Genomic DNA, 54,600 nt, shown 5'->3' with positions numbered 1-54,600 from the left:
AGCGCAGGTGCGCTGCGCCTGGCCCTTGCCGTAGTCCAGCGTCATGCCGCCGAACGGCCGCTGATAGATCTTGCCGTCATCGGTGCGCGAAAACGGCACACCCCAGTGTTCGAGTTCGTAGACCGCCTCGGGCGCGTTGCGCACCATGTATTCGATGGCGTCCTGGTCGCCCAGCCAGTCCGACCCCTTGACGGTGTCGTACATATGCCAGCGCCAGTTGTCCTCGTGCATGTTGCCGAGCGCCGCCGAAATGCCGCCCTGGGCGGCAACGGTATGCGAGCGGGTCGGAAACACCTTGGTGATGCAGGCGGTGCGCAGCCCCGCCTCGCTGCAGCCGACCACGGCGCGCAGGCCGGCGCCGCCGGCGCCAACCACCACGACGTCATAGGTGTGATCTTCAATGGGATAGGCGCGGCCGTTGGCGCCAAATGTTCCAGCGCCGTTGGCGCCGCCATTTCCGCTGCCGGCCATGGGCTAGACTCCAGATGACATTTTGAGGATCGCGTAGATCGAGGCAAGCGCCACCGCGGTACAGAAGAAATTATTGGCCATCACGCTGGCGAGCTTGATCTTTTCATTGTGCACGTAGTCTTCGATCACGACCTGCATGCCGATCTTCATGTGCCAGGCACTGGCGACAATGAACAGCAGCATGATGATCGCGATGGGCAGCGAGCTGAAGATCTGCTTGGCGCCCGCCTGGTTGCTGCCGATCAGCATCAGGACCACCACGATGACAGGCACGATCAGCAGGGTCATCGCGACAGCGGTGACGCGCTGGCGCCAGAAATCGGAGGTGCCGGAATGCGAGGCGCCGAGGCTGCGGACGCGGGCCAGCGGCGTGCGCATGGTTTTCGACGAATTCGGCGCGGTCATCGGCCGCCTCCGATCGCATAGGCGGCGATCCACACCAGCACGGTCAGCGAAACGCCGCCGATCAGCGCGCCCCAGGTCAGCGCTTCTCGCTCGCTGGCCTTGAAGCCGTAGCCGAGGTCCCAGACCAGATGCCGGAGGCCGGAGAGCAGATGATGCATCAGCGCCCAAGTGTAGCCGAACACGATCAGCTTGCCGATGATGCTGCCGGTAAAGGCCTGCACATTGGCATAGGCGCCGGGGCCGGAGGCCGCCGCGATCAGCCACCACGCCAGCAGCAGGGTGCCGAAATACAGCGCGACGCCGGTGGCGCGATGGACGATGGACAGCGCCATCGTCAGGGTCCAGCGGTAGGTCTGCAAATGCGGCGAAAGCGGTCGTTCGATCCTGGCGGTCATCGGCGGCTTTGACGGGTTGGCGGGCGGCAAGGCCCTTCGTGGATCGCAGTAGACAAATTCTATTTACGAACTCGAAACAGTGAGCGCAACGACGAAAATCGCCAATTGCGAACCGTGGTTCACATCTATGGATGTGCCCTGCAATTGTAGGCGTTGACAAGGTCGGCCGCCGCTGATGGCTGGTATACCTGAAGCACGATTCATGAACGCGCGCCGGCTGGCCGCGAGACTGGGGAACCGGAGATGGCAATCGGCGGGCTTGATGTCGCGGAGTTGGCCCAGCTGGCGCTTTTGCTGGTGGCGGTAGGGGCGCTGTCGGGCTTTCTCGCCGGCCTGTTCGGAATCGGCGGCGGCGCCATCCTGGTGCCGGTGTTTTACGAGTGCTTCCGGCTCGCCGGCGTCCCGCTCGAGGTGCGGATGCCGCTGTGCATCGGGACATCGCTCGCGATCATCATTCCGACCTCGATCAGCTCCTTTCGCGCCCATTACCTCAGGGGCGCGGTGGATATGAAGATCCTCCGGCAGTGGTGGCTGCCGATCGTGATCGGCGTGATCGCCGGCGGCATCACCGCCCGCTACGCGCCGGAGCGCCTGTTCAAGATCGTGTTCGTGATGGTGGCCTGGTCGGCCGCGACCCGGCTGCTGCTGGCGCGCGAGAGCTGGAAGTTCGGCGAAGACTTTCCAAGGGGACCGTTGATGAAGCTCTATGGCTTCGTCGTCGGGCTTCTGTCCACCTTGATGGGCGTCGGCGGCGGACTTTTCCTGAACCTGCTGATGACCTTCTACGGCCGGCCGATCCATCAGGCGGTCGCGACCTCCTCGGCGCTGGCGGTGCTGATCTCGATTCCCGGCGCCATCGGCTACGTCTACGCCGGCTGGCCGGCCGCCATGCGCTATCCCGAAATCGTCGCATTGCAACTGCCGTTCGCAGTCGGCTACGTCTCGCTGATCGGCGCCGTGCTGGTGATCCCGACCGGCCTGCTGACCGCGCCGCTCGGGGTCCGGGCCGCGCATGCGATGTCGAAACGCACGCTGGAAGTTGCATTCGGCTGCTATCTCTTCATCGTCGGCGGAAGGTTTTTGATCAGTTTGCTGTAAGGCAAGTCAAGGCGGGGACGACGCCAGGCAGACGCCAACTTCCTCAACCCGTCGTTCCTGCGAACGCAGGAACCCATACCGCGTGATTCATCGTTCGAGAATGCTGTTGGACGACCTCTCGGCACCACGGATGACCGGGATTATGGGCCCCTGCGTTCGCAGGGGCGACAACAACTACTTCACATAAATCTTCGCATAGGTGTCGCGCAGAATATTCTTCTGCACCTTGCCCATGGCATTGCGCGGCAATTCATCGACCACGATCACCCGCTTCGGCATCTTGAACTTCGCCAGCCGGCCGTCGAGCGCCTTCAGCACCGAGGCTTCGTCGACCGCCGCGCCCTTGTCGCAGACCAGTACCGCGGTGACGCCCTCGCCGAAATCGGCGTGCGGCACGCCGATCACGGCGGATTCGATCACGCCCGGCATGGCGTCGATCTCGCTCTCGATTTCCTTCGGGTAGACGTTGAAGCCGCCCGATATCACCAGGTCCTTGCCGCGGCCGAGAATGTGGACGTAGCCCCTGCCGTCGATCTTGCCGAGATCGCCGGTAATGAAGAAACCGTCGTCGCGAAACTCCGCCTTGGTCTTCTCGGGCATGCGCCAGTAGCCCTTGAACACGTTGGGGCCCTTGACTTCGATCATGCCGATATTGTCCGGCCCGAGCGTCTTGCCGGTTTCGGGATCGGTGACACGCACCGACACGCCGGGCAGCGCAAAGCCGACCGCGCCGGGCACCCGATCGCCGTCATAGGGATTCGAGGTGTTCATGTTGGTTTCGGTCATGCCGTAGCGCTCCAGCACGGCGTGGCCGGTGCGCGCAAACCATTCGCGGTGGGTGTCGGCAAGCAGCGGCGCCGAGCCCGAAACGAACAGCCGCATATGCCTGGTCGACTCTTTGGTCAGCGCGGGACTTTGCAAGAGCCGCGTATAGAAGGTCGGCACGCCCATCATCACGGTGGCGCGCGCCATCAGTCTGATGATGAGATCCGGATCGAGTTTCGGCAGGAAGATCATCGCGGCGCGCGCGAACAGCGTGACGTTGCTGGCCACGAACAGGCCGTGGGTGTGATAGATCGGCAGCGCGTGGATCAGCACGTCCTTGTCGGTGAAGCGCCAGTAATCGACCAGCGAGAGCGAGTTCGACGCCAGATTGTCGTGCGTCAGCATCGCGCCCTTGGAACGCCCGGTGGTGCCGGAGGTGTAGAGGATGGCGGCAAGATCGTCGTTGGCGCGGTCGACGGTCTCGAATTCCGCCGTCACGGAGGCTGCGGCTTGCGTCAGGGATCCCTGGCCGTCGGCCCCCAGCGTCTCGACTTTGGCGCCGACCTTCGCGGCGATCGGACCGATGCCTTCGGCCTTCGAGGGGTCGCACACCACAAGCGACGGCTCGGCGTCGCCGATGAAGTATTCCAGTTCGTTCAGCGTATAGGCGGTGTTGAGCGGCAAATAGACCGCGCCGGCGCGAACCGACGCGAGATAGAGCACCAGAGCCGCCACCGACTTCTCGGTTTGCGCTGCAACGCGGTCGCCGGGCTTGACGCCTCGGGACACCAGCACATTGGCCATCTGTCCGGCGCGGGCCATCAGATCGCCATAGCTGATGTGTTGCCCGTCGGCGGTCTCGATCGCGAGACGCGAGGGATCGTCGAGGCCGTCGAACAGGCGGGAAAACAGGTTGGCGTTCATGATGGTTTTCTGCGCGGCGTTGATGCAACATTGCGGGAGGGGCGGACGCGGCCCAGATGGCCGCGGCAATCCAGCAATTCAATAGCAAAAGCGCCCTTCACAAAGCAACGGAGACAGTTTGCATGTCAAATAACGGGAAACGCGTAGCCTGGGTGACCGGCGGCGGCAGCGGTATCGGCGAGTCCGGAGCGGAGTTTCTGGCGGCGGATGGCTGGATCGTGGTGGTTTCCGGCCGCCGAACGCAAGAGCTCGACCGCGTGGTGGCGAACATCACCAAGAAGGGCGGCAAGGCCGAAGCCATCGCGCTCGACGTCAGCAACAAGGACAACGTCACCAAGGCCGCGGACCAGATCCTCGCCAGACACGGCCGCATCGACCTCCTGGTCAACAGCGCCGGCATCAACGTGCCGAAGCGCTCCTGGGCCGACATGGAGCTGGAAGACTGGGACAAATTGGTCGAGATCAATCTCAACGGCGTGTTGTATTGCATGCGCGCGGTATTGCCGGCGATGCGCAAGCAAAAGGACGGCTGCATCATCAATGTGGCGTCCTGGGCCGGACGTCACGTCTCGAAAATGCCGGGGCCGGCCTACACCACCACGAAACATGCGGTGCTGGCGCTGACCCATTCGTTCAACATGGATGAATGCGTCAACGGCCTGCGGGCCTGCTGCCTGTCGCCCGGCGAGGTCGCGACCCCGATCCTGAAACTTCGTCCGGTGGTGCCGAGCGAAGCCGAACAGGCCAAGATGCTGCAGCCGGAAGATTGCGGCCGCACCATCGCCTTCGTCGCCTCCATGCCGCCGCGGGTCTGCATCAACGAAATCCTGATCAGCCCGACGCATAATCGCGGGTTTATTCAGACCCCGAGCAACCGGGATTAGTTTTCGCTCGTCCTTGCGGAGCTTTCTTACCTCTCCCGCGCTTGCGGGGGAGGTCGACGCGCGTGAAACGCGCGGCGGGTGGGGGAAATCTCTCAACTGGCACCTGTGCCAGCGGAAGCAGCCCCCACCCCAACCCTCCCCCGCAAGCGCGGGAGAGGGAGCGCAGCGGCGCAACGGTGCAAATTAGCCCCCCCCACGATCACCGCCGAAAATAGTTTCACTCATCACGTTAAATTATTCGTCGAAACCCGCCCCGGACCCTCCCGTAACTCTGACCAACGGCGACGCAGTCTGACCAACCGGACAAGCGTCGTTGTTGCCCCTTCAGCGCTGGCGAACCGCCGGCCACCACAATCATCGGGAGATGTTCCATGTCCAAGCGTATTGCACTTTTCTCCGCCGCCTTCGGCGCACTGGCCCTGACCGCCGCCGTCGTTGCGCCCGTCAGCGCGCAAGACAAGATGATGAAGAGCGAAATGTCCGGCGAGAAGACCGTGATGGTCGGCGGCGCCGCGATGTTCCCCTCGAAGAACATCATCGAGAACGCCGTCAACTCCAAGGACCACACCACGCTGGTCGCCGCGGTGAAGGCCGCCGGTCTGGTTGACACCCTTTCGGGCAAGGGCCCGTTCACGGTGTTCGCGCCGACCAACGCCGCGTTCGGCAAGCTGCCGGCCGGCACCGTCGAGACCCTGGTGAAGCCCGAGAGCAAGGCGACCCTGACCAAGATCCTGACCTACCACGTGGTCGCCGGGAAGATGGAAGCCGCCAGCCTGACCGACGGCAAGAAGCTCAAGACCGTCGAAGGCGACGATCTGACCGTGAAGCTCAAGGACGGCAAGGTCTGGATCGTCGACGCCAAGGGCGGCACCTCGATGGTGACGATCGCCAACGTCAACCAGTCCAACGGCGTGATCCACGTGGTCGACACCGTCCTGATGCCGAAGTCGTAACGGAATAGTCCCGCGCCTGCCCTGCCCCGGGCGGGATGTGTGACGGAAGAGCGAGCCGGGGCAACCCGGCTCGCTTTTTTGTGACCGCCATAGGCGACAGGCATCAACCTGATAGCGCCTTGGCAGTAACGAACCGCCGGGTTCCGTCGTATAAGCCTGTATCGGCACCCCCTTAGCGTGGAACAGCCAGGGAACTATCATGTCCAGCCTCGCCGTCAACGACCAGCCCGCCGCGACCGCCACTTCGACAAAGGTCATCCAGCCGGCCTGGGTTCGCATCCTGCACTGGACCAACGCGGTGGCGATGGTGCTGATGATCATGTCGGGATGGCAGATCTACAATGCCTCGCCGCTGTTCGGCTTCACGTTCTCCAAGTCGATTACGCTGGGCGGCTGGCTCGGCGGCGCGCTGCTCTGGCACTTCGCCGCGATGTGGCTGTTGATGGTCAACGGGACAGTCTATCTCATCCTGGGCCTCGCCACCGGCCGTTTCCGCAAGAAGCTGCTGCCGATCACGCCGGAGGGTGTGATTGCCGACACCAGGGCAGCACTTACCGGCAAGCTCTCGCATGCGGACCTGACGAAATACAATTATGTCCAGAAGCTGCTCTATGCCGGGATCATCGTGGTCGGCATCCTCATCGTGCTTTCCGGCCTGGCGATCTGGAAGCCGGTGCAGCTGCAATATCTGACGGCGCTGTTCGGCGGCTATGAGGCCGCGCGCTACGTCCATTTCTTCTGCATGGCGGCGATCGTCGCATTCATGGTCGTGCATGTCGCGCTGGCGCTGCTGGTGCCGAAGAGCCTGCGCGCCATGATCATCGGCCGCTGAACAAGTTTTTGAGGAGGATAGGTCATGGGCCGACTTCGCTCTCTTCTGATCCCCGGCGTCGACAAGCAGTTGCTGGTCAGGGACGCCACCAGGGTGATGCCCGATCTGGCGCGGCGGCGTTTCATCGCCGGCGGCGCCAGCCTCGGCGCGCTGACGCTTCTGACCGGCTGCGACGTGTCGGACAGTTTTTCGGCGGAGTCGATGCTGACGCGAATCTCGAAATTCAATGACGCCGTGCAGGCCGCGATGTTCAATCCCAACACGCTGGCGCCGACCTTCCCGGAAAGCGCCATTACGAAGCCGTTCCCGTTCAACGCCTATTACGCGCTCGACGACGCGCCCACCATCGACGGCAAGGAATGGAAGCTGGAGGTGCGCGGCCTCGTCGACAACAAGAAATCATGGACGCTGGAAGAGCTCTACCAGCTGCCGCAGGTCAAGCAGGTGACGCGCCATATCTGCGTCGAGGGCTGGAGCGCGATCGGTAGCTGGACCGGCACGCCGCTGCGCGATTTCCTTAAGATAATCGGCGCCGACACCCGCGCCAAATATTGCTGGTTCCAGTGCGCCGACGTCGATGGCTACAACTCGCCGCTCGACATGGCCTCCGCGCTGCACCCGCAGACCCAGATGACCTTCAAGTTCGGCGACGAAATCCTGCCCCGGGCCTATGGCTTCCCGATGAAGATCCGGGTGCCGACCAAGCTCGGCTTCAAGAATCCGAAATACGTGGTCTCGATGGAAGTCACCAACGACTACAAGGGCGGCTTCTGGGAAGACCAGGGCTATAATTCGTTCAGCGGGAGCTGAGGGCTCATCTTTCTTCTCCCCTCCCCACCACGCGCAAGGGCGCGCGGGAGGAGGGGAGAAGAGCCGCTTACCGGCTATGCAGCGGGCTATCTTTTTGCCATCACGCCGTCGAACGCTATTCCCAGCTCGGCGATGTCAGGCGCGTGTCCCGTGAACAGTTCGAACGCGTCGGCAGCCTGATAGATCGCGAGATCGCGGCCGGTCATCACCCGGGCGCCCTTGGCTTTGGCGGCGGTCAACAGCGGCGTCCAGAGCGGTGAATACACCGCGTCGGCGACCCATAGCCCGGCATGCAGCAGCGGTTCGGGAACCGGCGTACCGACGCTTGGCAGCATCCCGACCGGGGATGCATTGACCACGCCCGCCACGCCGCGCAGCGCATCCTCGACGCTATCGGCAACGCTTGCGCTGGTCTGGCCATCGAGCCGGGCGGCCAGTGCTACGGCCCTGGCGCGGTCGCTGTCGAAAATGCGCAATTCGCGCACGCCGAGCCCGGCCAGCGCAAAGGCAATCGCCTTGCCGACGCCGCCGGCGCCGATCACGGCGATGGCGTCATGCGAGGAGGTGGTGACGAGTTCGGCGACGGCGCGCGCGAAACCGGTCGCATCGGTGTTGTGGCCGATCAACCTGCCGTCGCGAACAATGACGGTATTGACCGCACCGATCAGGGCGGCGCGCGGCGACAATTCGTCGAGCAGATCGAGCACGGCCTCCTTGTAGGGGAAGGTGACGTTGATGCCGGCGAAACCCAGCCGCCTGACGCCGTCGAGCAATACCTTGAGCTCTTCGCGCCCGGCATCGGCGACCTCGATCAGCTGATAATGACAATGCAGGCCAAGCGCTGCGGCAGCGCGTTCATGCATGGCAGGCGAAGCCGAATGCGCGATCGGCGCGCCGAGCAGGCCGGTGAGGAAGCGGTCGTTTGTGGCGTCAGGGCTGGGCGCAGCAAATTTCATTGTCATGATCGACGCGCCAGCCTGGGCTGAAACGCCGTCGCCACCGCGCCGACCGCCAGCATCGCCGCCGAGACGTTGAGCGCATAAGAGAGGCTGCCAAATGCATCGGTGATGGCGCCGACCGCGATCGGTCCGAGCGTCTGGCCGATGCCGAAGGCGATGGTCATCGCCGCGATCGCGGTCGGCCACGCCGCCGGCGGATAGTTGAGGCGGACGAAGGCGGTGGTCGATCCCACCACGGCAAAGAACGCGACGCCGAATACCAGCGCCGATATCCCCAGCAGCAGCGGCGAATGTCCGAAGATCGGCAACGCCGCGCCGATCGCGTTGACGCCGAGAATGAGGGTGGTGGAAAGCCCGCCGCGGTCGAGCGCCAGCACGCGGCGCCACACCCAGGGCGTTGCGAAGGCGCTGAGCCCGATCAGGCTCCAGAACGCGCTCTGCGCCGCGGCGCCGCCGCCGGCGTCGCGCACATAGGCGATCATGAAGGTCATGTAGGCGATATAGCCGGCGCCGAACAGGAAGTAGCCGGCGAGATAGATCAGCACCGGCCGGATCGCAAAGGGGGCGGCGGCCGCATCGGCGACGCCGGCGGTGGTGCTGATCGGTGCCAGCAGCAACGGAACGGTCATGGCGGCCGCGAGCAGCGTCATCGCCCACCACACGATCCACCACGAACCCGGCCCGAACGCCTGCAGCACGAACGGCGCCACCAGTCCGGATGCGAGGATACCGATCCCCGGTCCGGCGTAGAACAGGCTGAGCAGGAAATTCGCCCGCTCGGGGCGTGTTTGGGCGATCGTCGCCGCCAAGGCGCCGCCACCGACGAATCCGGCTGCGGCGCCGAGGCCGGCCAGCAACCGGGCAAGGCTCAGAACGACGAAATTGCCCGAGATGGCGCACAGCGCCAGCGAGACCACGCAGGCCAGCGTCCCCCAGCGCACCGTCGCCGCCAGTCCAAAACGCCGGATCAGGCGCGACGCCAGCAGCGCGCCGGCGAGATAGCCGGCGGCGTTGATGGTGTTCATGAAACCCGCGGCCGAATACGACCAGATCAGCGCGTCGCGCATGTCCGGCAGCACCAGCGAATAGGCGAAACGGCCGATGCCGAGACCGACCGTGGGCGCCAGCGACAAAACGAGGATCAGCCGCGCGGGATGCGCAGGCGCCGAGGGGCGGTCGGGGGCGTGCAAGGGGTTACTCCGGCTGGCCGGCATTCTGGCAGGCCAGACGGCCGTTGCACAGGCGCGCGGGCGGCAATGGTGACTTGCCAACCGCGCAATGCCGCGTGGGGAAGAGCACCCCATTCCGGCGGCCCCCGTACTGTACATGGGGTTGTTTTCGATATTTCTGGTTGGGGGCGAACTTCGCGCACCCCTTACCCGATCAGCACCAATGCTACGCCCGCCACCGTCAGCGCGGTTCCGGCGACGATCCGGGCCGTGATCAGCACCTGACGCAGCATGACGGCGCTCAGCAGTACGGTCACCAGCGGATAGACCGCCACCAGCGGCGCCACCAGCGTAATCGGCCCGTGACGCACGGCGGCAAACAGGGTGAGCGCGCTCAGCCCATTGAGGATCCCCGTCACGGCAAACCACAGCCGGCCGGACCTTGGCGCGGCCACCACGAAACTTCCCCGCCGGACGCGCTGGACGGTCAGCACGACCAGCGACGACATCACGTAGCCGATCAGGCAGGCCCACAGCGGGCTGGGCCAGACTTCAAGCCCCAGCTTGACCACCGGCGGGATGACGCCGCGCAGCACCGCGCCGCCGAGCGGCAGCAGCAGCGCCCAGGTCCGCCAGCTCCCGAAGTCCCGCGGGCGCGTCACGGTGATGATCACGGCCCCGCTCACCGCGAGCACAAGACCCGCGAACTGCAGGCTCCGCAGCGGCTCCTGCAGCACGACGACGGCCAGCGCCACCGCGAACAGCGGCGCGAGATTGCCGAGGGTCGAGGTGACCACAGGCCCCAGCGCGCGGTTGGACGCAAAGGTCATCAGGGTCAGCAGCGCCGGGAAAACCAGCCCGATGGCGACGAAGACAGGCACCCCGCGCCACACCACGGGCTCGCCGTACAGCAGCAGCGGCGACAGCAGCAGAAACAGCAGCGCGAAGCTGGGGACGCTGATTGCGGCGCCCGAGAGCGGCTCGACGCTGCGCAGCCCGAACTGCGTCGTGACCACGCCCGCGCCGAGGCAGGCCGCGGACGCGAAGGCAAACAGGATGGCCAGGGTCATGAGGTCCGTCTTGTGGGCGGGCTTGATCGTAAAGCGAATTGTCGCTGACTGGAGCTGCCTTGCCAATCCGCCCCGGGCGCATTAGCACTCCCGCGCGGAATTGGATGAGGAACGACCATGGCGACCCATAAACTGCTGCTTCTCCCCGGCGACGGCATCGGCCCCGAAGTGATGGCGGAGGTGAAACGCCTGATCGACTGGCTCAATGCGCAGGGCATCGCGAGTTTCTCGACCGAGCAGGGGCTGGTCGGCGGCTCGGCCTATGACGCCAGCCAGCAGAGCATCACCGACGCCACCATGGCGATGGCGATGGCCGCCGATGCGGTGATTTTCGGCGCGGTCGGCGGGCCGAAATGGGACGGCGTGCCCTATGACGCGCGGCCCGAAGCCGGGCTGTTGCGGCTGCGCAAGGAACTCGCGCTGTTCGCCAATCTGCGCCCGGCGGTGTGCTATCCGGCGCTGGCGGACGCCTCGAGCCTGAAGCGCGAGGTGGTCGAGGGCCTCGACATCATGATCGTGCGCGAGCTCACCGGCGGGGTCTATTTCGGCGAGCCGAAAACCATCACCGATCTCGGCAACGGCCAGAAGCGCGCCATCGATACGCAGGTCTACGACACTTACGAGATCGAGCGCATCGCCCGCGTCGCGTTCGATCTGGCGCGCAAGCGTCGCAACAAGCTGACCTCGATGGAAAAGCGCAACGTCATGAAGTCGGGCGTGCTGTGGAACGAGGTCGTGACCCAGGTGCATGCCCGCGAGTACAAGGATGTGGAGCTCGAGCATCAGCTGGCCGATTCCGGCGGCATGAACCTGGTCAAATGGCCGAAGCAGTTCGACGTCATCGTCACCGACAATCTGTTCGGCGACATGCTCTCGGATATCGCGGCAATGCTGACGGGTTCGCTCGGCATGCTGCCCTCGGCCTCGCTCGGCGAGATCGACGTCAAGACCAAAAAGCGCCGCTCGCTGTTCGAGCCGGTGCACGGCTCGGCGCCTGACATCGCCGGCACCGGCGCGGCCAATCCGATCGCGATGATCGCCTCGTTCGGAATGGCGCTGCGCTATTCGTTCGACATGGGCGAACTCGCCGACAAGCTGGATGCCGCCATCGCCGCGGTGCTGGCCAAAGGCCTGCGCACCGCCGACATCAAGTCGGAAGGCACCATTGCGGTGAACACGACGCAGATGGGCGAGGCGATCCTGAAAGAGCTGCAGGCGCTGCACGCGTAAGCCGCGACCTTTCTTCCCCCTCTCCCGCTTGCGGGGGAGGGCCGGGGTGGGGGTCTATCGGCAACTGCGAGGTCGAGGCGTGGGGATGAGGCAGCCCCCACCCTACCCCTCCCCCGCAAGCGGGAGAGGGGACCGACTGTCAGCCGTCGCGCCACCGAGATCCATTTCGAGCGGCAACATGCGCGCCTTCGCGGCAAAGACGTTGAAAATCAATACAGCGGGAAGCGCTGCGGATAGCCGCCCATGTCCGACGGCGGATTCAGCGGGTGGCGGTCGATCGGGCGGTTCAGGTTCTCGCGGGCGAACGAGGGATAGCCGAGCGCCGGCGGGAACGCGTAGTCCTGGAACTTGCGGTCGCCGGGCAGCACTTCGGTGCCGGCATCGAGCCAGGAGCGCGTGGTGACGTAGACGCGCGTGCGTGGGCCCTGCTGGTAGGAACGGTTCGGGCCCTGCTTGCCGTAATAGGGCCGGCCGTCGCGGTCGTAACGGGTCTGCGCATCAGCCGAAGTGACGTCAAAGCCGATGGCGACGATGGCGGCTGCGGCAAACATCGCCGCGAACTTGGTGGCGGCAGGGAATTTCAGGGTCATCAGGTCCTCACGGGCGGCCGGACCGCCATATCCGATTTGCAGCCATTCTAGCCGCTCCGGGTATATCGTCGCTAGGTCAATTGGGCCACACCCCGTCACAATAATGCCGGGTTGAGCTAAAAAGTTTCATAAAAACCAACGCCTTGGCAGAAGGCACAACTTACAGCCTGCCGCGCAGAAGCGGGTTTTGCGCGGCGGTCACCCAATCCGCCGATACGGCTGACGTGGCGCTGGTACAGGCGCTGCGCCGGAGTTCGGCGGGGGCGAACAATTCGACCAGTTTCGGATCATTTGCGGCCGTCAGCAGCACCAGCCGGTTCAGCATGCAGGAGATCGCGGCGCGCCGTGCCGGCACGGTCTCGCTTTGACATGACCAGCCGGAGATCTGCAGGCCGGGTTCGTCGATACGCCTGAAGAAGCCCAGGCAGGAACGCGCGCCGTCGGCGGGGCGGAGCAGCGTGACATGGCCGAATTTGCTGTCGATGACGCCGGCGGCTTCGAGATCGGAGGGGCTTTGAACCCCCATGCGTGCGGCGAGTTCGGCCGTGACAGGGTCCGATTGGCCCATTTCCGCACCGAAGCGATAGATTTCGAGCTCGGCTAGCGGCCATACGCCGGCGGGCCCCCAGCGCAAGACATCCTTGCGGCCGCCTGCGGGATGCCGAAGAACCTCATAAGTCTCTGTTTTGTCGGGCGAATCAATCTGGCTGATGGCAAACGCCGGGTGCGAGCGCGAGGCCGCGCTCCAGCCCGCCTGCGCCGCCGGCCCGGGATCGGCAATGTCGGGCAACCGGTCCCACAGATGGACACCGACGATGGCAAGCAGCGCCAGTGTCCCCACATAGGCAATCAGGCGCGCCAGCATGCCGCAACATTCATCGGCAAAGCTGGTCAGCGCCGGATGTATCCTGTTCGCGTAATATGAGTTGGCAGGGGAAGCCAAAAACGATTGCATCAAACGCCCGGGCACACGGTGTAACGTTGTCTTGTGGGCGTTTCTCGCATAGAAGCGCTGCCTCTTCCCTTTCCGCATCAAGCGGCGGGTGAGCATTTTTCGTCGGAGAGTGAACGATGGGTTACAAAGTCGCGCTGGTCGGAGCGACCGGCAATGTCGGGCGGGAAATGCTCAACATTCTGGACGAACGCAAATTCCCGGCTGACGAGGTGGTGGCGCTGGCCTCACGCCGCAGCATGGGCGTCGAAGTGTCCTATGGCGACCGCACCCTGAAGTGCAAGGCGCTCGAGCATTTCGATTTCTCCGACGTCGATATCTGCCTGATGTCGGCGGGCGGCGCGGTGTCGAAGGAATGGTCGCCGAAGATCGGCGCCGCCGGCGCGGTGGTGATCGACAATTCCTCGGCGTGGCGGATGGATCCGGACGTGCCGCTGATCGTGCCCGAGGTCAACGCGGATGCGGTCGCGGGCTTCACCAAAAAGAACATCATCGCCAACCCGAACTGCTCAACCGCGCAGCTCGTGGTGGCGCTGAAGCCGCTGCACGATCACGCCGTCATCAAGCGCGTCGTGGTCTCGACCTATCAGTCGGTGTCGGGCGCCGGCAAGGACGCCATGGACGAGCTGTTTTCGCAGACCAAGGCGGTCTACACCAACAGCGAATTGATCAACAAGAAATTCCCCAAGCGTATCGCCTTCAATGTGATCCCCGAGATCGACGTGTTCATGGAGGACGGCTACACCAAGGAAGAGTGGAAGATGATGATGGAGACCAAGAAGATTCTTGATCCCAAAATCAAGCTGACCGCGACCTGCGTGCGGGTGCCGGTGTTCGTCGGCCATTCCGAGGCCGTCACCATCGAGTTCGAGAATCCGATCTCGGCCGACGAGGCGCGCGACATCCTGCGCAACGCGCCGGGCTGCCTGGTGATCGACAAGCACGAACCCGGCGGCTACGTCACCCCCTATGAAGCCGCCGGCGAGGACGCCACCTATATCAGCCGCATCCGCACCGATCCCACGGTGGAGAACGGTCTGGTGCTGTGGTGCGTGTCGGACAATCTGCGCAAGGGCGCGGCGCTGAACGCGGTCCAGATCGCCGAATGTCTGATCAACCGCAAGCTGATCAGCGCGAAGAAGTAGGCCGCGTAACGTCTGAATATAGGCGCTGCTTCTTCCTTCTCCCCTTGTGCGAGAAGGTGGCGCGAAGCGCCGGATGAGGGGTTTTTATCCGCGAGCAGTCCGTTCGCTGAGCCAACCCCTCACCCGTCTCGAATGCGCTATGCGCATTCGATCCACCCTCTCGCACAAGGGGAGAGGGAAAAGAGCATTCACTCCGCCGGATCTGTCCCCACGCTGTGAAATTCCTTCGCCTCCTGATCGAGCAGGAACAGCGAGCCTTCGGCGACGCCGAAATAGGCGCCGTGCAGGTTCAACTCGCCCTTGTTCACCAGCGTCTGCACGAACGGAAACGTCATCAGGTTCTCCAGGCTGCGATGGATCGCGGCCTTCTCGATCCGGATGATGAATTCCTGCCTCGATTCGCGCTCGCGCTGCTCGACCACCTCGCCGGGCTTGATGAACATCGCCATCCAGCGGCCGATGAAGTCGCCTGGTGACAGCGGCTCGATATCGTCGATGAAGGCGCGGATGCCGCCGCATTGGGCATGGCCGAGCACCACGATGTGCTTGATGCGCAGCACGTTGACCGCATATTCCAGCGCCGCTGAAACGCCATGGGCGCCGCCATCGGGCTGATAGACCGGCACCAGATTGGCGACGTTGCGCACCACGAACAATTCGCCGGGACCGGCGTCGAAGATCACTTCCGGCGATACCCGGGAATCGCAGCAGCCGATCACCATCACCGCGGGCGACTGGCCGCGCTCGGAAAGTTCGCGGTAGCGCGACTGCTCGGTCGGCAGCCGTTGCGAGGTGAAGGTCCGGTAGCCTTCGATCAGATGTTTCGGGAATGACATGCGGGTTGCTAACCATATGGCGCTGACGGGAACAAGCCTTTCGGAGGCTCTACCGAAATGTTATCGCGGGAAAATCGAAAGTTGAAGGGACCCGGCCATGATCCGTCCGCGCCGCAGCCTGCTGTTCATGCCGGGGTCGAATGCGCGGGCGCTGGAAAAAGCCCGGAATCTCCACGCTGACGGCCTCATCCTCGATCTCGAGGATTCGGTGGCGCCGGACGCCAAGGCGATGGCGCGCGATCAGATCGCCGCCGCCGTCGCCGCCAGGGGGTTCGGCCGGCGCGAGGTGCTGATCCGCGTCAACGCGCTGGATTCGCCGTGGTGGATCGATGACGTCGCGATGGCCGGCAAGGCGCGGCCGGACGGCATTCTGGTGCCGAAGATTTCCAGCGTCGAGGATCTCGCCACCATCGCCGATCGTCTCAGCGCCATCAACGCGGACGTGTCGATCCGGGTCTGGGCCATGATCGAGACGTCGCGCGCGGTGCTGCATGCCGAGCAGCTCGCCGCCGCGGCGCGCGAGGTGCGGCTGGCCGGCTTCGTGTTCGGGCCGAACGATATTTCGCGCGAGACGCGGATCAAGATGCTGCCGGGGCGCGCGGCGATGGTCCCGATGATCACCCACTGCATCCTCGCCACCCGCGCCCACGGTCTCGAAATTCTCGACGGACCCTACAGCGATTTCAGCAATGTCGACGGCTTCGGCCAGGAATGCGCGCAGGGCCGCGATCTCGGTTTCGACGGCAAGACCCTGATCCATCCCGGCCAGATCGAGGCCTGCAATGCGATCTTCACGCCGCCGGCGGAGGAAGTCGCGCACGCCCGCAAGATCATCGCCGCGTTCGAGCGGCCTGAGAACGCCGCGCGCGGCGCGATCTCGCTCGACGGCCAGATGGTGGAGCGGCTGCACGCCGACATGGCCCGGCGCACCATCGCTATATCAGACGCGATCGCGGCGATGGCGCAGCCGTAGCGGGCGTCAGTCCCGCTTCAGGCTCAGGATGTAGTTCACGAGACTGTCGCTCTCATCCGGCCTGAGGATGATATTCGGCATGCTTGGATGGCTGGTTTGAAGGAAAACTCTCAGCGAAAGCGCTGTGGTCGCGTGCCGGTTGGCGATCGCGGTGAAATCCGGCGGGCCACGGCTGGCCCCCGCGGTCGCCGCCTCGATCGAGTGACAATCCCTGCACCAGGCGGCGGCCAGGCGATATCCCGCGCTGTCGGTGGATGCGCCGCTGGCATTGTGCAGCCGGATGAAGAGCAATGCCGCCAGCGCGATCGCGGCGGCCAGCACGATGCGTATCCAGATCGTGCGCGTCATCTTGACTGATCCGCTGCCGTTCGCCGCCAGCCTTACGGCTTCACCGGCTGGTCAAGGCTCTCGATGGTGGGCGCGTTGAGGCAATATCCCTCATAATGCTCGGCCGAAGTGCCGGCGGCGAGATCGCGGTCGCATTGCTTCTTGCTCGCGCACATGGCGCAGACGCGCTCCATATCGCGCAGCACCAGAGGCTCGGTCCGCGCCAGATCGGCTTCATTGATGCCGAGGGCCTTGAGCAGCTTGGGCAATTCGTCCGCGGCATGCGGCCCCCGCCGGACCAGCGTATCGAGTTCGCCGGGAGATACCCGCAGATCGCCGGCGATGCGGTCGAATTCGGTGGTGTCCATCCGGCGGACCTCGCTGAGGTCCCGCCGGTGTCTCAGCCAATCGGAAAACGTATTGATCAGCGCTTCGACGCGGGGAAACGGGTGCTCGTGGGCCGTCATGGGTGCCTCCGCTAGCTGGCAGAATTTCACCCATATGAGCGCAAACCGGGAAAGGGTCGTTGCGGTAGATCAAACAGGCCGGGGGGACGCTTACCCTCCTCGAAGGGGAGGGCGATGCGCTCAAGCCCCAAACCGCTCCACCGCCCATGCATAGAGGCTGCCGGGCAGCGGCGGCTGGCTGCCGCGGCCTTTCGGCGAAATATGCAGCCCTGTTATGTCGGGATCGCTGATCAGGGCCGAAAAATCCGAGGGGTCGAAGAAGCGCGTCGGTTCGGCGTGAACGGCGTAGAACGATTTCTTCGGCAACGCGTAGCCGAGTTCGCCGCTGCGCGCGGCCAGCGCGGTCAGCGCCGCGGGCCCAAAGATCGCGACGCGAATATCGGCGAGCCGGTTCGATTTGCCGCGCAGCTTGCGCAAGCCGAAGATCAGGCGGTGCCGCAGCGCCAGCCAGTCCGGCGTCAATTCGTCCTGCTGCATCAGTTGCTCGAACGCCACGACGATGGCGTCGTTCGGCGGCAGATAGAGCACCGAGTTGCCGAGTTGGCGCGGCCTTTCCCAGGCAAACAACGGCTTCGCGGGATCGATCCCGACCGGCCGCAGCAGCAGCACGTCGGCATCGAGCCACAGCCCGGCGCGCTGCGCCATCAGCCGCATCCGGAAAAAATCCGAGAATTGTAATGTGGTCCAGTCGCGCCAGCTGCCGTCCGGTTGCGGCGGGCGAAGCCTTTCGGAGAAGGCGTGCGGCAGGACCGCTTCGGCCTCGGCGTTGCCGACGCCGTCGGGCAGGCCCGGCAGCGGATCGAAACTGTAGACGGTGACGTTGTGGCCGGCCGCGACCTGCGACCTCAGGCAGGTCTGGCGCAGCCGATCGAGCGGGCCATGCCAGAAGGTGACGACGTCGGGCAGCATTCACGTCACCTTCCGGAGCGCTTTCGAGCGGGTGCTCGCGCGAGCATGTGTGCTCGCGGGAAGATCAGGCCCAGGCGCGCGCGGTTTTGGCCTTTTCCTCATAGGCGTCGATCGAGGCCTTCTTTTCCATGGTGAGGCCGATGTCGTCGAGGCCGTTCATCAGGCAGTGCTTGCGGAACGGGTCGATCTCGAACTTCACCGTGCCGCCGTCGGGGCCGCGGATTTCCTGTTTGGCGAGATCGACGGTCAGCGTCGCATTGGCGCCGCGCTCGGCATCGTCGAACAATTTGTCGAGGTCGTCCTGGGTGACGCGGATCGGCAGAATGCCGTTCTTGAAGCAGTTGTTGTAGAAGATGTCGCCGAACGAGGTCGAGATCACGCAACGGATGCCGAAATCCAGCAGCGCCCATGGCGCGTGCTCGCGGCTCGAACCGCAGCCGAAATTATCGCCGGCGACGAGGATTTTGGCGCTGCGGTAGGCCGGCTTGTTGAGGATGAAATCCGGGTTCTCGCTGCCGTCGTCCTTGTAGCGCTGTTCCGAGAACAGTCCCTTGCCGAGGCCGGTGCGCTTGATGGTCTTCAGGTACTGCTTCGGGATCACCATGTCGGTGTCGACATTGATGATCTTCAGGGGCGCCGCGACGCCTTCCAGCGTGGTGAACTTGTCCATCGGTTGCACTTCTCGGCCAGGGTTTGGGTTCGTCGAATGGTTTATCGCGAATGCGTCAGGCATTAAAGCGAAAATCGCCTGACAAGGCCCTAATCGACCTGCGCCTCGATCGCCTCCATATCATCGTCGGAGAGCCCGAAATGGTGGCCGATCTCGTGAATCAGCACATGGCGGACGATATGGCCCAGCGTCTCCTCATGGTCGGCCCAGTAGTCCAGGATCGGGCGGCGGTAGAGCCAGACCATGTTGGGCAACTGGGCGATGTCGTTATTGCTGCGGAACGGCAGTCCGACGCCCTGAAACAGGCCGAGCAGATCGAATTCGCTTTCCGCCTTCATTTCCTCCAGCACCTCGTCGGTCGGGAAATCGTCGACGCGCAGGATCACGCCCTCGCACAAGGCGCGAAATCCCCTGGGCAGGCGCTCGAAAACCTCATGCGCCATGGCTTCCATCTCGGCCAGCGACGGCGCTCGTGCTGTGGTCCACATTGGGCCTGTTTAACGCGGGTACCCCCAACGTGCCTACCGGTTTTGTGGCTCCGATGAGTTGACCTCGGCGCGGCAATCGGAGACGTTGCGGCCACCAACAGGGTCGAGGCTTGATGATGCGGATTGTGATGGCGGCGGTATCGGCTGCTTTTGTCGGGCTCTTGATGTCCGGGGCGGTCGCGCAGGCGCAAACCGCGCCGCCGGGAATGCGGACGGCGCAGGCAGCTCCGACCGATATGTCGGCACAGCAGCGGCGTCGCGTGATCCGTCGCGTGCTGGTCTATCCGCGGCAGGAGTGGCGGCCGCCGGTCTATCCCCAATACAATCCCGGTCGTAACGCGGTGCGCGACTGCACCGCGACCTATGTGCAGGAATATCGGCCGAGCGGCACCGTAATCACGCCGCGCATGAACTGCTATTGGCGGCCCGGCTAGTCATGAAGAGGTGGATCGGGGCGGCCATCGTTACGACAGCCGTAGCAATAACCCTGGCCGCTGGCGCTCCGATCGCGACAGCTGCTCCGGCGAAACCGGCGATGCAAACGGCGGACGCGGAGCGTGCGACCGACTTCAGCGCGCGGCGTTACCATCGGCGTTATCAGCACCATGGCATCCGGACGTATGACCGGCCCCAGCCCCGTTATTACGCCAGGCCCTATTACTATCGGCCTTATCCTTATTCCGTGCCGGCGCCGTTCACATTTGGTTTCGGCTTCGCGCCGGGGTGGTGGTGATCGCAAGCCGCTAGGGTCGGCAAGTCGCAAGCGTGCCTTTGCCTCGCCTGCGGATTGCGTACGCAGCACGTTCATGGCGCGTTCACGTCGCCAAACATAATCTGATATCGGGAGCGATCAAATGAACGTGCCGAAGGGCAGGCCGCTGCATGGCCGCCCGCGACACCCATTCGGGGAGATCTCACGCATGCTGAATTTTCCAGATCCCAGGCGCGCCATTCGCAGCTTCGGTTTTTCGGTGGCAACCATGCTGCTGCTCGTGACCGCGATGGGCCAGCGCGCCGAGGCCTTGTCGCTGATCAATCCCGGCGCTGCACCGGCCGCGAAACATGCCCTGGACGGACTGACAACGGAAGTCAGGGGTGGCCGCGGTCATGGTGGTGGTTTCCGGGGCGGAGGCGGTGGTGGTTTTCGCGGCGGTGGTTTTCGTGCAGGCCCGGCACTCCATCGTGGCGGCGGCTACCGTTTCGCCGCGCCGGGAATTGTGCGGCATCATCATGTCGGACCGCGGCGCGCCCACTTCCATCATCGCCACCATTTCCGCCCGCGCTACTACGGCTACGCGCCGGTTTACTATCCGCAGCGCCAATATTACCCGCGCAGGTTCTGCAAGGTGGTCTGGACCTATTACGGCCCGCGCAAGATCTGCCGTTATCGCCCGTGGCATCACTTGGGCTACCGGTATTGGTGAGACTCGAACTGTTGGCTGAAATGAGTCAGGCGCCCGCTTGGGTGCCTGACTTGTATCTCCTGCGATGATCTCCGGCTCAATCCCAGTCTTTCCAGTTCCAGGGCTTGAGCTTCCATGGCGTGAACGTCTGCACCCGCCAATGCGCCATCCCGTTCGGCCGGTGCGCGAGCCGCGATTCCTGCTTGGCCTCCGGCGCCACGGCCTGCCGCACGATGCGACGCCGCACCTGGCGCGTCGCCTCGCTGATCAGATCGACGAATACCGGCTTGTCGGCCACAGTCCGCTCTCCTCGCGAAGTCCATCTCCGCAAGGAGCCAGTCTGCTCCCGGTTCTTTAACGAGAGGTTTCAGGGATATGTCAGGGTTGAGGCAAGTGGCGGTTTACCGCCACATCCCGATCACGTGGCGGTTTACCGCCACCCCCTGATCAAGCGGCGCTTTACCGCCATTCCCTGATATCGACAAAATGCCCGGCGATCGCCGCCGCCGCCGCCATCGCCGGCGACACCAGATGGGTCCGGCCCTTGAATCCCTGACGGCCCTCGAAATTGCGATTCGAGGTCGAGGCGCAGCGCTCTTCGGGCGAGAGCTTGTCGGGGTTCATGGCCAGACACATCGAGCAGCCCGGCTCGCGCCATTCGAAGCCGGCCTTGATGAAGATCTTGTCGAGGCCTTCGGCTTCCGCCTGCTCCTTCACGATTCCGGAGCCCGGCACGATCATGGCGCTGAGATTGGCGTTCACGGTCTTGCCGTCCACGACTTTCGCCGCCGCGCGAAGATCCTCGATCCGGCCGTTGGTGCAGGAACCGATGAAGATGCGGTCGAGCTTGATGTCGGTGATTTTGGTGCCGGCGGTCAGGCCCATATATTTCAGCGCGCGATGCTTTGACAGCCGCTTGGCTTCGTCGGCGATCTGGTCCGGGTCCGGCACGAAGCCGGATATCGACACCACGTCCTCGGGCGAGGTGCCCCAGGTCACGATCGGCGGCAGCTTGGCCGCATCGAGCCGGATCTGGTGATCGAAATGCGTGCCCTCGTCGCTGCGCAGCGTGTCCCAGTAGCGCATCGCGGCGTCCCAGGCTTCGCCCTTCGGCGACATCGGGCGGCCCTTCAGATATTCGAACGCCTTTTCATCCGGCGCGATCAGGCCGGCGCGGGCGCCGCCCTCGATCGACATGTTGCAGACCGTCATGCGGCCTTCCATCGACAGCGCGCGGATCGCGTCGCCGGTATACTCCAGCACATAGCCGGTGCCGCCGGCGGTGCCGATCTCGCCGATGATAGCCAGGATGATGTCCTTGCCGGTGACGCCGTCGGGCAGGACGCCGTCGACGACGGCGCGCATGTTCTTGGCCTTCTTCTGGATCAGGGTTTGCGTCGCCAGCACGTGCTCGACCTCGGAGGTGCCGATGCCGTGCGCCAGCGCGCCGAACGCGCCATGCGTCGAGGTGTGGCTGTCGCCGCAGACGATGGTGGTGCCGGGCAGCGTAAAGCCCTGCTCGGGGCCGATGACGTGCACGATACCCTGGCGCTTGTCGTGCTCGTTGTAATAGGTGATTCCGAATTCCCTGGCGTTGTCGGCCATCACCTTCATCTGCTCGATGCTCTCCGGATCCGGATTGGGTTTCGAGCGGTCGGTGGTCGGGATGTTGTGATCGACCACGGCCAGCGTCTTCTCGGGCGCGTGAACCTTGCGGCCGGTGCTGCGCAGGCCTTCAAAAGCCTGCGGCGAGGTGACCTCGTGAACCAGATGGCGGTCGATATACAGCAGGCAGGTGCCGTCGTCGGCCTCGTGAACCAGATGGTCGTCCCAGATCTTGTCGTACAGCGTGGTCGGTTTGGACATGAGCGTCAGCTCCAAAGGAAAATTCAGGTGAGCAGGTGAGCGCGGCTACGCGCAATCAAACGAACATCAGAGCGCGCGTTTAAAGTTCCGACGTCGCGGAGGTCGTGAACCGTCCGAAGAAGCGGCCAGGCAGGCGCGAGCGATCGTCGATCACGATCCGTGCGGCGAGGCGGCATAGGAAGCTGGTCTGATCTGGAGCCATGTTAAATTTCTAGCACGGCGCCGGGCATCGCGACAATGAATCGATGAGGCGGCGGAAGGCCTGGATCGGCATGCCGCAACAAAAAAGCGCGGGGGCCAACCCCCGCGCTTTTCGTCACATCTCCATGCAGGGGAATGACCTGGATTACTTCGCGGCGGCGACCTTCGGGGCCTTCTCGGGGCGCTCGGTCTTCTTCTCGACGATGCGGGCCGACTTGCCGCGCAGGTTGCGCAGGTAATACAGCTTGGCGCGACGCACCTTGCCGCGGCGCACCACGGTGATCGAGTCGATCATCGGCGACATCACGGGGAACACGCGCTCGACGCCTTCGCCGTAGGAAATCTTGCGAACGGTGAAGCTCTCGTTGAGCCCGCCGCCGGAGCGGCCGATGCAGACGCCTTCATAGGCCTGCACGCGCGAGCGGTCGCCTTCGACCACCTTGACGTTGACGATCACGGTGTCGCCGGGCCCGAATTCCGGAATGACCTTGCTGGCGGAAAGCCGGTCGAACTGCTCTTTTTCGAGCTCTTGAATGAGGTTCATCTTGAAAATCTCCATCGGCGGCGCGCCCCAGCCTGCAAGGGCGCGGGCTGCGCGAACGTCCATCTATCCTGCCATTGCGCGGATTTGGCGCTCCTATACGGCAAAGGCCGGGCCTTGTCACCCGTCCGTCGTGTTTTTTGGGCGCGTTTGGCCAATCCCTGTCGGGGCCAGTCTGGCGGCCCACAAATCCGGCCGCCGCGCCCTGGTCAGGGCCTCGGCTTCGGCCCGCCGCCACGCCGCCACCTTGGCATGGTCGCCGGACGTCAGGATTTCCGGGATCGGCCGGCCCTCGAACTCCTGCGGGCGGGTATATTGCGGGTATTCCAGCAGGAAATCGGAAAAACTCTCGTCCTCGCCGGAGGCGAGCTTGCCCATCACGCCGGGCAGCAGCCGGACACAGGCGTCGATCAGCGCCAAAGCGGCGATTTCGCCGCCCGACAGCACGTAATCCCCGATTGAAACCTCCTCGAGCCGGCGGGCCTCGATCACCCGCTGGTCGATGCCCTCGAACCGGCCGCAGACGATCAGCGGCCCGGGCCCGGCAGCCAGTTCCACGACCCGCGACTGGGTCAATGGCCGACCCCGCGGGCTCATCAGCAGCTTTGGCCGATCCGGGGTGATATCGGCGGCGTCGATGGCGTCCGCCAGCACGTCGGCGCGCAGCACCATGCCGGGCCCGCCGCCGGCCGGGGTGTCGTCGACGCTGCGGTGGCGGTCGGTGGCCGAGGCCCGGATGTCCCGCGCCTCCAGCGCCCACAACCCTGACGCCAGCGCCTTGCCCGCCAGGCTGACGCCGAGCGGACCCGGGAACATGTCCGGAAACAGCGTAAGCACGGTGGCGCGCCAAGGTCTGTGAGTGATGGCCATGTCAGTCCCGATAAACTCTTCGTCGTCCCGGCCAAGCGAAGCGCGAGCCGGGACCCATAACCACAATTGTCAGTGTTGTCCCAAGCTGCCGCACCATCCGATGTTACGACAAACCACGGTGGCTATGGGTCCCCGCTTTTGCGGGGACGACGTTCCGAGGGGCTGGTGTCTGGCTCGTCGCCGATAATCTCACCGGGCAGTTCGATCACCACGCGTCCGCCGGCGAGGTCCACCGTCGGCACGATGGCATTGGTGAACGGCAGCAGCATGGTTGGGCCGCTGGGCGGCGCGATTTCGATGATGTCGCCGGCGCCGAAATTATGGATCGCGGCGACGCGGCCGAGCGGCTCGCCCGCGGATGTCACCGCAGCAAGCCCGATCAGGTCGGCGTGGTAATATTCATTCTCGTCGGGTGCAGGCAGTTTTTCGCGCGCGATGTAGAGTTCGATGCCGTTGAGCCGTTCGGCATCCTCGCGGGTGGCGATGCCTTTCAGCGTCGCCACCAGATGGCCCTTGGCCTCGCGGGCGGTCGCGATCTCGAACGATCGCGCGCCGTCTTTCGTCACGAGCGGTCCGTAACCCTGCACCGCAAACGGGTCTTCCGTAAAAGTCCACAGTTTCACCGCGCCCCGCACGCCGTGCGGAGCGCCGATGCGGGCGATGCAGATGTGTGCCGGCATCGCCACGCGTGGTCGCGCTTACTTCTTGGCTGCGGCGGCGGCTGCAGCGGCGGCCGACTTGGCCGCGGAGGCAGCAGCAGCGGAGGCGGTCGCGGCGGCTTCGGCGTTGGCCTTGCGCTCCTTGCGCGGCAGCGCCTTTTCCGGGTTGTTGCGCGCGGCGCGCTTGACCACGCCGGCGGCATCGAGGAAGCGCGACACGCGGTCCGACGGCTGCGCGCCCTTGGCGAGCCAGCTCTTGACCTTGTCCATGTCGAGCTTCAGCCGGGTCTCGTTGTCCTTCGGCAGCAGCGGATTGAAATGGCCGAGACGCTCGATGAAACGGCCATCGCGCGGAAAGCGCGAGTCGGCGACGACGACGTGATAGACCGGACGCTTCTTGGTGCCCGCGCGGGCGAGGCGGATAACGACTGACATGGAGTTCTCCTTCGGGGGTCTGTTTATGTTGAGTGGATTGATCGCGATTATTTCTTCTTGCCGAGGCCGGGAAAGCCGCCGAGACCCGGCAGGGTCGGCTTGCCGCTGAGGCCCGTGAGCCCCGGCAAATTCGGCAGGCCTGCGCGCAGGCCGGCGGGTAGATCCTTCGGCAGCGCGGGCATGCCGCCGGCGCCGCCCGGCATTTTTTCCGCCAGCGCTTTCATCTGCTCGGGCGATGGCATGCCGCCGCCGCCAAAACCCATGGCCTGCGCGATGCCGGCCATCGGGCCGCGCTTGCCCTGGCCCATGGCCTTCATCATGTCGGCCATGTTCCGGTGCATCTTGAGGAGCTTGTTGACTTCCTCGACCTTGAGGCCGGCACCCGCGGCGATGCGCTTCTTGCGGCTGGCCTTCAGGATGTCGGGGTTCTTGCGCTCCTGCCGGGTCATCGAATCGATCACCGCGACCTGGCGCTTGAGGATCTTGTCGTCGATTCCGGCGTTGGCGATCTGGTTCTTCATCTTGGCGATGCCGGGCATCATGCCCATCAGGCCCGAGATGCCGCCCATATTCGCCATCTGCAGCAATTGCTCGCGCATGTCCGACAGGTCGAACTGGCCCTTGCGCATCCGCTCGGCGGTGCGCGCGGCTTTTTCCGCGTCGATGTTGGCGGCGGCCTTCTCGACCAGCGACACCACGTCGCCCATGCCGAGAATGCGACCGGCGATCCGATTGGGGTGAAAATCTTCCAGCGCATCGGTCTTTTCGCCGGTGCCGATCAACTTGATCGGTTTGCCGGTGACCGCGCGCATCGACAGCGCGGCGCCGCCGCGGCCGTCGCCGTCGACCCGCGTCAGCACGATGCCGGTGAGGCCGACGCGCTCGTCGAACGAACGCGCGAGGTTGACCGCGTCCTGGCCGGTCAGCGAATCCGCGACCAGCAGCACTTCATGCGGGTTGGCGGCGGATTTGATCTCGGCCGCCTCAGACATCATTTCTTCGTCGAGCGTGGTGCGGCCGGCGGTGTCGAGCAGCACCACGTCGTAGCCGCCGAGCTTGGCGGCGTCCAGCGCCCGCCTGGCAATTTGCGCGGGCTTCTGGCCGGCCACGATCGGCAGGGTCTGGATATCGAGATCGCGCCCGAGCACCGCGAGCTGCTCCATCGCTGCCGGGCGGTAGATGTCGAGCGAGGCCATCAGCACCCTGCGCTTGTCGCGCTGGGTCAGGCGTCGCGCCAGTTTCGCGGTGGTGGTGGTCTTGCCGGAGCCCTGCAGGCCGACCATCATGATGGCGACCGGCGGCACGGCGTTGAGGTCGATGGTCTGGCCCTCGGAGCCGAGCGTGGCGACGAGTTCGTCATGGACGATCTTCACCACCATCTGGCCGGGGGTGACCGACTTGACCACGGTGGCGCCGATCGCCTGCTCGCGGACGCGATCGATGAAGCCGCGGACCACGTCGAGCGAGACGTCGGCTTCGAGCAGCGCGCGGCGCACCTCGCGCATCGCGGCATCGACATCGGCTTCCGACAGCGCCCCGCGCCCCGTCAGCCGATCGAGAATGCCACCCAGTTTTTCCGACAGATTGTCGAACATCAGCGCAAGTCCAAGAACGGCCTTTCGGAGAAAGGCCTATACCAAAACAATTTTGCGCCCGAGGGCGCATCGCGCTGTCGGGCGTTGACCTCCGGCCTCCAGGGCCGGGCGGCGGGTCGAAAAGAACGTCTTTCCGAGGATTGCGGCGGTTAAACCCCCATGAGCCCGGAAAGTCAAGAAAAGCCCGACCAAAATGGCGGTTTCGTGAACCCCGATCAAGCGCCACCCCCTTGCCGATACACGCATTTTGGGGCCAATCGGGACCATGAAGCTTACCCGCCGCCGATTTCTCACGGTTTTGGCCGGCACCGCCGCTGCGATCGGCGTGCCGTCAGTCTGGATGTCCCGCATGAAAATCTACGATGGTCCCGTCTCCGACCATTTCGACGGGACGCAATTCTTCGATCCCGACGGCGTGCCGCCGAAATCGCTTGCCGAGGTGCTGCGCTGGCAGTTCGGCGGTGACCGGCAGCGCGCGAAATGGCCGGAATGGGCGCCGAACTCATATGCCGATACCCCGCCGCCGCGCGTCAACGGCGACAAGGTCCGCCTGTCGTTCGTCGGCCACGCCAGCTGGCTGATCCAGACCTCGGGTCTGAACATCCTGATCGATCCGGTGTGGTCGATGCGCGTCTCGCCGGTGAGTTTTGCCGGGCCGAAGCGGCACAACGATCCCGGCATCGCGTTCGACGCGCTGCCGCCGATCGATGTCGTGCTGGTGTCGCATGGCCATTACGATCATCTCGATCTCGCGACGCTGTCGAAACTCGCTGCGAAATTTGCCCCCCGCGTGATTACGCCGCTCGGCAATGATCTCACCATGCGCAGCGCCGACGCCGCCATCAAGGCGGAGGCGTTCGACTGGCACGACCGCGTCGAACTCGGCGGCGGCACCGCGGCAACGCTGGTGCCGACCCGGCACTGGACGGCGCGCGGCCTGTTCGATCGCAACAAGGCGCTGTGGGCCAGTTTTGTGATCGAGACGCCGGCGGGCAAGATCTACGTCGTCTGCGATTCCGGCTATGGCGACGGCGCGCATTTCCGAAAGGTCGCCGCGAAGCATGGTCCGCTGCGGTTGGCGATCCTCCCGATCGGCGCCTATGAGCCGCGCTGGTTCATGAAGGACCAGCACATGAACCCGGCCGACGCCGTCAAGGCGCTGGCCGATTGCGGCGCCGAGCAGGCGCTGGCGAATCACCACGGCACCTTCCAGCTCACCGACGAAGCGATCGACGCGCCGGTTACCGCGTTGCATGCCGCACTCGACGAAACCAGCGTTCCGCGCGAGCGCTTTGTCGCGCTCAAGCCAGGGCAGGTGGTGGAGGTTTAGAAAACCCGTCGTCCCGGCCAAGCAAGCAACGCGAGCGCTGAGCCGGGCCCCATAGCCACCGACTCAATCAAAATGCAGGCTTTGGCTACAGCACGTTACCGAGAAATCACGCGGTATGGGTTCCTGCTTTCGCAGGAACGACGCGTTACTCCTTCGCCTTGATCGCCCAGGACACGCTCACCGTCACCGACAACGTCTCTTCGCCCTGCGCCACCGGCGCAGATGCCGCCATGCCGGCGGACATTTTGCGATAGGGCATCGGCGGCGCGCTGCCATCTTCGGAAATGCTGAGCGGCGCGCCGAGCGCCACACCGGCGGCCCTGGCATAGATCTCGGCCTTGCGGCGGGCGTCCGCGACGGCCTTGTCGCGGGCCTCGTCGAGCAGCTTGGAGGCCTGCGACACCATGAAATTGATGCCGCCGATCTCGTTGGCGCCGGCGCCCACCAGCGTATCGATCACATTGGCGACCTTGGTCACGTCGCGCACCCGGATGGTGACGCGGTTACTGGCGCGGTAGCCGGCGATGGCGGAGGGGCCGGTGCGGTTGGGCGCGCTTTGCGGCTGCAGCGACAGTCGCGAGGTCTGCACGTCCTTTTGGTCGATGCCGGCGGCCTTCAGCGCCAGCATCACCTTGCCCATCGCATTGTTGTTGGCGTCGGACGCCTCGCGCGCGGTCTTTGCTTCCGAGGTGACGCCGCCGTCGACCAGCGCCAGATCGGGCGGCACTGACACGCTCGCCTCCCCGGTGACGGAAATCGCCGCGGGTGGAACGGTCTGCGCCGGCGCGGGCGTTGCAAACAGCGTGATGGCGGTGATAGCGCCGGCGAGAACCGTGCGATGCTTCATAGGGATCACATGGGCCTCACTTCAGCGGCACGTAGACGTTGATCACCAGCTTGTCCTCGGCGGTCTTCAGGGGATCGGTGATGTATTCCTCGATGAAGGTGTCCTTGGCCTCCAGCTTCTTCTCGTCGAGGTGGTTGGTGATCGCCTCGTAGGTATTGTCCATATTGTCGTAGGAGCCGCGATGGACGAATTTCAGCGCCTTGCCGTCGGGCGATTTGCCGATGCTCATATCCTTGGGCAGGTTTTTTGGATCCTGATCGACCGGGATTTGCGCAAGGAAGGTGAAGCCGGCATCGTCGGTCGAGGTATAGACGATGATCGAATTGCCTGAGGCCTTGATGCCCTGCTTGTCGAGCAGCGCGGTCAGCGCCTTGAACGATTCGATCAGGGTCTCGAACGCCGAATCCCAGTTGGCGGTGCCCTTCTTGATCACGACCTTTTTGGGCTCCAGCGTGATCTGTTCGCCGAACGGGTCGGCGGTCTGGACCGGCGCCGGGGCCGGGGGGACGGCCGGGGTCTGAGCCGCCGCCGGCGGCGTCGCGGGAGGGGCCGAAGGGCTCGCCACCGGCGCAGGAGTTTCGGACGGTGTCGGGCCTGGCGTGCCTGACGGAGCGGGCGCCGGCGTCGCCGGACTGCTTGCCGCGGATGGCGCCGTCGGGCTTGCCGCGGGTGCCGGCGATTGCGCCAGCGCGGCGCTACTCCAGGCCAACGCCGCGAGCGGGATAAGCGCGATGCGAAAAGAGCTCAAGAAATTCATTCGGATGGTCCCCATAGGCCGTGCAGACTGGCGTTTCGCAGGCCTCGCCCAGATTCAGGCCGACAAAACGCAACGGTAGAATGTTAGCACGCGAGGCGTGATTTCGTCCCATGACAGATACGTCATGCGCGCCCCCGCCGGGCGCGGGCGTCCGACACAGATCTGCCGCACTGGCCAATCCGCCCCTGTTCGCCATATAAGACAGGCATAAATGACGGAAATTCGATGAGCGCGCTCGCCAACCACGCATTCGCCAAGATGAACGGCATCGGCAACGAAATCGTCGTGGTCGACCTGCGCGATGCGCCCGCCGCCGTCACGCCGGAGGACGCGCGCGCGGTCGCCTCGCCCGCCGGCGTGCACTATGACCAGCTGATGGTGCTGCAGCCGCCGCGCCTGGCCGGCACCGAGGCCTTCATCCGGATCTACAACAATGACGGTTCCGAATCCGCCGCCTGCGGCAACGGCATGCGCTGCGTGGTGCGAAGGCTGTTCGAAAAGACCGGTCAGACCGCCGTCACCTTCGAGACCCGGGCCGGCCTGTTGAATTGCTGGCAGGGGCCGTCCCCGGAACTCTACACCGTGGACATGGGCGCGCCAAAATTCGGCTGGAAGGATATTCCGCTGGCGGAAGAGTTTCGCGACACCCGCTACATCGAATTGCAGGTCGGGCCGATCGATGCGCCGATCCTGCATTCGCCATCGGTGGTCTCGATGGGCAATCCGCACGCGATCTTCTGGGTCGACGACGTCAACGCCTATGATCTCGTCCGTTTCGGACCGCTACTGGAAAACCACCCGATCTTTCCCGAGCGCGCCAATATCACGCTGGCGCATATCGTCGATCGCGATCACATCACGATCCGCACCTGGGAGCGCGGCGCGGGGCTGACAAAAGCCTGCGGCTCGGCGGCCTGCGCCACCGCGGTGGCCGCGGCGCGGCTGAAGCGAACCAACCGCATCGTCCAGATCGCGCTGCCCGGCGGCGAGCTTGCGATCGAATGGCGCGAGGGCGACGATCATGTGCTGATGACGGGCACGGCGACGTTCGAATATGAGAGCCAGTTCGATCCCGCTTTGTTCGCCGACGTCGCCTGACCATGGGCGTCGACATCGTCACCTTCGGCTGCCGTCTCAACGCGTTCGAATCCGAGGTGATTCTGCGCGAGGCCGAGCGGGCCGGGCTCACCGACACCATCGTCATCAACAGCTGTGCGGTCACCAACGAGGCCGTGGCCCAGGCGCGGCAATCGATCCGGCGGCTGAAGCGCGAGCGGCCGGAGGCGCGCATCGTCGTCACCGGTTGCGCGGCGCAGACGCAAGCCGCGATGTTCGCCGACATGGCCGAAGTCGATCGCGTCGTCGGCAATGACGACAAGATGCAGGGGCAGGCCTGGCACGACGCGCGCGCCGCGTTCGATGCGGCGCCGGCATTCGGCATCGACGCCAGCGAAAAGATTGCGGTCGCCGACATCATGGCCGTCACCGCGATGGCGCCGCATCTGCTGGAAGGCTTTGCAAGCGGCCTGCCGCGGGTGTTCGTGCAGGTGCAGAACGGCTGCGACCATCGCTGCACCTTCTGCATTATCCCCTATGGCCGCGGCAATTCACGCTCGGTGCCGATGGGGGCGGTGGTCGACCATGTCCGCGCTTTGACCGAACGCGGCCATGCCGAGATCGTGCTGACCGGGGTCGACCTCACCAGCTATGGCGCGGACTTGCCGGGCACGCCAAAACTGGGCGCGCTCACCAAACAGATCCTGCGGCATGTGCCGGAGCTGAAGCGGTTGCGGATTTCGTCGATCGATTCGATCGAGGTCGACCGCGACCTGCTCGACGTCATCGCGGACGACGAGCGGTTGATGCCGCATCTGCATCTGTCGCTGCAGTCCGGCGACGATTTGATCCTGAAGCGGATGAAGCGGCGGCATTCCCGCGCCGATGCAATTGATTTTTGCGCGCAAGTGCGTCGGCTGCGGCCGGACATCGCGCTCGGCGCCGACATCATCGCGGGCTTTCCGACCGAGTCCGAGGAGATGTTTGCGCGCTCGCAAGATCTGGTGGAGGAATGCGGCCTCACCTTCCTGCACGTGTTTCCCTATTCGCCGCGACCGGGCACCCCGGCAGCGCGGATGCCGCAGGTCAATGGCAACGCGATCAAGGCGCGCGCGAAGCGGTTGCGGGCGACTGGCGCGGCCGCGCTGCGGCAGCGGCTGGCGTCGGAAGCGGGCTCCGTGCGTCAGGTGCTGATCGAAAGCCTGACGCAGGGCCGCACCGAACATTTCCTGCCGGTGGCGATTGCGGGCGAGGCGCCCGGCGCGGTGCGGGCGTTGACAATGAGCGGGCATGACGGCGCGCGACTCTTCCCTTCTCCCCTTGTGGGAGAAGGTGGCGCGGACGCAGTCCGTGCCGGATGAGGGGGTCTCTCCGCAGGCATTGTGCCGGCTGAATCAACCCCTCACCCAAGCGAGGTTGTGGCTGATACCTGAGATGCCCTCTCCCACATGGGGAGAGGGCGATGCGACTGGCGCCGCTACTCCCCATTCCACCCGCACATCTTGAGCCGCTCATGCAAATGCGCCGGCGCCGGCGCGACCACGCGCACCGGGTCCTTGTTCCTGGAAATCGGGATCACGATCTCGCGGGAATGCAGATGCAGGGTCGGCTCGCCGAAACGCGGGCCGCTGCCGTAGATATTGTCACCGAAGATCGGCCAGCCCGATGCCGAGGTGTGGACCCGCAATTGATGGGTGCGGCCGGTGACCGGTTCGAGCGCGAGCCAGCTCAGGCCGCCGCCGCGCCCCAGCACCTTCCAGTTGGTGACCGCCGTCTGGCCTTCGGGGTCGGGCTTCTGCCACCAGCCGCGTTCGGCGTTGAGGCGGCCGAGCGGCATGTCGATGGTGCCTTCTTCTTCGGCAGGGCCACCCTCGACCACAGCCCAATAGGTCTTTGCAATCTTGCCGTGCTTGAACAACAGGCCGAGCGAGGCGGTGGCCTTGCGGTGGCGTCCCAGTACGAGACAGCCCGAGGTGTCCCGATCGAGCCGGTGGGCCAGCACCGGCGGCCGCGGCAGGCCGAAGCGCAACGCATCGAACGAGGTTTCCAGGTTGGCGCCGCCCTTGGGGCCGCGATGCACCGGAAGCCCAGCCGGCTTGTCGATCACCAGCATCAGCCCGTCGCGGTGGAGCACGCGGGACTGGATTTCTTCCGCGGTCAATTCGGGAACCGGGATCGTTCGGTCGAGACTTTCGCTCATGGCGCGAAACCGCTAACACACCGCTGACATGAACGACACTCCGGAAAAGACAAAACTGAGCTGGTGGCGGCGGCTGTCCAGCGGGCTGAAGCGCACCTCGAGCTCGCTTGGGACCGCGGTCGCCGATCTCGTGACAAAACGCAAGCTCGACCGCGCCATGCTCGAGGACATCGAGGACGTGCTGCTGCGCGCCGATCTCGGCACCGAGGTGGCGGCACGGATTTCGGCCGCGGTCGGCCACGGCCGATACGACAAGACGATCTCGGCGGACGACGTGAAAGCGGTGGTCGCGACCGAAGTGGAAAAAGTTCTCGCGGCGGTGGCCAAGCCGCTGGTGATCGATGCGGCGCAAAAGCCGTTCGTCATTCTGGTGGTCGGGGTCAACGGGTCCGGCAAGACCACCACCATCGGCAAGCTTGCCGCCAAGCTGGCTGCCGAAGGCCGCAAGGTGATGCTGGCCGCCGGCGACACTTTTCGCGCCGCCGCAATCGAGCAATTGAAGATCTGGGGCGAGCGCACCAAATCGCCTGTGATCGCGGCTGCGCAGGGCTCGGATTCCGCCAGCCTCGCCTTCAACGCCCTCACGGAAGCGCGCGAGCAACAGCGCGACGTGCTGCTGATCGATACCGCCGGCCGGCTGCAGAACAAGGCCGAGCTGATGAACGAGCTCGAAAAGGTGGTTCGCGTCATCAAAAAGGTCGACGCTTCGGCGCCGCATGCCGTGCTGCTGGTGCTGGATGCCACGGTGGGACAAAATGCGCTGTCGCAGGTCGAGGCGTTTCATCGTACCGCAGGTGTCACGGGTCTGGTCATGACCAAACTCGACGGCACCGCGCGGGGCGGCATCCTGGTGGCGCTGGCCGAAAAGCACAAACTGCCGGTGCATTTTATTGGTGTCGGCGAGGGTATCGACGACCTCGCGCCGTTCACCGCACGCGATTTCGCCCAGGCGATCGCCGGGATTGAAGGTTAGTATGGACAAAGCCACGCCGCATCCGCTGTTCAAGCTCGCGACCGAACTCGGGCCGCTGATGATCTTCTTCATCGCCAACGCCAAGTTCAACCTGTTCATCGCCACCGGCGCGTTCATGGTGGCGGTGACCGCGGCGATGATCGCGTCCTATGTGGTGACGCGGCACGTTCCGATGATGGCGATCGTGACCGCCATCGTCGTCATCGTGTTCGGCACCCTGACGCTGGTGCTGCACGACGAGACCTTCATCAAGATGAAACCGACGATCGTCTATTCGCTGTTCGCGGCGGTCCTCGGCGGCGGGCTGCTGTTCGGCCGCTCCTTCATCGCCATCATGTTCGACCAGATGTTCAATCTCACGCCGCAGGGCTGGCGCGTCCTGACGCTGCGCTGGGCGCTGTTCTTTTTCGCGATGGCGATCCTGAACGAAATCATCTGGCGTACCCAGAGCACCGATTTCTGGGTCGGCTTCAAGGTGTTCGGCATGGTGCCGCTGACGATGGCGTTTGCGATCGCGCAGATGCCGCTGATCAAGCGCTATCATCTTGAGCCGGCATCGCTGGAAGCCAGCGAAGCCGAAGCGGGCGATGTGACGAAGGGGTGAGGTCTCGCGCCGTTCTGCTCCCTCGCCCCGCTCTTGCGGGGAGAGGGCTGGGGTGAGGGGCTGTCTCCGTGCATTCAGACTCGCGGAGAGTCCCCTCACCCGAAGCCTTCGGCTTCGACCTCTCCCCGCAAGCGGGGAGAGGTAAGAAAGATCAGCTCTTCTGCTTGGCGACGATCTTGTCCTTGATGCCGTCATAGGTCTTCTCGGGCACGATCTTGTTCTTCACCAGATCGTCCTTGCCCTTGTAGGGACGGCCCTTGATGATCGCCGCCGAATAGGCCTTGCCGACTCCCGGGAGCGCGTCGAGCTGTTCGGCGGTTGCGGAATTGATGTCGAGCAGTTCGACCTTGGGAGCCGGCGCCATTTTCGATTCGGTGGCCGGGGCCTTCGCGGGAGCGGCCGGAGCCATCTTACTGTCGGATTTGGCGGCAGGTTGGGTGGCTTGGGCCAAAACCGGCGTAGCCGTCAGCAAGCCAAGGGTGAGTGCAGTTGCAGCAAGTGAAGCAAGCGTGAAATGACGCATGTGGGTGCCCTCCAAGGACGGTTTAAGTAACGCCATCAAGCTAGCTTCGAATTCGTGGCGGCGCCATGGCCGCCAAATGAACGGCAGATAAAAGTGGAAATATATTTGCGGGTGTTTCTCTTGGTCATTCCGGGTTCATCGGTGCGCGATGCCCTCAGACGCGCCAATCGGCGCGTCGGGGAATGACGACTACGTGGTCACTTCAACGCTTTCTCGATCTCTACCTTGAGCACGGTTTCGAAATTCGCCTTCGTCACCGGGCCGACCATCTTGTAGAGAATCGTGCCCTCCCGCCCGACCACGAAAGTCTCGGGCACACCGTAGACGCCCCATTCGATCGAGCCGCGGCCGTTGCCGTCGACGCCGACGAAGCTGAACGGATTGCCGTAGCGGCCGAGGAAGCGCCGCGCATTATCGGGCGCATCCTTGTAATTGATGCCGACGAGCTGCAGCCGCTTGTCCTTGCCGAGTTCGGTCAGCAGCGGCGCCTCGTCATGGCAGGGCACGCACCAGGACGCCCACACATTGACGACGCTGACCTTGCCCTTGAACACGGCGGGATCGAGCCCGGGGACCTGGACGCCGTCCTGCACCAGGCCCTGCAGCGGCGGCAGGGCGGTCTGCGGCGCCGGCCGGCCGATCAGGGCGGAGGGGAGTTTCGCGGGATCGCCGCCATACAGCCGCAGCAGGAACAGGCCGGCCACCGCCATGAAGCCGACCAGCGGCAGCGCCACCACCCAGCGCCGGCTGCGCGGCGGCGCGCCCGGGATCGAGGATTTGCCCATCAGACGTCCGCCGCGCCGCGGCCGGAGCGCCGGACCACGCCGCTGGCTTCGAGCTCGCGCAGCCGCGCCTTCTGGCGGCGATAATCGATCGCGATCCAGACGATCAGCAGCAGCACCACGGCCGATGCCAGCGCGTAGGACGTCACGATGAAGGAGGCGTGGGGACCGAGCGACATCGCGGTCATGCCGAACGCCGGCTGGCTTGCATCATCTGCAGGCTGCGCACCCGGCGGCGCAGGATCTCGTTGCGCATCGCTGCCAGATGCAGCGTGACGAACAGCAGCGAGAACGCCACCGCCATCACCAGCAGCGGAATCAGGAAGCTGCGGTCGAGCGAAGATCCGCCCATCCGCAGCACCGACGCCGGCTGATGCAGCGTATTCCACCAGTCCACCGAGAATTTGATGATCGGCAGATTGAGAGCGCCGACCAGCGTCAGTACCGCGGCGGCGCGCGCCGCGCGCGACGGGTCTTCCACAGCGCGCCACAGCGCGATCAGGCCGAGATACATCAGGAACAGGATCAGCACCGAGGTCAGCCGCGCATCCCACTCCCAGTAGGTGCCCCACATCGGCCGCCCCCATAGCGAGCCGGTGACCAGGGCCAGAAAGGTGAAGGCCGCGCCGATCGGGGCGGCGGCCTTGGCGGCGACATCCGCCAGCGGATGCCGCCATACTAGCGTGCCCAGGGCGGCAACGCTCATCACGCCCCAGACGAACATCGCGAGCCAGGCATTCGGCACATGGACGAACATGATCTTGACGGTGGCGCCCTGCTGGTAATCGTCGGGCGCCATCGCGGCCTGGTAGAGGCCGATCAGCAGCAGGATGGCGGTTGCGGCCGCAAGCCACGGCAGGACCCGTGAAGTCAGGTTGAGGAACCGGGTCGGGTTGGCGAGATCGATCAGCGTCATGGCATCCCTGATAGTCGCAGCACTCGCGGCAGGCAATCTGACTTCGTTTGTTTCATTTCGGCTCCGCGAGAGTTGATCGGCATCAATCCAGCCCGTGCCGCAGGCTGGCGGCGGCCGCGAACGGTCCGATCACGAGGCTGACGAGGGATAGCGCGCACAGGATCGAAAACGGCGTACCGAACGCCAGCGGCCCCGATATCGCGGCCTGCGAGGCGGCGACGCCGAAAATGAGTACCGGGATCGACAGCGGCAGCACCAGCACGGCCAGCAATAATCCGCCGCGATGCAGCGTCACCGCCAGCGCGGCGCCGATCATGCCGGTGAAGGTCAGCGCCGGCGTGCCCGCCAGCAGTGTCAGCGCCACCGCCGCCGTTGCGGTCGCATCCAGGTTCAACAGCAGGCCGAGCACCGGGGTGGCGAGAATCAGCGGCACCCCCGCCGCCAGCCAGTGCGCCAGCGCCTTTGCCGCGCAGGTCAGTTCCAGCGGCGTGCGGCTCATCACGATCAGGTCGAGCGAACCATCCTCATGGTCGGCCATGAACAGCCGGTCGAGCGTGAGAAGGCTCGCCAGCAGCGCGCCGAGCCAGAGAATCGCAGGGCCCAGCCGCGTCAGCAATGCGAGGTCGGGGCCGACCGCGAACGGCATCAGCACCACGACGGTGAGGAAGAACAGCACGCCGATCAGCGCGCCGCCGCCGACCCGCAGCGCGATCCGGATATCCCGTCGAATCAGGGCGGCCAGCGCGGTCATGCGGCATCCCCGATCCGCAACTCGCGCGCGGCAATTCCCAGCGGCGCATGGGTCGCGGCGATGATGAGGCCGCCGCGGGCCAGGTGATCGCCCATCAGGGCTGCGAACATCGCCTGCCCCGAGGTATCGAGCGCATTGGTGGGCTCGTCCAGCAGCCAGATCGGCCGGCGTGCAGCGAGCAGCCGGGCGATCGAGAGCCGCCGCCGCTGCCCGGCCGACAGAAACGCCGCCGGCAGCTGTGCGGCGTGATCGAGCCCCACCGCGGCCAGGCATTCCGCCAGGTCGAAGGCCTCGCCGCCGAGAAATTCCCGCCAGAAGGCGAGGTTTTCCAGCACACTGAGGGCAGGCTTGAGCGCGTCGCGATGGCCGAGCAAATGGGCCTGTTCGGGCAGGGTCAGCTCTCCGGTGCCGCCTTCGAGACCGATCGATCCGCCCTCCGGCGTCAGCAGGCCCGCGATCAACCGCAGCAGGGAGGTCTTGCCGGAGCCGTTGCGGCCGGTCACGGCCAGCGCCTCGCCGGCGGACGCCGAGAAATCGAGGCCGGAAAACACCTCCCGGCCGCCCCGCACACATCTGACGCCGCTTCCCGAGAGCCGCATTCTGGCCTTTCACAGCCCTTTGGAAACTATCGGTACCGCATCAGAATTTGTGGGTACCGCAATGCTGCAGCACGCTTGCCGGTGTGGCGGTGCTCCTGGAAAGATTCTATAAGCCGGAACTTGATGCAGCACACAATCGGCCGCTGCAAGCCACCAGGCCAAGCCTCTCCTGCGGTGCCTAAATACCCTTGCCGGGTATAACTGACAATTGGGATTGCCACACATGACCTCGCTCGACAGCTTCAAATGCCAAAAGACCCTCAAGGTTGGTGGCAAGACCTACGTGTATTACAGCCTGCCCGCCGCCGAGAAGAACGGTCTGAAGGGAATTTCCAGGCTTCCTTATTCGATGAAGGTGCTGCTGGAAAACCTGCTGCGCAATGAAGACGACCGCTCGGTCAAGAAGGCGGACATCGTCGCGTTCTCGAAATGGCTGAAGAAGCGCAGGCTCGAGCATGAAATCTCGTTCCGCCCGGCGCGGGTGCTGATGCAGGATTTCACCGGCGTGCCGGCGGTGGTCGATCTCGCGGCGATGCGCAATGCCATGCAGGCGCTCGGCGGCGACGCCGAGAAGATCAATCCGCTGGTGCCGGTCGACCTCGTCATCGACCACAGCGTGATCGTCAACTTCTTCGGCGACAACAAGGCGTTCGGCAAGAACGTGGTCGAGGAATACAAGCAGAACCAGGAACGCTACGAATTCCTGAAATGGGGCCAGAAGGCGTTTTCGAACTTCTCGGTGGTGCCGCCCGGCACCGGCATCTGCCATCAGGTCAATCTGGAATATCTCGCGCAGACGGTCTGGACCCGCAAGGAGAAGATGACGGTCGGCAAGAAGAAGGGCACCTTCGAGGTGGCCTATCCCGACACCCTGGTCGGCACCGATTCGCACACCACCATGGTCAACGGCCTTGCGGTGCTGGGCTGGGGCGTCGGCGGCATCGAGGCGGAAGCCGCGATGCTCGGCCAGCCGCAGTCGATGCTGCTGCCGGAAGTGATCGGCTTCAAGCTCAAGGGCGCGCTGAAGGAAGGCGTCACCGCCACCGACCTGGTGCTGACCGTGACCCAGATGCTGCGCAAGCAGGGCGTGGTCGGAAAGTTCGTCGAGTTCTTCGGCCCCGGTCTGGATCATCTCTCCGTCGCCGACAAGGCGACCATCGGCAACATGGCCCCGGAATATGGCGCGACCTGCGGTTTCTTCCCGGTCGACGCCGCGACCATCGACTATCTCAAGACCTCGGGCCGCAAGGCTGACCGCGTCGCGCTGGTGACCGCCTACGCCAAGGCGCAGGGCATGTTCCGCACCGCCAAGTCGCCGGATCCGGTGTTTACCGAAACCCTGACGCTCGATCTCGCCGACGTGGTGCCGTCGATGGCCGGCCCGAAGCGCCCGGAGGGCCGCGTCGCGCTGCCCGCGGTCGCCGCCGGCTTCGCCGCGGCGATGGCCAGCGAATACAAGAAGGCCATCGAGGCCTCGAAGCGCTACGCGGTGGAAAACCGCAATTTCGATCTCGGCCATGGCGACGTGGTGATCGCGGCGATCACCTCGTGCACAAACACCTCCAATCCGAGCGTGCTGATCGGCGCCGGCCTGCTGGCGCGCAACGCCGCCGCCAGGGGCCTCACGTCAAAGCCCTGGGTGAAAACCTCGCTGGCGCCGGGCAGCCAGGTGGTCGCGGAATATCTGTCCAATTCCGGACTGCAGCTCGCGCTCGACAAGGTCGGCTTCAACCTGATCGGTTTCGGCTGTACCACCTGCATCGGCAATTCGGGCCCGCTGCCGGAAGAGATTTCGAAATCGATCAACGACAACGGCATCATCGCCGCCGCCGTGCTGTCGGGTAACCGCAACTTCGAGGGCCGCGTCAGCCCCGACGTGCAGGCCAACTATCTTGCCTCGCCGCCGCTGGTGGTCGCCTATGCGCTGGCGGGAACCGTGACCAGGGATCTCTCGGTCGAACCGATCGGCACCGGCAAGGACGGCAAGCCGGTGTACCTGCGGGACATCTGGCCGACCACCAAGGAGATCAACGCCTTCATGAAGAAGTACGTCACCGCGGCGATCTTCAAGAAGCGCTACGCCGATGTGTTCAAGGGCGACACCAACTGGCGCAAGATCAAGACCGTCGAGAGCGAGACCTATCGCTGGAACATGAGCTCGACCTATGTGCAGAACCCGCCCTATTTCGAAGGCATGAAGAAGGAGCCGGAGCCGATCATCGACGTCGTCGACGCGCGGATCCTGGCGATGTTCGGCGACAAGATCACCACCGACCACATCTCGCCGGCCGGCGCGATCAAGCTGACCTCGCCCGCCGGCAAATATCTCAGCGAGCACCAGGTACGTCCGGCCGACTTCAATCAGTACGGCACCCGGCGTGGCAACCATGAGATCATGATGCGCGGCACCTTCGCCAACATCCGCATCAAGAACTTCATGCTGAAGGGCGCCGACGGCAACATTCCGGAAGGCGGCCTGACCAAGCATTGGCCCGACGGCGAGCAGATGTCGATCTACGACGCCGCGATGAAGTACCAGGCGGAGCAGGTGCCGCTGGTGGTTTTCGCCGGCGCCGAATACGGCAACGGCTCGTCGCGCGACTGGGCCGCGAAGGGAACGCGGCTGCTCGGCGTCCGCGCCGTGATCTGCGAGAGCTTCGAGCGTATCCACCGCTCAAACCTGGTCGGCATGGGTGTGCTGCCGCTGACCTTCGAGGACGGCGCATCATGGACCTCGATCGGCATGAAGGGTGACGAGACGGTCACGATCCGCGGGCTGCAGGGCGACCTCAGGCCGCGGCAGAAGCTGACGGCGGAAATCGTCTCCCGCGATGGTTCGCTGCAGCGCGTTTCGCTGCTGTGCCGCATCGATACCCTCGACGAGCTCGAATATTACCGCAACGGCGGCATCCTGCATTACGTGCTGCGCAAGCTGGCCGCGTAATCGTGATCGGGGCCTCACCGCTAAGTGAGTGGCGAGTAACGGGAAGGCGGCCTATGAAGGGCCGCGTTCGCGCGTTTAAGCCACAAATCTTAACGGCCAAATCCTGACGGCCTTGATGCGAATGCCCGGCGGTTCTCTGATATGACAGTATTGATGGCCTGTAACTCTATCTCACGATGGTCGGGGGCGCTCGGCGTCTGCGCCATTGTGGCGATCATCAGTCCGGCCCATGCCGACCCGCGCGCGGTGGTCGAATTGTTCACGTCGCAGGGATGCTCGTCATGCCCGCCGGCCGACAAGATCATCGGTGATCTCGCCAGGGATCCCGACGTGATCGCGCTGAGCATGCCGATCGACTACTGGGATTATCTCGGCTGGAAGGACACGCTGGCTGATTCACGTTTCAGCGCGCGTCAGAAAGCCTATTCGGCAGCGCGCGGCGATCGCAACGTCTACACGCCGCAGGTCATCGTCAACGGGTCGGCACAGGTGATCGGCAGTGATCGCGCCGCGATCGACAGCGCGATCGGCGATACCGCGAAGGCCGACGGCGTCATGTCGGTGCCGGTATCGATCGCGCTGGCCGGCAAGCAGGTGACGGTTTCGGTCGCCGCCTCGACCAAGGGCCCCGCCGCTTCACTCGGCGAAGTCTGGATCTGTTCGGTCACCAGGGAAGTGCCGATTTTGATCGGGAAGGGCGAGAATCGCGGGCAGAAGGTCACCTACTACAATGTGGTGCGCAATCTGCTCAAGGTCGGCGACTGGAACGGCTCGGCCGGCAGCTGGACCGTGCCGCTGGAGAATATTTCACACGAAGGCATCGATGCCGCGGTGGTGTTCGTCCAGGGCGGCAGGCGGGAAAAGCCCGGCGCGATGTTGGGGGCCGCGTACAGGTCGCTGCGCTGAGATTTTCTTCCAGTCATTCCGGGGCGCGCGCGAATCCGGAATCTCATTCAGGCAATGAAAGGCTGCTGGATTCCGGGTTCGCGCGCGCCCCGGAATGACGGCTAAGAATCCACACGCGCAAAACAAAAAGGACCAACTTTCGTTGGCCCAGTATGGGGATAAACTATCCTGCGAACAGGCCCGATCCCGACTGCCCCGGGGGGCTGGGGGCTGAGGAATCCGGAGCTGAAAGGACCGGGCCAACGCAGGATTTGTTTGTCGCAACCCGAAAGGGCGGGCGCTTGGCGGAAGTGGGGCGGTATTATGATTGCTCTAACGTTCCCGTGACGTCGGTCTGGAGGGCGGCCATTCCGTCCTGGGTCCAATTCGATCACCCTGGCCTCTTGCAGGCGCGTCCGGTTGGCGCAATCATGTCGCCGAGATGACACGGAGGCGCCCATGAGTTCAACGTCGGAGGAAGCCGATCCGAGCGAGGCCCGCGCGGCGGTGCGCAATGGCGCTGCAAGTCCAACGCCGAGCCTCGTGACCTTTAATCGTATCGAACTCAATCGCATCTTGAATCTGTACGGGCGCATGGTCGCCGACGGCGAATGGCGCGACTACGCCATCGATTTTCTGAGAGATCGCGCGGTGTTCTCGGTGTTCCGCCGCGCCTCGGAAGTTCCGATCTACCGCATCGAGAAAGATCCGCGGCTGGCGCGCAAGCAGGGCATCTACAGCGTGATCTCGGCAAGCGGGCTGATCCTGCGCCGCGGCCATGAACTCGATCGCGTGCTGCTGGTGATCGACCGCAAGCTGGCGGTGGTGTGACATTCGCTTGTCATTCCGGACCAGCGCGCAGCGCTGGATCCGGAATCTCGAGATCGGACACGTGCTTGCTTCGCCAGATTCCGGGTTCGGCTCTGGCGTGCCGCCCCCGGAATGACATTGACACGGCATTGCATGGGGTTGTTTTCGATATTTTGAATCAGCCAGCCGGCAATGTCGTGCCGCCATCCCCCAGCGCGCGCTGCATCATCACGGTATCGAGCCAGCGGCCGAATTTGAAGCCGACATCGGGATGGGTGCCGATCATCTGAAATCCGCATCTGGTATGCACGCCGATCGACCCGGCGTTGGCGGAATCGCCGATGACCGCGATCATCTGGCGATAGCCGCGTGCTTCGCATTCGGCGATCAGCCGTTGCAGCAATTGCATGCCGACCCCGCGGCGGTGGATTGCCGGTTGAAGATAGACCGAATTTTCCACCGTGAATCGATAGGCCGGCCGCGGCCGGTAAGCCCCGGCATAGGCGTATCCGACCACCCGGCCTTCGAGCACGGCGGTGAAATAGGGAAAGCCGCCTTCCATCAGCACGCCGTAGCGCCGGGTCATCTCGGTGAGGTCGGGTGGGATCAATTCGAAGGTCGCGGTGCCGTAGCGGACCGCGTGTTCGTAGATTTCGGTGATGGCGGGCAGGTCGGCCGCGGTGGTGAGCCTGATGTCGAGCGTGTGCATGGCGAGGAGATTATTTTACTCCCCGCAAAAGAAAAAGCCCCGGCCGTGAGGCCGGGGCTCGAACTACTCCGCTTCAGGGAAGCCGTCAGTCGCGTTGACCGAGCAACTGCAGCAGCAGCGTGAACAGGTTGATGAAGTTCAGGTAGAGCGACAGGGCACCGGTAATCGCCGCACGCTCCGCCACTTCACCGCCCTCGGAGGCGAAGCCGTAGATGTAGTCGTTCTTCAGCCGCTGGGTATCCCAGGCGGTGAGGCCCGCGAACACCAGCACGCCCACCACCGACACGATGAACTGCAGCATCGAGCTGGCGAGGAAGATGTTGACCACGCTCGCGATGATGATGCCGAACAGGCCCATGATCAGGAACGAGCCCATGCCGGTCAGGTCACGCTTGGTGGTGTAGCCGTAGAGGCTGAGCGCGCCAAACGCCGCCGAGGTGATGAAGAACACCCGCACGATCGAGGTGTGCGTGTACACCAGGAAGATCGACGACAGCGAGATGCCCATCAACGCCGCGAACGCCCAGAACATCAGCTGCGCCGTTGCGGGCTTGAGCCGGTTGATGCCGAACGAAATCGCGAACACCATGGCGAGCGGCGCCAGGATGAACAGCCACTTCAGCGGGCTGACATACATCGCGTAGCCAAACTGCGTCAGATAGGCGTTGCCGAACTTGGCCGCGGCGCCGGCCTGATCGGTGGTCACCGCTGCCATATACACGCCGAGCGCGGCGAGGCCGGTGATGGCCAGGCCGATCGTCATGTAGTTGTAGATGCGCAGCATGTAGGAGCGCAGACCGGCGTCGACGGTCGCAGCGTCAGTGCGCCCGGCGGCCCGGCCGAAGGGAGAAGCGTAGTTGCGGTCTAGGTCCGACATGGTCGAATTCCCATCTTGTTGGCCCGGCGAAGCAAGGGTTTGCGGCGCCAGCTAGAAACTATCTCAGATACCGTCACTCGCTGACATTGCATTGCGTCAACAAACCGGCGTCTGACCCGATTGGTATGTGGGAAACTAACACATTCACCGCAAGCTTCCATGCGCGGCTGAATGTCGCTCTGCGGCATGTTATCAGGGCGCCTGATGCGGGGAGTGCTGAAAATCCCCGACAATTGGCCGGTTCGCGGCGACCCGCGTTAACCCTGCGACAACCTGTTCAGTTTGTCATAAATTCCGCAGCACGGTTGCCGGCTTCTGGTTCAGGGCCAGCAGCGTGCCGAGCAGCCCGAGGCCGACCGTCACGATCAGCGCCGCCGCCACCACGCCCGCGGCGCTGCCGGCCTGCCAGACGAAGCTCAGGGTCATCAGCCGGGTCACGATCAGCCAGGCGGCAACGGAACCGGCGATCACCCCGAAAATCGCGGTGGCAAAGCCGATCATCAGATATTCCAGCGCGTAGGCGCCGAGCAGCCGCGCCCTTGTGGCGCCCAGGGTTTTCAGGATCACGGCGTCATAGACCCGGTGGCGGTGGCCGGCGGCCAGCGCGCCGCCCAGCACCAGAATGGCCGAGATCAACGTCACCGTGCTGGCGCCGCGGATCGCCAGCACCAGATTGGTCACCACCGTACCGATGGTCTCCAGCGCCTCACGCACGCGCACGCTGGTCACCATCGGGAAGGCGTCGGCCACCGCCTTGACGATCCGGGCGTCGCCGGCCGGGTCCGGGTGCGCCTCGGTCAGGGTCGCGATATGGGTATGCGGCGCGCCCTTGAAGGCGTTGGGCGAGAACACCAGCGCGAAATTGATGCCGAGCCCCTGCCAGTCCACGGTGCGCGTATTGCCGATGGTGGAGGGAATGTCGCGGCCGAGCACATTGACGACGATTTCGTCGCCGACCTTGAGCCCCAGCCCGTTGGCGATTTTCTTCTCGATCGAGACCAGCGGCGGGCCGGCATAATCGGCGCTCCACCATTGGCCCTCGACCACCTTCGATCCCTTGGGGATTTCGCCGGTATAGGTCAGGCCGCGGTCGCTCTGCAGCACCCAGGCGATGTCGGATGACGGCTTGAGGTCTTCCGCCTTGAGGCCGCGGGCGCCGACGATACGGCCGCGCAGCATCGGCACATCCTCGACGGTGGATTGCGGCGCGGTCGCCTTCAGGAAGGCGTCGAAGCGCTCGGACTCGCCGGTGGGAATATCGATGAAATAGAACGATGGCGCGCGGTCCGGCAACGCCGCCAGGAATTGCCGTCGCAGATTGCCGTCGATCTGGGTGATGGTGACCAGCACCGCGAGGCCGAGGCCGAGCGACATCACCACCGACGGTGTCAGCGCGCCGGGCCGGTAGATATTGGCGATCGCCAGCCGCAGCATGGTGACGCGGGTGCGCGGCAGGCGTCGCGCCAGCGCCATCAGGCCGGCGGCGATGCCGCGCAGCAGCGCGAACACCACGATCGAGGAAGCCACGAACACCGCTGCGATCCGCTTGTCATAGGCCAGCCCGATCGCCACCGCGATCAGCAGCGAGATCACGACCGCCATCAGCACGAGATAACCCCAGCGCGGACGATGCCATTCGCTGCTCACCGCCTCGCGGAACAGCGCCGCCACCGGCACGTCATGCACCCGGCCGAGCGGCCACAGTCCGAAGGCGAGCGCCGTCAGCAGGCCGTAGACGAACGACAGCGCCAGTTCATCGAGATGCAGCGCCGGCGCCACGGGCAGCGGCAGCAGCGTGCCGAACACGCCGACAATGGCGAAGGGCAGTGCCGCGCCGGCGACGAGGCCGATCACCGAGCCGACGGTCGCGAGCACGACCACCTGGGTCAAATAGATGGTGAAGACGTCGCGGCCGGTGGCGCCCAGCGCCTTGAAGGCGGCGATGACGTCGCGGCGGCGATCGATATGGCTCTTGACGGCGTTGGCGACGCCGACGCCGCCGACCAGCAGCGCGGCGAGGCCGACCAGGGTCAGGAACTGGGTGAAGCGGTTGATGGTGCGTTCGAGTTGCGGCGAGGCATTGCCGCGGCTGCGAATCTCCCAGCCGGCTTCGGGCAGGTTGCTTCGCGCGGCATCGGCGAGCGCGGTCGCGGCGCGATCATTGGCGGCATTATCGGGCAACCTGACCCGGTAGATCCAGCGCACCAGGCTGCCCGGTTGCAGCAACTCGGTCGCGCGCAGGCCGGCTTCGCTGACCAGGAATCGCGGGCCGAGGCCGACGCCGCCGGCCAATTTGTCCGGTTCGGCCGAGACCACGCTGCGAATCTGGAATGTCGCATTGCCGACGGAGATGCGGTCGCCGATTTTCAGATCGAGCCGCGCCAGCAGGATCGAATCGGCGGCCGCCCCGAATGCGCCGTCACGCTGGGCCAGCAAATCCGCCACCGGCACTTTCGGTTGGAGAGTCAACTCGCCGAGCATCGGGTAGGCGCGGTCGACCGCCTTGAGCTCGACCAGTGCGAGGCGGCCGTCGCCGGTGCGCGCCATGCCGCGCAGCGTCGCCGCGACCGACACTTCGCCGCGCGACCGCAGAAACGCGATTTCGTCCGGCTTGGCCTCGCGCTGAATCAGGGAGAAGGCGACGTCGCCGCCGAGCAGCGTGCGGCCTTCGCGCGCCAGTCCGTCGCCGAGGCTCGCCGCCACCGACCCGACCCCGGCAATCGCCAAAACGCCAAGCGCGATACAGGCGATGAAGACGTAGAAGCCGCGCAGGCCGCTGCGCAATTCGCGCAGCGCGTAGCGCAAGGCGAGCGCCGTGGCGCGGCTGCCGGAGGCGGGTTCGGCGGCAATACGTTCGAGGGCGAGGCTCATGAAGCGGCTTCGCGATCGGCGGGCTGGGTGTCGATCCGGCCGGAACGCAGCCGCACCACGCGGTCGCAGCGCTGCGCCAGCGAGGTATCGTGGGTGACCAGCACCAGCGTCATGCCGCGCTCGGCATGCTTGGTGAACAGCAGATCGACGATCTGCTTGCCGGTGGCTTCGTCGAGATTGCCGGTCGGCTCGTCCGCCACCAGGATCGCCGGATCGGGCGCCAGCGCACGGGCCAGTGCTACCCGCTGCTGTTCGCCGCCGGACAATTGGGTGGGGTAATGATGCAGGCGGTCGCCGAGACCGACCGATGTCAGTTCCTGCGCCGCGCGTCTCGACGCATCGGGATTGCCGGCCAGTTCCAGCGGCACCGCGACATTTTCCAGCGCCGTCATGGTCGGAATCAGGTGGAACGACTGGAACACGATGCCGACCTGGCGGCCGCGAAAGCGCGCCAGCGCGTCTTCGTCGAGGGCATTGAACGGGGTGCCGCTGACCACCACCTCTCCGCTGTCAGGACGCTCCAATCCCGCCATCACCATCAGCAGGGTAGATTTTCCTGAACCGGAGGGGCCGATCAGGCCGATTGCTTCACCCGAAGCGACCCGCAGGCTGATATCCTTGAGGATATGAACGCGTGCCGCCCCCGTGCCGAGCGAGAGATTGACGTTGGTGATGGCAATGGTGTCCGGCGCGAGGCCGGCCAGTGATGAGGGTTTGATGAGACTGTCCATGGTCCGCTCATATGGCACTTCCTCGGGCGAGGTCGAGGGGGGGTGGCGGATGTTCGCGCACATGCTCGTGTTGAGCCTGTTGCTGCTGGCGCCCGCCACGGCCTCGGCCCAGGTGACGGCGGCCCGCGAGACCAAGCCGGTGAAGATGGTGGTCCTGGGTGATTCGCTGAGTGCCGGCTTTGGCCTGTCGGCCCCCGTTGCGTTTCCGGCTCGGTTACAAAAGGCCTTGCAGTCCAAGGGGATAGCGGTCGATATGATCAACGCCGGGGTTTCCGGCGACACCAGTTCGGGCGGCCGTGACCGGCTCGACTGGTCGGTGCCGGAGGGCACGGAGGCCGTGATTGTCGAACTCGGCGCCAATGACGCGCTGCGCGGCGTCGATCCCAAGGTCACCCGATCGGCCCTGACGGACATTCTGACGCGGCTGAAGGCGCGCAAGATCGCCGTTCTACTGTGCGGCATGTACGCACCGCCGAATTACGGGGCCGATTACGCGGCCCGCTTCAACGCCATCTATCCCGATATCGCCCGGGAGTTCGGCGTGTCGCTGTATCCGTTTTTCCTCGAGGGCGTCGCCACCGAGGCCAGGCTCAATCAACCGGACGGTCTGCATCCGACCGCGGAAGGCATCGACGTCATCGTCAAGAACATCCTGCCCACGGTGGAGGCATTTCTGGGTGCGATAACAGGGCAACGCAGCTGAAAAACAGGCAGCGATAACCTTAAGCACAGGAGTTTCCCCGGGTCCTCACGCCGGATGCTTCGCAGAGTCATATTCTTGCGGTAAAAATAGCCATCGGTGATTCGATACCGGGTTTCTTGCATCGGGAGTCGTGCGATGCCGCGTTTGTTCACTGGACTGGAAATCCCGGCCGAGATCGGCCAGACGCTTTCCCATTTGCGTGGCGGCCTGCCGGGCGCGCGCTGGATCGACCCCGAAAATTACCACGTCACCTTGCGCTTCATCGGCGATATCGACGGTGTCGCGGCGAATGAAATCGCCTCGCTGCTGTTCCGCATCAACCGCAAGCCGTTCGAAGTCGCCCTGCAGGGCCTGTCGAGTTTCGGCGGAAAGAAACCACGCGCCGTGGTCGCCTCGGTGGTGCCGAGCCGCCCTTTGATCGAGTTGCAGGCCGAGCTGGAACGCCTGATGCAACGCATCGGGCTCGATCCCGAGGGCCGCAAGTTCACCCCGCATGTGACGCTGGCGCGGCTGCGCGACGCCTCCAACCAGGATGTCGCCGATTATCTGTCGGTGCGCGGCTATTTCCCCACGCGCGTGTTCACGGCATCGCGCTTCGTGCTGTTCTCCTCGCGCGCCTCCACCGGCGGCGGCCCCTACGTGGTCGAGGATTCCTACGCGCTGAGCGCGTGAGGGCTTCACCTCGCCATCGCTTGCGGGGAGAGGTCGAATTTCAAGCGTAGCGAGAAATTCGAGTGAGGGGGACTATCCGCGGGTCGTAATGGTTGAGAGAGCCCCTCAACCTGACCCTCTCCCCGTAAGAACGGGGCGCGGGAGAAGAAAGCGCATACCCCTCACACCAATTCACGGCTTGCAATTTTGCTCCCGCTAGGGCCGTAAGGGGCCATGCTGCCTCCGCCCGACGTCTCGTTCCTTAGCCATTATCAGAGCCTCGTGTCCTCGGGCGCGATCGAGGCCGATGCTGCGCAGGCGGCAGCCGTCGATGCGTTCGCGGACCTCGAGGCGCGGCTCGCCGGCTACAAGCCGCTGCGCAAGCAGAGCCTGTTCGGCCGGCTGTTCGGCGACAAGGACGAGGCGCCGCCGAGCGGCCTCTACGTCCATGGCGAAGTCGGGCGCGGCAAGACCATGCTGATGGATCTGTTTTTCCAGCAGAGCCCGGTGCTGCACAAGCGCCGCGCCCATTTCCATGAATTCATGGCCGAGGTGCATGAGCGGATCTACGGCTACCGCCAGAACATCAAGCGCGGCGAGATCTCCGACGGCGATGTGATCGGGCTCACGGCAGCGGCGATTTTCGACGAGGCCTGGCTGTTGTGTTTCGACGAATTCCACGTCACCGACATCGCCGACGCGATGATCTTAGGCCGTCTGTTCTCAAAATTGTTCGAGCTCGGCACCGTGGTGGTGGCGACCTCCAACGTCGCGCCCGACGATCTCTACAAGGGCGGCCTCAACCGCGCGCTGTTCCTGCCCTTCATCGCGCATATTTCCGCCCATATGGACGTGCTGCGGCTCGACGCCCGCACCGACTTCCGGCTCGAAAAACTCGCGGGCGTAAAAATGTGGCTGGTGCCGGCGGACCAGGCCGCAGCCGATGCCCTCGGCAGGGCCTGGGTCAGGATAACCGGCAACGCGCCCCGCAAGCCCCGCGATATTTCGATCAAGGGCCGCATCCTGCATGTGCCGTGTTCGGCGCATGGCGTGGCGCGGTTTTCGTTTCCCGATATCTGCGAGAAGCCGCTGGCAGCGTCCGACTATCTGCGGCTGGCGCATGATTATCACACCATCATGATCGATCGCATTCCGGCGATGGATTATGCCGATCGCAACGCCGCCAAGCGCTTCATCACGCTGATCGACACGCTCTATGACAACGCCGTGAAGCTGATGGCCTCGGCCGAGGCCGACCCGCTGTTGCTGTATGCCGCGACCCAGGGCCATGAGGCCAGCGAGTTCAAGCGGACGTCATCGCGGCTGATCGAGATGAGCTCGGAGTCCTATCTGGCGCTGCCCCACGGCCATAGGGATTCCGAGGCGAGCGGCTCGAGTACGGGATTGGTGGAGACCTGACGGCGTAGCCGTTATTCCGGGGCGATGCGTCAGCATCGAACCCGGAATCTCGAGATTCCGGGTCTGGTGCTGACGCACCATCCCGGAATGACGATTGGCCCTAACCGAAATCGAGGCAGGGCCGATAATTGGGCATAGGTTGACTTGAATGGGTCCCTCGAAAGGGATAACCAGCCATCCAGCTTCCTTCTATCCCTCTCCTTGACCTTCACAGGACAGATTTCCCATGGCGCGTGACAAGATTGCTTTGGTTGGCTCCGGTCAGATCGGCGGAACACTGGCTCATCTCATCGGCCTGAAAGAGCTCGGCGACGTCGTGATGTTCGACATCGCCGAGGGCGTGCCGCAGGGCAAGTCGCTCGATATCGCGCAATCCTCGCCGGTCGACGGTTTCGACGCGCATTTCACCGGCGCCAATTCCTATGAGGCGCTCGACAACGCCAAGGTCTGCATCGTCACCGCCGGCGTGCCGCGCAAGCCCGGCATGAGCCGCGATGATCTCCTCAGCATCAATCTGAAGGTGATGGAGCAGGTCGGCGCCGGCATCAAGAAATACGCCCCCGAAGCCTTCGTCATCTGCATCACCAATCCGCTCGACGCCATGGTGTGGGCGCTGCAGAAGGCCTCGGGCATGCCGCACAAGAAGGTGGTGGGCATGGCGGGGGTGCTGGATTCCTCGCGCTTCCGCTATTTCCTGGCCGACGAGTTCAACGTCTCGGTCGAGGACGTCACCGCCTTCGTGCTGGGCGGCCATGGCGACACCATGGTGCCGCTGGTGAAATACTCCACCGTGGCCGGCATTCCCTTGCCCGACCTGGTCAAGATGGGCTGGACCTCGCAGGCGCGGATCGACGAGATCGTCGACCGCACCCGCAATGGCGGCGCGGAGATCGTCAACCTCCTGAAGACCGGCTCGGCGTTCTATGCGCCTGCCGCCTCCGCGATCGCGATGGCCGAGAGCTATCTCAAGGACAAGAAGCGCGTGCTGCCCTGTGCGGCCTATCTCAACGGCGAATACGGCGTGAAGGACATGTATGTCGGCGTGCCTGTTGTCATCGGGTCGAAGGGCGTCGAGCGCATTGTCGAGATCGAGCTGGCCGGCAAGGACCGCGAAGCCTTCGACAAGTCGGTCGGCGCGGTACAGGGCCTGGTCGATGCCTGCAAGAAGATCGCGCCGGATCTGCTCGGCCGCTGATCCCATTTGGATTTCCGGCGTTTCCGTTTCCGGGGTTCGTAAGATGCGGACCCCGAATCAACAGCAGCACAGGTGCGATGAAATCCCGAAGGGTTTCGAATTTGCAGCGCCCGTGGTATATGGCATGCCAGATGGCAAAACGCGGTGAATTCCAAATTCACCGCACGAGGGTTCGGGGAACGTCCAGATGAACATCCATGAATACCAGGCCAAGGCGCTGCTGCGCGAATTCGGCATCCCGGTGCCGCGCGGCGTCGCCATTCTCAAGGCGTCGGACGCGGACCTCGCCACCGATGAACTCGGCGGTCCGGTCTGGGTGGTGAAGAGCCAGATCCATGCCGGCGGTCGCGGCAAGGGCAAGTTCAAGGAAGCCTCCGCCGGCGACAAGGGTGGCGTTCGCGTTACCAAATCGGCCGCCGACGTCAATCAATTCGTCAAGCAGATGCTGGGGGCGACGCTGGTCACCGAACAGACAGGCCCGGCCGGCAAGCAGGTCAATCGCCTCTATATCGAGGAAGGCTCCGAGATCGACAAGGAGTTCTATTTGTCGATCCTGGTCGACCGCGAAACCTCCCGTGTGGCGTTCGTGGTATCCACCGAAGGCGGCGTCAACATCGAGGAAGTCGCGCACAAGACGCCAGAGAAGATCGTAACCTTCTCGGTCGATCCTGCTACCGGAATCATGGGACACCACGGCCGCACAGTTGCGAAGGCGCTGGGCCTTGCCGGCAATCTCGCCAAGCAGGCGGAAAAACTGGTGGCGCAGCTCTATACCGCGTTCGTCGCCAAGGACATGGCGATGCTGGAGATCAATCCACTGGTGGTGACAAAACAGGGCGACCTGCGCGTGCTCGACGCCAAGGTGTCGTTCGACGACAACGCGCTGTACCGCCATCCCGAAGTTGTGGCGCTGCGCGACGAGACCGAGGAAGACGCCAAGGAAATCGAGGCCTCGAAATACGATCTCAACTACATCACGCTGGATGGCACCATCGGCTGCATGGTCAACGGCGCCGGTCTTGCGATGGCGACCATGGACATCATCAAGCTCTACGGCATGGCGCCGGCCAACTTCCTCGATGTCGGCGGTGGCGCTGACAAGGCCAAGGTCACCGCGGCGTTCAAGATCATCACCGCCGATCCCAATGTGAAGGGCATCCTGGTCAACATTTTCGGCGGCATCATGAAATGCGACATCATCGCCGAGGGCGTGATGGCTGCGGTGAAGGAAGTCGGCCTCAAAGTGCCGCTGGTGGTGCGGCTGGAAGGCACCAATGTCGAAGCCGGCAAGAAGATCATCGCCGATTCCGGTCTCAACGTGCTGACCGGCGACAATCTCGACGATTCCGCGCAGAAAATCGTCAAGGCCGTAAAGGGAGCCTGATCCGATGGCCCAGGACCGTCTCGCCACACCGACGCCGCTGGAGGAGCACCGCAAGCTGGCGGCGTTCGCGGGCGAGTGGTCCGGCGAGGAAATCGTCTATCCGTCGCGCTGGACCGCCGGCGGACCCGCCACCTCGCACGTCACCGCCCGCATCGATCTCAACGGCTTCTATCTGATCCAGGATACCCGCCAGACCCGCGACGGCAAGGATAGCTTCGCCACCCATGGCGTATTCACCTACGACCGCGAAGACCGGCTCTACAAATTGTTCTGGCACGACTCGCTCGGCTACTACCCGCCGTCGCCGGCCTCCGGCGGCTGGACCGGCCAGACCCTGATCCTGGTGCGCGGCTCGCTGCGCGGCAATGCCCGCCACGTCTATGAGATGATCGACGACAACAGCTACAGCATGAAAATCCAGTTCTCGCCTGACGCGGAAGGCTGGGCCGACGTGCTCACCGGCGTTTACCGGCGCATCCCCTGATCCCTTTGACCTGCCGCCCGCGAAAGCAAACCCAGACATGTCCATCCTGATCGACAAGAATACAAAAGTCATTTGCCAGGGTTTTACCGGCAAGAACGGCACTTTTCATTCGGAAGCGGCGATCGCCTATGGCACCAGGATGGTCGGCGGCACTTCGCCGGGTAAAGGCGGCGCTGTGCATCTCGGCCTGCCGGTGTTCGATACCGTGGCCGAGGCCCGTGACAGGACCGGGGCCAACGCCAGCGTGATCTACGTGCCGCCGCCGGGCGCGGCGGACGCGATCTGCGAAGCCATCGATGCGGAAATTCCGCTGATCATCTGCATCACCGAGGGCATTCCGGTGCTCGACATGGTCAGGGTAAAACGCTCGCTGGCGGGCTCGAAGTCGCGGCTGATTGGGCCGAATTGCCCCGGCGTGATGACGGCCGGCGAATGCAAGATCGGCATCATGCCGGCCAACATCTTCAAGCCGGGCAATGTCGGCATCGTCTCGCGGTCGGGCACGCTGACCTATGAAGCCGTGTTCCAGACCAGCCAGGAAGGTCTCGGCCAGACCACCGCGGTCGGCATCGGCGGCGACCCGGTCAAGGGCACCGAGTTCATCGACATGCTGGAGATGTTCCTGGCCGATCCCAAAACCACCTCGATCGTCATGATCGGCGAAATCGGCGGTTCCGCCGAGGAAGACGCCGCCCAATTCATCCGGG

At 64.5% G+C, this 54,600-nt stretch carries 60 protein-coding genes (1 of these 60 only partly in view); 25 read left to right on the top strand and 35 right to left on the bottom strand.

All coding sequences use genetic code 11. The annotated features are described in order from the left end of the window. The 3 genes in view from sdhA to sdhC are tightly spaced (at most 23 nt apart) and all read right to left on the bottom strand, a layout consistent with a single transcriptional unit that may run on beyond the window. Positions 1-471, bottom strand: partial view of a succinate dehydrogenase flavoprotein subunit gene (sdhA, locus tag Q8N40_RS11490; protein ID WP_305711898.1) — the 5' end (the start) only. The gene continues 1,371 nt to the left of window position 1, outside the view; 471 of the gene's 1,842 nt are visible here — the first part of the coding sequence; the start codon lies at positions 469-471; the stop codon falls past the left edge of the window. Between the two features lie 3 nt (positions 472-474). Continuing rightward, positions 475-849, bottom strand: a complete 375-nt coding sequence (gene sdhD, locus Q8N40_RS11485; RefSeq protein WP_370871012.1) for a succinate dehydrogenase, hydrophobic membrane anchor protein — start codon at positions 847-849, stop codon at positions 475-477. A 23-nt stretch (positions 850-872) separates the two neighbouring features. Next, positions 873-1,271, bottom strand: a complete 399-nt coding sequence (gene sdhC, locus Q8N40_RS11480; protein WP_305322888.1) for a succinate dehydrogenase, cytochrome b556 subunit — start codon at positions 1,269-1,271, stop codon at positions 873-875. A 243-nt stretch (positions 1,272-1,514) separates the two neighbouring features. Here sdhC and Q8N40_RS11475 point away from each other — a divergent pair, with 243 nt between their 5' ends. Next, positions 1,515-2,369, top strand: coding sequence for a sulfite exporter TauE/SafE family protein (locus tag Q8N40_RS11475; RefSeq protein WP_305711897.1), 855 nt, complete (start codon positions 1,515-1,517; stop codon positions 2,367-2,369). Positions 2,370-2,543: 174 nt separating this feature from the next. On the opposite strand, the gene Q8N40_RS11470 is transcribed toward Q8N40_RS11475, so the two are convergent. Then, positions 2,544-4,058: a malonyl-CoA synthase gene (locus tag Q8N40_RS11470; RefSeq protein ID WP_305711896.1), complete on the bottom strand. Its 1,515-nt coding sequence runs from the start codon at positions 4,056-4,058 to the stop codon at positions 2,544-2,546. A 122-nt stretch (positions 4,059-4,180) separates the two neighbouring features. On the opposite strand from Q8N40_RS11470, the gene Q8N40_RS11465 reads away from it, so the two are divergent. The 4 genes from Q8N40_RS11465 (at position 4,181) to Q8N40_RS11450 (ending at position 7,537) form a co-directional block, all read left to right on the top strand. Further along, positions 4,181-4,942 (top strand): SDR family oxidoreductase, encoded by a 762-nt coding sequence (locus Q8N40_RS11465; RefSeq protein WP_305319415.1) that lies wholly within the window; start codon positions 4,181-4,183, stop codon positions 4,940-4,942. 371 nt (positions 4,943-5,313) lie between these two features. Then, positions 5,314-5,895 (top strand): fasciclin domain-containing protein, encoded by a 582-nt coding sequence (locus Q8N40_RS11460; RefSeq protein WP_305711895.1) that lies wholly within the window; start codon positions 5,314-5,316, stop codon positions 5,893-5,895. A gap of 199 nt (positions 5,896-6,094) precedes the next feature. Further along, positions 6,095-6,727: a cytochrome b/b6 domain-containing protein gene (locus tag Q8N40_RS11455; RefSeq protein WP_305711894.1), complete on the top strand. Its 633-nt coding sequence runs from the start codon at positions 6,095-6,097 to the stop codon at positions 6,725-6,727. 24 nt (positions 6,728-6,751) lie between these two features. Beyond that, complete coding sequence (locus Q8N40_RS11450) at positions 6,752-7,537, top strand: molybdopterin-dependent oxidoreductase (protein ID WP_305711893.1); 786 nt, start codon at positions 6,752-6,754, stop codon at positions 7,535-7,537. 86 nt (positions 7,538-7,623) lie between these two features. Here Q8N40_RS11450 and Q8N40_RS11445 read toward each other — a convergent pair whose 3' ends face one another. The 3 genes from Q8N40_RS11445 to Q8N40_RS11435 form a co-directional block, all read right to left on the bottom strand. Next, positions 7,624-8,499: a shikimate dehydrogenase gene (locus Q8N40_RS11445; protein WP_305711892.1), complete on the bottom strand. Its 876-nt coding sequence runs from the start codon at positions 8,497-8,499 to the stop codon at positions 7,624-7,626. Beyond that, a complete protein-coding gene (locus tag Q8N40_RS11440; protein ID WP_305711891.1) occupies positions 8,496-9,686 on the bottom strand; it encodes a YbfB/YjiJ family MFS transporter in 1,191 nt (396 codons plus the stop codon). The genes Q8N40_RS11445 and Q8N40_RS11440 overlap by 4 nt, the downstream gene beginning before the upstream one ends. 185 nt (positions 9,687-9,871) lie before the next feature. Then, a complete protein-coding gene (locus tag Q8N40_RS11435; RefSeq protein ID WP_305711890.1) occupies positions 9,872-10,735 on the bottom strand; it encodes a DMT family transporter in 864 nt (287 codons plus the stop codon). A 117-nt stretch (positions 10,736-10,852) separates the two neighbouring features. Between Q8N40_RS11435 and leuB the strand changes: the two genes are divergently transcribed. Further along, positions 10,853-11,965, top strand: a complete 1,113-nt coding sequence (gene leuB / locus Q8N40_RS11430; protein ID WP_305711889.1) for a 3-isopropylmalate dehydrogenase — start codon at positions 10,853-10,855, stop codon at positions 11,963-11,965. A 209-nt stretch (positions 11,966-12,174) separates the two neighbouring features. Here leuB and Q8N40_RS11425 read toward each other — a convergent pair whose 3' ends face one another. Then, positions 12,175-12,555: a hypothetical protein gene (locus tag Q8N40_RS11425; protein ID WP_305319423.1), complete on the bottom strand. Its 381-nt coding sequence runs from the start codon at positions 12,553-12,555 to the stop codon at positions 12,175-12,177. A gap of 160 nt (positions 12,556-12,715) precedes the next feature. Beyond that, positions 12,716-13,420 carry a hypothetical protein gene (locus Q8N40_RS11420; protein ID WP_371135675.1) on the bottom strand — a complete coding sequence of 235 codons (705 nt, stop codon included), beginning with the start codon at positions 13,418-13,420 and terminating at the stop codon, positions 12,716-12,718. 206 nt (positions 13,421-13,626) lie between these two features. On the opposite strand from Q8N40_RS11420, the gene Q8N40_RS11415 reads away from it, so the two are divergent. Further along, complete coding sequence (locus tag Q8N40_RS11415) at positions 13,627-14,652, top strand: aspartate-semialdehyde dehydrogenase (protein WP_305711887.1); 1,026 nt, start codon at positions 13,627-13,629, stop codon at positions 14,650-14,652. Positions 14,653-14,840: 188 nt separating this feature from the next. Here Q8N40_RS11415 and Q8N40_RS11410 read toward each other — a convergent pair whose 3' ends face one another. Beyond that, complete coding sequence (locus Q8N40_RS11410) at positions 14,841-15,488, bottom strand: carbonic anhydrase (protein ID WP_305711886.1); 648 nt, start codon at positions 15,486-15,488, stop codon at positions 14,841-14,843. Between the two features lie 97 nt (positions 15,489-15,585). Here Q8N40_RS11410 and Q8N40_RS11405 point away from each other — a divergent pair, with 97 nt between their 5' ends. Next, entirely contained in the window at positions 15,586-16,461 is an 876-nt protein-coding gene (locus tag Q8N40_RS11405; RefSeq protein ID WP_305711885.1) for a CoA ester lyase, read from the top strand. Positions 16,462-16,467: 6 nt separating this feature from the next. On the opposite strand, the gene Q8N40_RS11400 is transcribed toward Q8N40_RS11405, so the two are convergent. The 5 genes from Q8N40_RS11400 to Q8N40_RS11380 form a co-directional block, all read right to left on the bottom strand. Further along, positions 16,468-16,809, bottom strand: coding sequence for a cytochrome c (locus Q8N40_RS11400; protein WP_305711884.1), 342 nt, complete (start codon positions 16,807-16,809; stop codon positions 16,468-16,470). A 32-nt stretch (positions 16,810-16,841) separates the two neighbouring features. Further along, positions 16,842-17,255 carry a hypothetical protein gene (locus Q8N40_RS11395; protein ID WP_305711883.1) on the bottom strand — a complete coding sequence of 138 codons (414 nt, stop codon included), beginning with the start codon at positions 17,253-17,255 and terminating at the stop codon, positions 16,842-16,844. Positions 17,256-17,375: 120 nt separating this feature from the next. Further along, positions 17,376-18,164: a hypothetical protein gene (locus Q8N40_RS11390; protein WP_305319191.1), complete on the bottom strand. Its 789-nt coding sequence runs from the start codon at positions 18,162-18,164 to the stop codon at positions 17,376-17,378. A gap of 64 nt (positions 18,165-18,228) precedes the next feature. Beyond that, positions 18,229-18,834, bottom strand: coding sequence for a 3-isopropylmalate dehydratase small subunit (gene leuD / locus Q8N40_RS11385; RefSeq protein WP_305711882.1), 606 nt, complete (start codon positions 18,832-18,834; stop codon positions 18,229-18,231). 89 nt (positions 18,835-18,923) lie between these two features. Then, entirely contained in the window at positions 18,924-19,322 is a 399-nt protein-coding gene (locus Q8N40_RS11380; RefSeq protein WP_305319189.1) for a metallopeptidase family protein, read from the bottom strand. Positions 19,323-19,435: 113 nt separating this feature from the next. On the opposite strand from Q8N40_RS11380, the gene Q8N40_RS11375 reads away from it, so the two are divergent. After that, entirely contained in the window at positions 19,436-19,756 is a 321-nt protein-coding gene (locus Q8N40_RS11375; RefSeq protein WP_305711881.1) for a hypothetical protein, read from the top strand. 420 nt (positions 19,757-20,176) lie between these two features. Beyond that, the gene (locus tag Q8N40_RS11365; protein WP_371135673.1) at positions 20,177-20,746 is read left to right on the top strand and encodes a hypothetical protein; all 570 of its coding nucleotides are present in this window, start codon (positions 20,177-20,179) and stop codon (positions 20,744-20,746) included. 76 nt (positions 20,747-20,822) lie between these two features. On the opposite strand, the gene Q8N40_RS11360 is transcribed toward Q8N40_RS11365, so the two are convergent. From Q8N40_RS11360 to ffh, 7 genes are all read right to left on the bottom strand, one after another. Beyond that, the gene (locus Q8N40_RS11360; protein ID WP_305319186.1) at positions 20,823-21,023 is read right to left on the bottom strand and encodes a hypothetical protein; all 201 of its coding nucleotides are present in this window, start codon (positions 21,021-21,023) and stop codon (positions 20,823-20,825) included. A 161-nt stretch (positions 21,024-21,184) separates the two neighbouring features. Then, positions 21,185-22,591, bottom strand: coding sequence for a 3-isopropylmalate dehydratase large subunit (leuC, locus tag Q8N40_RS11355; RefSeq protein ID WP_305711880.1), 1,407 nt, complete (start codon positions 22,589-22,591; stop codon positions 21,185-21,187). 346 nt (positions 22,592-22,937) lie between these two features. After that, complete coding sequence (gene rplS, locus Q8N40_RS11350; protein WP_305318073.1) at positions 22,938-23,336, bottom strand: 50S ribosomal protein L19; 399 nt, start codon at positions 23,334-23,336, stop codon at positions 22,938-22,940. A gap of 117 nt (positions 23,337-23,453) precedes the next feature. Further along, positions 23,454-24,203, bottom strand: coding sequence for a tRNA (guanosine(37)-N1)-methyltransferase TrmD (gene trmD, locus Q8N40_RS11345; protein WP_305711879.1), 750 nt, complete (start codon positions 24,201-24,203; stop codon positions 23,454-23,456). A 122-nt stretch (positions 24,204-24,325) separates the two neighbouring features. Continuing rightward, complete coding sequence (gene rimM, locus Q8N40_RS11340; RefSeq protein WP_305318071.1) at positions 24,326-24,883, bottom strand: ribosome maturation factor RimM; 558 nt, start codon at positions 24,881-24,883, stop codon at positions 24,326-24,328. An 18-nt stretch (positions 24,884-24,901) separates the two neighbouring features. Continuing rightward, positions 24,902-25,297 (bottom strand): 30S ribosomal protein S16, encoded by a 396-nt coding sequence (rpsP, locus tag Q8N40_RS11335; protein WP_305318072.1) that lies wholly within the window; start codon positions 25,295-25,297, stop codon positions 24,902-24,904. Positions 25,298-25,344: 47 nt separating this feature from the next. Next, positions 25,345-26,892 (bottom strand): signal recognition particle protein, encoded by a 1,548-nt coding sequence (ffh, locus tag Q8N40_RS11330; protein ID WP_305711878.1) that lies wholly within the window; start codon positions 26,890-26,892, stop codon positions 25,345-25,347. 265 nt (positions 26,893-27,157) lie between these two features. On the opposite strand from ffh, the gene Q8N40_RS11325 reads away from it, so the two are divergent. Then, the gene (locus tag Q8N40_RS11325; RefSeq protein ID WP_305711877.1) at positions 27,158-28,222 is read left to right on the top strand and encodes an MBL fold metallo-hydrolase; all 1,065 of its coding nucleotides are present in this window, start codon (positions 27,158-27,160) and stop codon (positions 28,220-28,222) included. A 145-nt stretch (positions 28,223-28,367) separates the two neighbouring features. Here Q8N40_RS11325 and Q8N40_RS11320 read toward each other — a convergent pair whose 3' ends face one another. Continuing rightward, a complete protein-coding gene (locus Q8N40_RS11320; protein ID WP_305711876.1) occupies positions 28,368-29,069 on the bottom strand; it encodes an SIMPL domain-containing protein in 702 nt (233 codons plus the stop codon). Between the two features lie 16 nt (positions 29,070-29,085). Then, on the bottom strand, positions 29,086-29,826 hold the full coding sequence (locus Q8N40_RS11315) for a GyrI-like domain-containing protein (protein WP_305711875.1): 741 nt from the start codon (positions 29,824-29,826) through the stop codon (positions 29,086-29,088). A gap of 225 nt (positions 29,827-30,051) precedes the next feature. Between Q8N40_RS11315 and dapF the strand changes: the two genes are divergently transcribed. Continuing rightward, on the top strand, positions 30,052-30,924 hold the full coding sequence (dapF, locus tag Q8N40_RS11310; protein WP_305711874.1) for a diaminopimelate epimerase: 873 nt from the start codon (positions 30,052-30,054) through the stop codon (positions 30,922-30,924). 2 nt (positions 30,925-30,926) lie between these two features. Further along, positions 30,927-32,243, top strand: a complete 1,317-nt coding sequence (gene mtaB / locus Q8N40_RS11305; RefSeq protein WP_305711873.1) for a tRNA (N(6)-L-threonylcarbamoyladenosine(37)-C(2))-methylthiotransferase MtaB — start codon at positions 30,927-30,929, stop codon at positions 32,241-32,243. 116 nt (positions 32,244-32,359) lie between these two features. Here mtaB and Q8N40_RS11300 read toward each other — a convergent pair whose 3' ends face one another. Further along, a complete protein-coding gene (locus Q8N40_RS11300; protein WP_305320976.1) occupies positions 32,360-33,082 on the bottom strand; it encodes an RluA family pseudouridine synthase in 723 nt (240 codons plus the stop codon). Positions 33,083-33,110: 28 nt separating this feature from the next. On the opposite strand from Q8N40_RS11300, the gene ftsY reads away from it, so the two are divergent. Further along, positions 33,111-34,055 (top strand): signal recognition particle-docking protein FtsY, encoded by a 945-nt coding sequence (gene ftsY / locus Q8N40_RS11295; protein WP_305711872.1) that lies wholly within the window; start codon positions 33,111-33,113, stop codon positions 34,053-34,055. Between the two features lies 1 nt (position 34,056). Continuing rightward, entirely contained in the window at positions 34,057-34,659 is a 603-nt protein-coding gene (locus tag Q8N40_RS11290; protein ID WP_305711871.1) for a septation protein A, read from the top strand. Between the two features lie 151 nt (positions 34,660-34,810). Here the strand turns inward: Q8N40_RS11290 and Q8N40_RS11285 are convergent, their stop codons facing one another. The 6 genes from Q8N40_RS11285 to ccmA form a co-directional block, all read right to left on the bottom strand. Then, a complete protein-coding gene (locus Q8N40_RS11285; protein WP_305321384.1) occupies positions 34,811-35,182 on the bottom strand; it encodes a helix-hairpin-helix domain-containing protein in 372 nt (123 codons plus the stop codon). A gap of 197 nt (positions 35,183-35,379) precedes the next feature. Then, positions 35,380-35,967 (bottom strand): DsbE family thiol:disulfide interchange protein, encoded by a 588-nt coding sequence (locus tag Q8N40_RS11280; protein ID WP_305711870.1) that lies wholly within the window; start codon positions 35,965-35,967, stop codon positions 35,380-35,382. Beyond that, complete coding sequence (ccmD, locus tag Q8N40_RS11275; RefSeq protein ID WP_305711903.1) at positions 35,967-36,143, bottom strand: heme exporter protein CcmD; 177 nt, start codon at positions 36,141-36,143, stop codon at positions 35,967-35,969. Before ccmD ends, Q8N40_RS11280 begins: the two co-directional genes overlap by 1 nt. A 5-nt stretch (positions 36,144-36,148) precedes the next feature. After that, complete coding sequence (locus Q8N40_RS11270; protein ID WP_305321382.1) at positions 36,149-36,880, bottom strand: heme ABC transporter permease; 732 nt, start codon at positions 36,878-36,880, stop codon at positions 36,149-36,151. Between the two features lie 82 nt (positions 36,881-36,962). Next, positions 36,963-37,631 (bottom strand): heme exporter protein CcmB, encoded by a 669-nt coding sequence (gene ccmB, locus Q8N40_RS11265; RefSeq protein WP_305321381.1) that lies wholly within the window; start codon positions 37,629-37,631, stop codon positions 36,963-36,965. Continuing rightward, the gene (ccmA, locus tag Q8N40_RS11260) at positions 37,628-38,230 is read right to left on the bottom strand and encodes a heme ABC exporter ATP-binding protein CcmA (protein ID WP_305321380.1); all 603 of its coding nucleotides are present in this window, start codon (positions 38,228-38,230) and stop codon (positions 37,628-37,630) included. The genes ccmB and ccmA overlap by 4 nt, the downstream gene beginning before the upstream one ends. Before the next feature lie 223 nt (positions 38,231-38,453). Between ccmA and acnA the strand changes: the two genes are divergently transcribed. The 3 genes from acnA (at position 38,454) to Q8N40_RS11245 (ending at position 42,890) form a co-directional block, all read left to right on the top strand. Beyond that, positions 38,454-41,174 (top strand): aconitate hydratase AcnA, encoded by a 2,721-nt coding sequence (acnA, locus tag Q8N40_RS11255; RefSeq protein ID WP_305711869.1) that lies wholly within the window; start codon positions 38,454-38,456, stop codon positions 41,172-41,174. 141 nt (positions 41,175-41,315) lie between these two features. Continuing rightward, entirely contained in the window at positions 41,316-42,080 is a 765-nt protein-coding gene (locus Q8N40_RS11250) for a thioredoxin family protein (protein WP_305322302.1), read from the top strand. A 438-nt stretch (positions 42,081-42,518) separates the two neighbouring features. Next, positions 42,519-42,890 carry a DUF2794 domain-containing protein gene (locus Q8N40_RS11245; protein WP_305322303.1) on the top strand — a complete coding sequence of 124 codons (372 nt, stop codon included), beginning with the start codon at positions 42,519-42,521 and terminating at the stop codon, positions 42,888-42,890. Between the two features lie 157 nt (positions 42,891-43,047). On the opposite strand, the gene Q8N40_RS11240 is transcribed toward Q8N40_RS11245, so the two are convergent. The 4 genes from Q8N40_RS11240 to Q8N40_RS11225 all read right to left on the bottom strand — a co-directional run bounded on the left by Q8N40_RS11240 (position 43,048) and on the right by Q8N40_RS11225 (position 48,057). Further along, entirely contained in the window at positions 43,048-43,578 is a 531-nt protein-coding gene (locus Q8N40_RS11240; RefSeq protein WP_305322304.1) for a GNAT family N-acetyltransferase, read from the bottom strand. A gap of 85 nt (positions 43,579-43,663) precedes the next feature. After that, entirely contained in the window at positions 43,664-44,455 is a 792-nt protein-coding gene (locus tag Q8N40_RS11235; RefSeq protein WP_305322305.1) for a Bax inhibitor-1/YccA family protein, read from the bottom strand. Between the two features lie 285 nt (positions 44,456-44,740). Beyond that, positions 44,741-47,326 (bottom strand): ABC transporter permease, encoded by a 2,586-nt coding sequence (locus Q8N40_RS11230; RefSeq protein ID WP_305322306.1) that lies wholly within the window; start codon positions 47,324-47,326, stop codon positions 44,741-44,743. Beyond that, positions 47,323-48,057: an ABC transporter ATP-binding protein gene (locus Q8N40_RS11225; protein WP_305322307.1), complete on the bottom strand. Its 735-nt coding sequence runs from the start codon at positions 48,055-48,057 to the stop codon at positions 47,323-47,325. The genes Q8N40_RS11230 and Q8N40_RS11225 overlap by 4 nt, the downstream gene beginning before the upstream one ends. On the opposite strand from Q8N40_RS11225, the gene Q8N40_RS11220 reads away from it, so the two are divergent. The 7 genes from Q8N40_RS11220 to sucD form a co-directional block, all read left to right on the top strand. Further along, entirely contained in the window at positions 48,056-48,760 is a 705-nt protein-coding gene (locus Q8N40_RS11220) for an arylesterase (protein WP_370870976.1), read from the top strand. The two genes, Q8N40_RS11225 and Q8N40_RS11220, sit on opposite strands and share 2 nt — an antisense overlap. 135 nt (positions 48,761-48,895) lie before the next feature. Beyond that, a complete protein-coding gene (gene thpR / locus Q8N40_RS11215; protein WP_305322308.1) occupies positions 48,896-49,432 on the top strand; it encodes an RNA 2',3'-cyclic phosphodiesterase in 537 nt (178 codons plus the stop codon). Between the two features lie 213 nt (positions 49,433-49,645). Then, on the top strand, positions 49,646-50,830 hold the full coding sequence (gene zapE, locus Q8N40_RS11210) for a cell division protein ZapE (RefSeq protein ID WP_305711868.1): 1,185 nt from the start codon (positions 49,646-49,648) through the stop codon (positions 50,828-50,830). 226 nt (positions 50,831-51,056) lie between these two features. After that, positions 51,057-52,025, top strand: coding sequence for a malate dehydrogenase (gene mdh, locus Q8N40_RS11205; protein WP_305322310.1), 969 nt, complete (start codon positions 51,057-51,059; stop codon positions 52,023-52,025). 187 nt (positions 52,026-52,212) lie between these two features. Then, entirely contained in the window at positions 52,213-53,409 is a 1,197-nt protein-coding gene (sucC, locus tag Q8N40_RS11200; RefSeq protein WP_305711867.1) for an ADP-forming succinate--CoA ligase subunit beta, read from the top strand. A 4-nt stretch (positions 53,410-53,413) separates the two neighbouring features. Next, the gene (locus Q8N40_RS11195; RefSeq protein ID WP_305711866.1) at positions 53,414-53,893 is read left to right on the top strand and encodes a DUF1579 family protein; all 480 of its coding nucleotides are present in this window, start codon (positions 53,414-53,416) and stop codon (positions 53,891-53,893) included. A gap of 37 nt (positions 53,894-53,930) precedes the next feature. Next, positions 53,931-54,600: succinate--CoA ligase subunit alpha (sucD, locus tag Q8N40_RS11190; protein WP_305711865.1), on the top strand; the 670-nt coding region annotated here is incomplete at its 3' end.

Origin of the sequence: Bradyrhizobium sp. (genome assembly GCF_030693485.1) — a bacterium.
Lineage (GTDB): Bacteria > Pseudomonadota > Alphaproteobacteria > Rhizobiales > Xanthobacteraceae > Bradyrhizobium.
This window is presented reverse-complemented; position numbering and strand designations above follow the sequence as displayed.

Coding starts and splice junctions, on each gene's coding strand:
- sdhD (WP_370871012.1), bottom strand. CDS start 849: ATGCGCACGCCGCTGGCCCGCGTCCGCAGCCTCGGCGCCTCGCATTCC.
- sdhC (WP_305322888.1), bottom strand. CDS start 1,271: ATGACCGCCAGGATCGAACGACCGCTTTCGCCGCATTTGCAGACCTAC.
- Q8N40_RS11475 (WP_305711897.1), top strand. CDS start 1,515: ATGGCAATCGGCGGGCTTGATGTCGCGGAGTTGGCCCAGCTGGCGCTT.
- Q8N40_RS11470 (WP_305711896.1), bottom strand. CDS start 4,058: ATGAACGCCAACCTGTTTTCCCGCCTGTTCGACGGCCTCGACGATCCC.
- Q8N40_RS11465 (WP_305319415.1), top strand. CDS start 4,181: ATGTCAAATAACGGGAAACGCGTAGCCTGGGTGACCGGCGGCGGCAGC.
- Q8N40_RS11460 (WP_305711895.1), top strand. CDS start 5,314: ATGTCCAAGCGTATTGCACTTTTCTCCGCCGCCTTCGGCGCACTGGCC.
- Q8N40_RS11455 (WP_305711894.1), top strand. CDS start 6,095: ATGTCCAGCCTCGCCGTCAACGACCAGCCCGCCGCGACCGCCACTTCG.
- Q8N40_RS11450 (WP_305711893.1), top strand. CDS start 6,752: ATGGGCCGACTTCGCTCTCTTCTGATCCCCGGCGTCGACAAGCAGTTG.
- Q8N40_RS11445 (WP_305711892.1), bottom strand. CDS start 8,499: ATGACAATGAAATTTGCTGCGCCCAGCCCTGACGCCACAAACGACCGC.
- Q8N40_RS11435 (WP_305711890.1), bottom strand. CDS start 10,735: ATGACCCTGGCCATCCTGTTTGCCTTCGCGTCCGCGGCCTGCCTCGGC.
- leuB (WP_305711889.1), top strand. CDS start 10,853: ATGGCGACCCATAAACTGCTGCTTCTCCCCGGCGACGGCATCGGCCCC.
- Q8N40_RS11425 (WP_305319423.1), bottom strand. CDS start 12,555: ATGACCCTGAAATTCCCTGCCGCCACCAAGTTCGCGGCGATGTTTGCC.
- Q8N40_RS11420 (WP_371135675.1), bottom strand. CDS start 13,420: ATGCTGGCGCGCCTGATTGCCTATGTGGGGACACTGGCGCTGCTTGCC.
- Q8N40_RS11415 (WP_305711887.1), top strand. CDS start 13,627: ATGGGTTACAAAGTCGCGCTGGTCGGAGCGACCGGCAATGTCGGGCGG.
- Q8N40_RS11410 (WP_305711886.1), bottom strand. CDS start 15,488: ATGTCATTCCCGAAACATCTGATCGAAGGCTACCGGACCTTCACCTCG.
- Q8N40_RS11405 (WP_305711885.1), top strand. CDS start 15,586: ATGATCCGTCCGCGCCGCAGCCTGCTGTTCATGCCGGGGTCGAATGCG.
- Q8N40_RS11400 (WP_305711884.1), bottom strand. CDS start 16,809: ATGACGCGCACGATCTGGATACGCATCGTGCTGGCCGCCGCGATCGCG.
- Q8N40_RS11395 (WP_305711883.1), bottom strand. CDS start 17,255: ATGACGGCCCACGAGCACCCGTTTCCCCGCGTCGAAGCGCTGATCAAT.
- Q8N40_RS11390 (WP_305319191.1), bottom strand. CDS start 18,164: ATGCTGCCCGACGTCGTCACCTTCTGGCATGGCCCGCTCGATCGGCTG.
- leuD (WP_305711882.1), bottom strand. CDS start 18,834: ATGGACAAGTTCACCACGCTGGAAGGCGTCGCGGCGCCCCTGAAGATC.
- Q8N40_RS11380 (WP_305319189.1), bottom strand. CDS start 19,322: ATGTGGACCACAGCACGAGCGCCGTCGCTGGCCGAGATGGAAGCCATG.
- Q8N40_RS11375 (WP_305711881.1), top strand. CDS start 19,436: ATGATGCGGATTGTGATGGCGGCGGTATCGGCTGCTTTTGTCGGGCTC.
- Q8N40_RS11365 (WP_371135673.1), top strand. CDS start 20,177: ATGAACGTGCCGAAGGGCAGGCCGCTGCATGGCCGCCCGCGACACCCA.
- leuC (WP_305711880.1), bottom strand. CDS start 22,591: ATGTCCAAACCGACCACGCTGTACGACAAGATCTGGGACGACCATCTG.
- rplS (WP_305318073.1), bottom strand. CDS start 23,336: ATGAACCTCATTCAAGAGCTCGAAAAAGAGCAGTTCGACCGGCTTTCC.
- trmD (WP_305711879.1), bottom strand. CDS start 24,203: ATGGCCATCACTCACAGACCTTGGCGCGCCACCGTGCTTACGCTGTTT.
- rimM (WP_305318071.1), bottom strand. CDS start 24,883: ATGCCGGCACACATCTGCATCGCCCGCATCGGCGCTCCGCACGGCGTG.
- rpsP (WP_305318072.1), bottom strand. CDS start 25,297: ATGTCAGTCGTTATCCGCCTCGCCCGCGCGGGCACCAAGAAGCGTCCG.
- ffh (WP_305711878.1), bottom strand. CDS start 26,892: ATGTTCGACAATCTGTCGGAAAAACTGGGTGGCATTCTCGATCGGCTG.
- Q8N40_RS11325 (WP_305711877.1), top strand. CDS start 27,158: ATGAAGCTTACCCGCCGCCGATTTCTCACGGTTTTGGCCGGCACCGCC.
- Q8N40_RS11320 (WP_305711876.1), bottom strand. CDS start 29,069: ATGAAGCATCGCACGGTTCTCGCCGGCGCTATCACCGCCATCACGCTG.
- Q8N40_RS11315 (WP_305711875.1), bottom strand. CDS start 29,826: ATGAATTTCTTGAGCTCTTTTCGCATCGCGCTTATCCCGCTCGCGGCG.
- dapF (WP_305711874.1), top strand. CDS start 30,052: ATGAGCGCGCTCGCCAACCACGCATTCGCCAAGATGAACGGCATCGGC.
- mtaB (WP_305711873.1), top strand. CDS start 30,927: ATGGGCGTCGACATCGTCACCTTCGGCTGCCGTCTCAACGCGTTCGAA.
- Q8N40_RS11300 (WP_305320976.1), bottom strand. CDS start 33,082: ATGAGCGAAAGTCTCGACCGAACGATCCCGGTTCCCGAATTGACCGCG.
- ftsY (WP_305711872.1), top strand. CDS start 33,111: ATGAACGACACTCCGGAAAAGACAAAACTGAGCTGGTGGCGGCGGCTG.
- Q8N40_RS11290 (WP_305711871.1), top strand. CDS start 34,057: ATGGACAAAGCCACGCCGCATCCGCTGTTCAAGCTCGCGACCGAACTC.
- Q8N40_RS11285 (WP_305321384.1), bottom strand. CDS start 35,182: ATGCGTCATTTCACGCTTGCTTCACTTGCTGCAACTGCACTCACCCTT.
- Q8N40_RS11280 (WP_305711870.1), bottom strand. CDS start 35,967: ATGGGCAAATCCTCGATCCCGGGCGCGCCGCCGCGCAGCCGGCGCTGG.
- ccmD (WP_305711903.1), bottom strand. CDS start 36,143: ATGTCGCTCGGTCCCCACGCCTCCTTCATCGTGACGTCCTACGCGCTG.
- Q8N40_RS11270 (WP_305321382.1), bottom strand. CDS start 36,880: ATGACGCTGATCGATCTCGCCAACCCGACCCGGTTCCTCAACCTGACT.
- ccmB (WP_305321381.1), bottom strand. CDS start 37,631: ATGACCGCGCTGGCCGCCCTGATTCGACGGGATATCCGGATCGCGCTG.
- ccmA (WP_305321380.1), bottom strand. CDS start 38,230: ATGCGGCTCTCGGGAAGCGGCGTCAGATGTGTGCGGGGCGGCCGGGAG.
- acnA (WP_305711869.1), top strand. CDS start 38,454: ATGACCTCGCTCGACAGCTTCAAATGCCAAAAGACCCTCAAGGTTGGT.
- Q8N40_RS11250 (WP_305322302.1), top strand. CDS start 41,316: ATGACAGTATTGATGGCCTGTAACTCTATCTCACGATGGTCGGGGGCG.
- Q8N40_RS11245 (WP_305322303.1), top strand. CDS start 42,519: ATGAGTTCAACGTCGGAGGAAGCCGATCCGAGCGAGGCCCGCGCGGCG.
- Q8N40_RS11240 (WP_305322304.1), bottom strand. CDS start 43,578: ATGCACACGCTCGACATCAGGCTCACCACCGCGGCCGACCTGCCCGCC.
- Q8N40_RS11235 (WP_305322305.1), bottom strand. CDS start 44,455: ATGTCGGACCTAGACCGCAACTACGCTTCTCCCTTCGGCCGGGCCGCC.
- Q8N40_RS11230 (WP_305322306.1), bottom strand. CDS start 47,326: ATGAGCCTCGCCCTCGAACGTATTGCCGCCGAACCCGCCTCCGGCAGC.
- Q8N40_RS11220 (WP_370870976.1), top strand. CDS start 48,056: ATGGTCCGCTCATATGGCACTTCCTCGGGCGAGGTCGAGGGGGGGTGG.
- Q8N40_RS11225 (WP_305322307.1), bottom strand. CDS start 48,057: ATGGACAGTCTCATCAAACCCTCATCACTGGCCGGCCTCGCGCCGGAC.
- thpR (WP_305322308.1), top strand. CDS start 48,896: ATGCCGCGTTTGTTCACTGGACTGGAAATCCCGGCCGAGATCGGCCAG.
- zapE (WP_305711868.1), top strand. CDS start 49,646: ATGCTGCCTCCGCCCGACGTCTCGTTCCTTAGCCATTATCAGAGCCTC.
- mdh (WP_305322310.1), top strand. CDS start 51,057: ATGGCGCGTGACAAGATTGCTTTGGTTGGCTCCGGTCAGATCGGCGGA.
- sucC (WP_305711867.1), top strand. CDS start 52,213: ATGAACATCCATGAATACCAGGCCAAGGCGCTGCTGCGCGAATTCGGC.
- Q8N40_RS11195 (WP_305711866.1), top strand. CDS start 53,414: ATGGCCCAGGACCGTCTCGCCACACCGACGCCGCTGGAGGAGCACCGC.